At 45.4% G+C, this 54,036-nt stretch carries 40 protein-coding genes and 2 pseudogenes; 23 read left to right on the top strand and 19 right to left on the bottom strand.

Annotated elements, in window-relative coordinates; all coding sequences use genetic code 11:
• The first annotated feature begins 661 nt into the window (after positions 1-661).
• From QZ327_RS07735 to QZ327_RS07725, 3 genes are all read left to right on the top strand, one after another.
• A complete protein-coding gene (locus tag QZ327_RS07735) occupies positions 662-2,308 on the top strand; it encodes an RluA family pseudouridine synthase (protein WP_294618509.1) in 1,647 nt (548 codons plus the stop codon).
• A gap of 98 nt (positions 2,309-2,406) precedes the next feature.
• Positions 2,407-2,865 (top strand): GNAT family N-acetyltransferase, encoded by a 459-nt coding sequence (locus QZ327_RS07730; protein ID WP_294618507.1) that lies wholly within the window; start codon positions 2,407-2,409, stop codon positions 2,863-2,865.
• 212 nt (positions 2,866-3,077) lie between these two features.
• On the top strand, positions 3,078-4,379 hold the full coding sequence (locus QZ327_RS07725) for a glycosyl hydrolase family 28 protein (protein WP_294618506.1): 1,302 nt from the start codon (positions 3,078-3,080) through the stop codon (positions 4,377-4,379).
• A gap of 208 nt (positions 4,380-4,587) precedes the next feature.
• Here the strand turns inward: QZ327_RS07725 and nfo are convergent, their stop codons facing one another.
• The gene (nfo, locus tag QZ327_RS07720; protein ID WP_294618505.1) at positions 4,588-5,421 is read right to left on the bottom strand and encodes a deoxyribonuclease IV; all 834 of its coding nucleotides are present in this window, start codon (positions 5,419-5,421) and stop codon (positions 4,588-4,590) included.
• Between the two features lie 611 nt (positions 5,422-6,032).
• Here nfo and QZ327_RS07715 point away from each other — a divergent pair.
• Positions 6,033-6,491: an N-acetyltransferase gene (locus QZ327_RS07715; RefSeq protein ID WP_294618504.1), complete on the top strand. Its 459-nt coding sequence runs from the start codon at positions 6,033-6,035 to the stop codon at positions 6,489-6,491.
• A 125-nt stretch (positions 6,492-6,616) separates the two neighbouring features.
• On the opposite strand, the gene QZ327_RS07710 is transcribed toward QZ327_RS07715, so the two are convergent.
• From QZ327_RS07710 to QZ327_RS07700, 3 genes are all read right to left on the bottom strand, one after another.
• Positions 6,617-8,701 (bottom strand): RagB/SusD family nutrient uptake outer membrane protein, encoded by a 2,085-nt coding sequence (locus QZ327_RS07710; protein ID WP_294618503.1) that lies wholly within the window; start codon positions 8,699-8,701, stop codon positions 6,617-6,619.
• 14 nt (positions 8,702-8,715) lie between these two features.
• On the bottom strand, positions 8,716-11,952 hold the full coding sequence (locus QZ327_RS07705; protein ID WP_294618502.1) for a TonB-dependent receptor: 3,237 nt from the start codon (positions 11,950-11,952) through the stop codon (positions 8,716-8,718).
• A 373-nt stretch (positions 11,953-12,325) separates the two neighbouring features.
• Positions 12,326-12,790 carry a MaoC family dehydratase gene (locus QZ327_RS07700; RefSeq protein ID WP_294618501.1) on the bottom strand — a complete coding sequence of 155 codons (465 nt, stop codon included), beginning with the start codon at positions 12,788-12,790 and terminating at the stop codon, positions 12,326-12,328.
• A gap of 148 nt (positions 12,791-12,938) precedes the next feature.
• Between QZ327_RS07700 and QZ327_RS07695 the strand changes: the two genes are divergently transcribed.
• The 3 genes and pseudogenes from QZ327_RS07695 (at position 12,939) to QZ327_RS07685 (ending at position 15,172) form a co-directional block, all read left to right on the top strand.
• Positions 12,939-13,349 carry a secondary thiamine-phosphate synthase enzyme YjbQ gene (locus QZ327_RS07695; protein WP_294618500.1) on the top strand — a complete coding sequence of 137 codons (411 nt, stop codon included), beginning with the start codon at positions 12,939-12,941 and terminating at the stop codon, positions 13,347-13,349.
• 8 nt (positions 13,350-13,357) lie between these two features.
• Positions 13,358-13,920: pseudogene (locus tag QZ327_RS07690) on the top strand (SDR family NAD(P)-dependent oxidoreductase); the annotation flags it as partial.
• 271 nt (positions 13,921-14,191) lie between these two features.
• Complete coding sequence (locus tag QZ327_RS07685) at positions 14,192-15,172, top strand: lytic transglycosylase domain-containing protein (protein ID WP_294618499.1); 981 nt, start codon at positions 14,192-14,194, stop codon at positions 15,170-15,172.
• Positions 15,173-15,218: 46 nt separating this feature from the next.
• On the opposite strand, the gene QZ327_RS07680 is transcribed toward QZ327_RS07685, so the two are convergent.
• From QZ327_RS07680 to QZ327_RS07650, 7 genes are all read right to left on the bottom strand, one after another.
• Entirely contained in the window at positions 15,219-15,992 is a 774-nt protein-coding gene (locus tag QZ327_RS07680; protein WP_294618498.1) for a TIGR03915 family putative DNA repair protein, read from the bottom strand.
• 2 nt (positions 15,993-15,994) lie between these two features.
• On the bottom strand, positions 15,995-17,260 hold the full coding sequence (locus QZ327_RS07675; protein ID WP_294618497.1) for a putative DNA modification/repair radical SAM protein: 1,266 nt from the start codon (positions 17,258-17,260) through the stop codon (positions 15,995-15,997).
• 229 nt (positions 17,261-17,489) lie between these two features.
• Positions 17,490-20,261, bottom strand: a complete 2,772-nt coding sequence (gene metH / locus QZ327_RS07670; protein ID WP_294618496.1) for a methionine synthase — start codon at positions 20,259-20,261, stop codon at positions 17,490-17,492.
• 2 nt (positions 20,262-20,263) lie between these two features.
• Positions 20,264-20,716, bottom strand: a complete 453-nt coding sequence (gene smpB, locus QZ327_RS07665) for an SsrA-binding protein (protein ID WP_004290321.1) — start codon at positions 20,714-20,716, stop codon at positions 20,264-20,266.
• An 8-nt stretch (positions 20,717-20,724) separates the two neighbouring features.
• Positions 20,725-21,297 (bottom strand): Yip1 family protein, encoded by a 573-nt coding sequence (locus QZ327_RS07660; RefSeq protein WP_294618495.1) that lies wholly within the window; start codon positions 21,295-21,297, stop codon positions 20,725-20,727.
• Between the two features lie 7 nt (positions 21,298-21,304).
• Entirely contained in the window at positions 21,305-22,111 is an 807-nt protein-coding gene (locus QZ327_RS07655) for a hypothetical protein (protein ID WP_294618494.1), read from the bottom strand.
• A gap of 84 nt (positions 22,112-22,195) precedes the next feature.
• Positions 22,196-22,696, bottom strand: a complete 501-nt coding sequence (locus tag QZ327_RS07650; protein WP_294618492.1) for a DMP19 family protein — start codon at positions 22,694-22,696, stop codon at positions 22,196-22,198.
• Positions 22,697-22,925: 229 nt separating this feature from the next.
• Between QZ327_RS07650 and QZ327_RS07645 the strand changes: the two genes are divergently transcribed.
• The 7 genes and pseudogenes from QZ327_RS07645 to QZ327_RS07615 all read left to right on the top strand — a co-directional run bounded on the left by QZ327_RS07645 (position 22,926) and on the right by QZ327_RS07615 (position 28,904).
• Positions 22,926-23,057, top strand: coding sequence for a hypothetical protein (locus QZ327_RS07645; protein WP_294618490.1), 132 nt, complete (start codon positions 22,926-22,928; stop codon positions 23,055-23,057).
• Positions 23,058-23,237: 180 nt separating this feature from the next.
• A complete protein-coding gene (locus QZ327_RS07640; RefSeq protein ID WP_005654748.1) occupies positions 23,238-23,939 on the top strand; it encodes an iron-sulfur cluster assembly scaffold protein in 702 nt (233 codons plus the stop codon).
• Positions 23,940-23,958: 19 nt separating this feature from the next.
• A complete protein-coding gene (locus QZ327_RS07635) occupies positions 23,959-24,969 on the top strand; it encodes a GGGtGRT protein (protein ID WP_294618485.1) in 1,011 nt (336 codons plus the stop codon).
• A 200-nt stretch (positions 24,970-25,169) separates the two neighbouring features.
• Positions 25,170-25,382 (top strand): annotated as a pseudogene (locus tag QZ327_RS07630) (hypothetical protein); the annotation flags it as partial.
• Positions 25,383-25,848: 466 nt separating this feature from the next.
• Entirely contained in the window at positions 25,849-26,439 is a 591-nt protein-coding gene (locus QZ327_RS07625; RefSeq protein WP_294618484.1) for a DUF4251 domain-containing protein, read from the top strand.
• A gap of 189 nt (positions 26,440-26,628) precedes the next feature.
• A complete protein-coding gene (locus tag QZ327_RS07620; RefSeq protein ID WP_294618508.1) occupies positions 26,629-28,062 on the top strand; it encodes a S41 family peptidase in 1,434 nt (477 codons plus the stop codon).
• Positions 28,063-28,073: 11 nt separating this feature from the next.
• Positions 28,074-28,904: a DUF4595 domain-containing protein gene (locus QZ327_RS07615; protein WP_294618482.1), complete on the top strand. Its 831-nt coding sequence runs from the start codon at positions 28,074-28,076 to the stop codon at positions 28,902-28,904.
• On the opposite strand, the gene QZ327_RS07610 is transcribed toward QZ327_RS07615, so the two are convergent.
• Positions 28,905-29,717, bottom strand: coding sequence for an alpha/beta hydrolase family protein (locus QZ327_RS07610; protein ID WP_294618480.1), 813 nt, complete (start codon positions 29,715-29,717; stop codon positions 28,905-28,907).
• A gap of 116 nt (positions 29,718-29,833) precedes the next feature.
• On the opposite strand from QZ327_RS07610, the gene QZ327_RS07605 reads away from it, so the two are divergent.
• The 3 genes from QZ327_RS07605 to QZ327_RS07595 all read left to right on the top strand — a co-directional run bounded on the left by QZ327_RS07605 (position 29,834) and on the right by QZ327_RS07595 (position 32,894).
• Positions 29,834-31,129, top strand: a complete 1,296-nt coding sequence (locus tag QZ327_RS07605; RefSeq protein WP_294618479.1) for a hemolysin family protein — start codon at positions 29,834-29,836, stop codon at positions 31,127-31,129.
• Positions 31,130-31,172: 43 nt separating this feature from the next.
• On the top strand, positions 31,173-31,646 hold the full coding sequence (locus tag QZ327_RS07600; RefSeq protein ID WP_294618477.1) for a copper resistance protein NlpE N-terminal domain-containing protein: 474 nt from the start codon (positions 31,173-31,175) through the stop codon (positions 31,644-31,646).
• Between the two features lie 213 nt (positions 31,647-31,859).
• Positions 31,860-32,894, top strand: coding sequence for a uroporphyrinogen decarboxylase family protein (locus QZ327_RS07595; RefSeq protein ID WP_294618475.1), 1,035 nt, complete (start codon positions 31,860-31,862; stop codon positions 32,892-32,894).
• Between the two features lie 127 nt (positions 32,895-33,021).
• Here the strand turns inward: QZ327_RS07595 and QZ327_RS07590 are convergent, their stop codons facing one another.
• Positions 33,022-33,567 carry a DUF4982 domain-containing protein gene (locus QZ327_RS07590; protein WP_294618473.1) on the bottom strand — a complete coding sequence of 182 codons (546 nt, stop codon included), beginning with the start codon at positions 33,565-33,567 and terminating at the stop codon, positions 33,022-33,024.
• 133 nt (positions 33,568-33,700) lie between these two features.
• On the opposite strand from QZ327_RS07590, the gene QZ327_RS07585 reads away from it, so the two are divergent.
• The 6 genes from QZ327_RS07585 (at position 33,701) to QZ327_RS07560 (ending at position 43,915) form a co-directional block, all read left to right on the top strand.
• Positions 33,701-34,933, top strand: coding sequence for a phage integrase SAM-like domain-containing protein (locus QZ327_RS07585; protein WP_294618471.1), 1,233 nt, complete (start codon positions 33,701-33,703; stop codon positions 34,931-34,933).
• A 307-nt stretch (positions 34,934-35,240) separates the two neighbouring features.
• On the top strand, positions 35,241-38,402 hold the full coding sequence (locus QZ327_RS07580; RefSeq protein ID WP_294618469.1) for a TonB-dependent receptor: 3,162 nt from the start codon (positions 35,241-35,243) through the stop codon (positions 38,400-38,402).
• Positions 38,403-38,421: 19 nt separating this feature from the next.
• Positions 38,422-40,230 (top strand): RagB/SusD family nutrient uptake outer membrane protein, encoded by a 1,809-nt coding sequence (locus QZ327_RS07575; RefSeq protein WP_294618467.1) that lies wholly within the window; start codon positions 38,422-38,424, stop codon positions 40,228-40,230.
• Positions 40,231-40,700: 470 nt separating this feature from the next.
• Positions 40,701-43,160, top strand: coding sequence for a hypothetical protein (locus tag QZ327_RS07570; RefSeq protein WP_294618465.1), 2,460 nt, complete (start codon positions 40,701-40,703; stop codon positions 43,158-43,160).
• Positions 43,161-43,251: 91 nt separating this feature from the next.
• Positions 43,252-43,545 carry a type II toxin-antitoxin system HigB family toxin gene (locus QZ327_RS07565; RefSeq protein ID WP_294618463.1) on the top strand — a complete coding sequence of 98 codons (294 nt, stop codon included), beginning with the start codon at positions 43,252-43,254 and terminating at the stop codon, positions 43,543-43,545.
• Between the two features lie 4 nt (positions 43,546-43,549).
• Positions 43,550-43,915 (top strand): helix-turn-helix domain-containing protein, encoded by a 366-nt coding sequence (locus QZ327_RS07560; protein ID WP_294618461.1) that lies wholly within the window; start codon positions 43,550-43,552, stop codon positions 43,913-43,915.
• 8 nt (positions 43,916-43,923) lie between these two features.
• On the opposite strand, the gene QZ327_RS07555 is transcribed toward QZ327_RS07560, so the two are convergent.
• The 6 genes from QZ327_RS07555 to QZ327_RS07530 all read right to left on the bottom strand — a co-directional run.
• Positions 43,924-46,734: a hypothetical protein gene (locus QZ327_RS07555; RefSeq protein ID WP_294618459.1), complete on the bottom strand. Its 2,811-nt coding sequence runs from the start codon at positions 46,732-46,734 to the stop codon at positions 43,924-43,926.
• A 5-nt stretch (positions 46,735-46,739) separates the two neighbouring features.
• Positions 46,740-47,414, bottom strand: coding sequence for a TonB-dependent receptor plug domain-containing protein (locus tag QZ327_RS07550; protein ID WP_294618457.1), 675 nt, complete (start codon positions 47,412-47,414; stop codon positions 46,740-46,742).
• A gap of 72 nt (positions 47,415-47,486) precedes the next feature.
• Positions 47,487-48,569: a hypothetical protein gene (locus QZ327_RS07545; RefSeq protein WP_294618455.1), complete on the bottom strand. Its 1,083-nt coding sequence runs from the start codon at positions 48,567-48,569 to the stop codon at positions 47,487-47,489.
• Between the two features lie 18 nt (positions 48,570-48,587).
• A complete protein-coding gene (locus tag QZ327_RS07540; RefSeq protein WP_294618453.1) occupies positions 48,588-49,274 on the bottom strand; it encodes a fasciclin domain-containing protein in 687 nt (228 codons plus the stop codon).
• Between the two features lie 35 nt (positions 49,275-49,309).
• Complete coding sequence (locus QZ327_RS07535; RefSeq protein ID WP_294618452.1) at positions 49,310-50,857, bottom strand: RagB/SusD family nutrient uptake outer membrane protein; 1,548 nt, start codon at positions 50,855-50,857, stop codon at positions 49,310-49,312.
• Between the two features lie 11 nt (positions 50,858-50,868).
• The coding region (locus tag QZ327_RS07530; protein ID WP_294618450.1) for a TonB-dependent receptor at positions 50,869-54,036 on the bottom strand (3,168 nt) is incomplete at its 5' end.

The raw sequence follows: 54,036 nt of genomic DNA, 5'->3' as shown, positions 1-54,036 counted from the left end.
TGATTATAATGTAATAATTGATGTGTACTGTCGAACAAGCGGGAAGGTGCCATGGAACGTTTGTCCATAAGCAGAACTGTCTTTTCCGTAAAGAAAAGAAAATGTACAAAAGAGTATGATTTCTTTATTTTTTGTCTTGCTTGCATATACGAATTAGTCAGAACTACTCCTGAATGACACAGGTAGCCCTCATTAATTCTGCAAGACGGGATACAGAGAATATTTAAAACATAAGGAGAAGAGCCGTCCCATTACTTTCAACAGGATATAAACCCTATCGAATTGCCGTGATAATGTAATCTCCTTTCAGGTTAGTATCTGATTTGCGTTGTAAAGTTAGTTATTCCTAAAAAAACACAAATATCCAAACCGTTAATTTTGTTTAATCACATTTAGCGGATGGCAGAAAGCAGATAGTTTTCATACCTTTGCACATTATATATAAAGAAATGCGCGATGTGAAGAAGCGCTTCATCGGATTTCCGCTTTAGCAACAAGACTTATGGCAGACAATTATCTGGAAAATCAATACGAACGGTATCAGGCACGAAAAGCCGCCTGGGAACGCGAACGCAAATACAAGAAGATAAAAAAGAAAATAACGCGCCCGCTGCCGCAACCAGACGATGGACACAATGTCCCATCCGCCCTTTATTCTGACATGCTACACAGTTTCCACACTCCCATACACAACATACCGTTGCCGGAAAGGTTTACCTTCCCCTTCTGCTACACGCCCCATCCGCTCTGCGTAGCAGCCGCCAAAGAGGTGCAGGAGTATCTCGGCATGCAGGAAGCATGGAAAGAAGAGCTGGCGCAAGGCAAGATGTTCGGCGTCCTGGTGGTGCAGACACAAGAAGGCGGAACAGGATACTTGGCGGCATTCTCCGGCATATTGGCAGGAAAGAACGCGCACCCGTTCTTCGTGCCGCCGGTGTACGACCTGTTGCAACCGCAAGGATTCTTCAAGATAGAAGAGGAACAGATTTCACAAATCAACCTGCACATCAGACAGCTGGAGGAAGATGCCGAATACAAGCGGCGGGCGGAACAGCTGGCATCCTTGCAACAAACCGCCCGAACAGCTTTGGAGGAAGCCAAACGGCAGATGAAAGCCGCCAAAGAGCAGCGGGAAGAACGAAGACGCCGGGCGGCGTTGCCTGCCGGTTTGCCGATGACCCTCGAAGAAGAGAACGCCCTGATACGCGAAAGCCAATTCCAAAAAGCCGAATACAAACGCATGGAGCGTGCCTGGAACGAACGGATTGCTCCGCTGCAACAAGCCGTTTCCAAGCATGAAACCGATATACAAACCCTGAAAAACGAGCGCAAACAGCGTTCCGCCGCCTTGCAGCAAAAACTGTTCGGGCAGTTCAAAATGCTGAACTGCCGGGGAGAGGCAAGGACGCTCTGCGACATCTTTGAGCAGACCGTACACAAAACTCCGCCTGCCGGCGCCGGCGAATGTGCCGCACCCAAGCTGTTGCAACAAGCCTATCTGCATGGATGGAAGCCTGTCGCAATGGCGGAGTTCTGGTGGGGAGAATCGCCTAAAACGGAAATACGGCATCACGGGCACTACTACCCGGCATGCAAAGGTAAATGCGAACCGATACTGAAACACATGCTGCAAGGTCTGGAAGTGGATGACGACCCCATGCGGAAAGCATTGCTGTCTGCCAACGCCAAGGAGTTGGAAACGGTCTATGAGGACGAATGGCTGTTGGTGGCGAACAAACCGGCAGGCATGCTGTCCGTGCCCGGCAAGGAAGATGCGGTGTCCGTTTACAGCGTGATGCACGAACGGTATCCCGATGCGGACGGTCCGCTGATAGTACACCGCCTGGACATGGCAACATCCGGTCTGCTGATAATAGCAAAGAGCAAGCAAACGCACCGGCACCTGCAAGCACAGTTCCAAAACCGCACCGTAGGGAAACGTTACATCGCATGGCTCAACGGCATAATCCCTCAGGATAAAGGAACAATCGAACTGCCGCTATGCCCGGACCCGCTCGACCGTCCACGGCAAACAGTGGATGCCGAACACGGCAAACCTGCCGTAACAGACTTTGAGGTACTGGAGCGCAAGGACCACCATACCCGCATCGCCTTTTATCCCCGTACCGGACGTACACATCAGCTACGGGTGCATGCCGCCCATCCGCAGGGATTGCACTGCCCCATTATCGGCGACGGGCTCTACGGTGAGAAAGCCGACCGCCTATATCTGCATGCCGAAATGCTGGAGTTTACGCATCCGGCAACGGGAGTGCGAATAAAGATTACACAAAAGGCAGACTTTTAAAGCCTGCCTAAATTTTGAATACCAATATACATACAGGCAGATATTGAAAACCCATTTATATCTTATAATCAATCGCTACTTAAACTTACACATATCCGATGCAAATCCTCCAACCTGCCCCACAAGATTACGATGAACTAATCGGCGTATGGGAAGCTTCCGTACGCAGCACCCACCACTTCCTGACGGAAGCCGACATAAAGTTCTACAAACCCCTGGTGCGAAACCTGTATTTCCAAGCCGTAGCGCTCTACATCATCCGCAACAAGGAAGGAAAAGCCGCCGCTTTCATGGGACTGGGCGATGAACTTATCGAAATGCTCTTCGTGCATCCCGACGAGCAGGGAAAAGGATATGGCAAACGGCTGGTGCAATACGCGCTCCACGAAAAGCATATATATAAGGTGGACGTCAACGAACAGAACGAACAGGCGTACCGGTTCTATCTGCATACGGGCTTCCGGGTAATCGGAAGGGACGAAACCGACCCTACGGGAAAGCCTTTTCCGATATTGCACCTGCAATGGGAGCACGAAGAAAACGGCATAGCAGGTTAAGAACCGACCGCTTACAAAGAACTCTCAAAAGACTATACCTATATCAAAAAGGTAAAAAATGTTTTGAACGAAGTTGATACTGAACAAAATTCAAACAGGCTCTAAAAGTCATTTTGCACAGAATTTAAATCATTGCCTTTCGCCCGGCTTTGCATCAAGTTTCTTATGTTTGCAACCTAATTCATAAGTTGATTTTAAACAGATTGGAAACCATGAAAATCATTACATTCCTATTTACGGCATTCATCAGCCTGCAAATGTTCGGGCAAGAGAAATTCCCCGACGGCACGCTTATCCCCGACTGGTTCAGGCAAAACGAAATCGTCGACATTGAGACACTGGGTAAGAAATACATCCTGACCGATTATGGCGTGGCAAACGACAGCACGGCAGTGCAAACGGAAAAAATACAGGCGGTGATAGACCGGGCTGCCAAGGACGGCGGCGGCGTCATTGTCATCCCCCGCGGAACGTTTCTCAGCGGCTCCATCTTCTTCAAGCCGAAAACACACCTGTACATGGAAGAAGGTGCAGTGCTGAAAGGAAGCGATGACATCAGCAACTTTGCCATCGTTGACACCCGCATAGAAGGGCAAAGCCTGAAATACTTCGCCGCACTGGTGAATGCCGATAAGGTGAACGGATTTACCATATCCGGCAAAGGCACCATCAACGGCAACGGACACAGATACTGGAAATCCTTCTGGCTGCGCCGCAAAGTCATCCCGAAGTGCACCAATATGGACGAGTTGCGCCCCCGCCTGCTCTATGTCTCCAACAGCAACGATGTGCAAATCTCGGGAGTGCGCCTCATGAACTCGCCGTTCTGGACCACGCATATCTACCGCTGCAACAACATCAAGCTGCTCAATCTCCATATCTTTGCACCTGCCACCCCGGTGAAAGCGCCGAGCAGCGACGCCATCGACATCGACGTATGCAGCAATGTGCTGGTAAAGAACTGTTACATGTCCGTCAACGACGATGCCGTAGCCTTGAAAGGCGGCAAAGGACCGTGGGCGGACAAGGCTCCTGAAAACGGCAGCAACACCAATATCATCATTGAAGATTGCACATACGGATTCTGCCACAGCGGACTGACATGCGGCAGTGAGTCGATACACAACCGCAACATCATACTCCGCCGCTGCAAAATCAGCAACGCCACCCGCCTGCTTTGGCTGAAGATGCGTCCCGACACTCCGCAGCACTACGAACATATTCTGGTGGAAGACATCACCGGCGATGCCAAGAGCCTGCTGCTCATCAAGCCGTGGACACAGTTCTTCGACCTCAAAGGGCGTAAGGATATTCCCCTCTCACGCGCCAACAACGTGACGCTGCGCAACATCAACCTGAGTTGCGACATATTCTTCAACGTCAGCAAGTCCGACCAATACGAATTGAAGGATTTTACGTTCGAAAACCTGAATATCAAGGCGAAGGATGCCCGATGCGACAAAGAGATTATCTCTAATTTCGAATGGAAGAATGTGAGGGTTGACCGGCAATAAAGCCGGTGGATGCACCGCCTACGCATCTTACGGCTGCATCCCTGTTGAAACCCACCGGTCTGTATTTTTCAGCCGCAGCCGACACGGATACGCAGATTTTTCTGGATTTATCTGCGTATCCGTGCCAGTTGCGGCTAAAAAATGTAATTATGCCCCCCCTTTCATCGTTTCGACACACCACTATGACAAGAAAATAGCAGCAGCGCCCTTACTCAAAACTGCGCAACATACTAATCTCTTCCGCCCAAAGCGTCTCGTCCGGCGTTTCGAGTATGACAGGCATATCGTCAAACCGATTGTCTTTCATGAAACGTTTGAAGAAATCCAAACCGATAAGCCCCTTTCCGATGCTGTCGTGACGGTCTACGCGGCTTCCCAATGCCTTTTTCGAATCATTCAGGTGTATGGCACGCAGGAAACCGAAACCGACGGTCTTATCAAACTCTTCGAAAACCTTGTCGTATTCATTCACAATGTCATAACCCGCCGTATACGTATGGCAAGTGTCCAGGCAGACCCCCACACGCGACTTGTCTTCCACCCGGTCGATGATATGCTTCAACTGCCAGAACTCGTTACCCACATTGCTGCCTTGTCCGGCAGTATTCTCAATAACCGCCGTAACGCCTTTTGTCTTGCCCAATGCGATATTAATGGATTCGGCAACCCTGTCCAGGCAAGCTTCCACCGAAATCTTATTCAAATGGCTGCCCGGATGGAAGTTCAACAACTCCAGTCCCAATGCCTCGCAACGTTGCATTTCGTCCAAAAAAGCCGCACGGCTCTTCTCCAGCCCTTCCTCTTCCGGATGTCCCAGATTAATCAGATAGCTGTCGTGCGGAAGGATATAACGCGCTTCGAGGGCATATTCCCCGCATTTCTCCTTAAATAAAGAAATACTCTCCTGCGTCAAGGGTTTCGCCACCCACTGACGCTGATTTTTGGTAAACAAGGCAAAGGCATTCGCCCCTATCCCATTGGCATTGACGGGAGCCGCCTCCACGCCGCCACCGGCAGATACATGCGCACCTATAAATTTCATATTCCGATTGTTTTTTATTAGAAAACCTTTTGTTCCGGCAAAGATAATGCAAACCGGGAGTATTCAACAATATCACTGCGATTTTTGTTTGGCATCATCCACGGCTCCTTCATTTACAGGAGCCAGATGAGTTGCCGCCCTTCTTCCTCCGACTTCCGACAAATCCCGTAACTAAAAGCCCCGTGAACGACAGCTTCTTTTTCCTCCGATGTTCCCACTTAATTGGAAACGTGTTCCCAGTACGTTGGGAACGTATTCCCAATTCGGTGGGAACGTGTTCCCAGTTAACTGGGAATAAAGTTCCACCATGCAGAAAACGATTGGCACTCGTATATTACTGATAATAAGCGCCTGGCGAGGATGTTTCGCCGGTAATTTCCCCCTTTGTCCTCCCCGAAAGAAATCCCCAAATCATTTCCGCTTTTTCGTCAAAATCTCTACATTTGTACCTGTTCCAAGAGCAAAGCGAAGCAACGCAGAGAAACCCGCATCGCTCCCGGTTCCGGACTTCTTGCTCTTTCCGTCTTATTAATCAACTGATTAAAACAAAATTGCAGTTTTTTTCCAAAAAACCGTACGATAAATTATAATGATAATTGGAAGGACATAATATGATACGTATATATCCCGTTCTCCACAACAAGAAACAATATCTCGACCTTCTGCTCCTTGCCGATGAGCAGGAGTCCATGATAGACCGCTATCTGGAGCGTGGCGATATGTTCGTCCTGGCAGATGCCGGAGAGGTGAAATCCGCCTGTGTCGTCACCCGCGAATCGGAAGACGTGTTCGAGATAAAGAACATTGCCACTTACCCGCCATTCCAACGGCAGGGATATGGCAGAATGTTGATAGAGTATCTTCTAAAGCAATATGCAGGCAGTTGCCGGACCATGCTTGTAGGCACGGGAGACAGTCCTCTGACCGTTCCTTTCTATGAAAGTTGCGGTTTCATCTATTCGCACCGCATCCCCGACTTCTTTACGGACAACTACGACCACCCCATTTACGAAAAAGGCAAACTACTGAAAGACATGATTTACCTGAAACGTAGCATGAATAAATCATAACAGTGGCATTTATAAGAATTACATATAGAAAGTAAAAGAAGAAAAAGAAAAAAAGCGTGGTTCGAAATCATGGCATAAATGCCATAATTTCAAAACCACGCTCCAGTCTATAGAGAATTTTGCTATTAATAGCCGGGCAATTGGGTCAAATTGGGATTATCTATCAGAGGATGTCCACTGGACTTCGCCGCAAACGGGCATAACTCAGAGAAATTCTCTTTGAAACCATAGAACAATCCGTCGGAACCATCCCCCTTATCAATCCAATCAGGGTAGGAACCGCCGTTTTCTTCCGAACCGGTAGGTTGCTGGTAAATAATCTTGCCCACCTGTATCTTACCTCTGGCAGATTTGGCAAATCCCACAACAGCCTGTCCCTTCATATTGAAATCGCTGCTGAAAGCCTCGAACATAGCTCTGGGATACCACTTATCCTGCGCACTTACACCGATGCCGTGAGCCTTTACAATATCAATCAGTTCCGCCTCATAATCATTGTATTGCTGTTCGTCTTCCGGAATATCCTTTACCACGGCTATTTCCGCCGGATCCGTCAGTTCAATATAATCTATGGCAAGGAACTTGTCACCGTACTTCTGTCCGTCTTCCTGATATTTATACAGCCTGTATTTGGGCACACCGGTATACACGCCTTTACGGTCGGAAAGGTCTTTCATGTCCTGTCTGGCTTGAGCCAGTTCTTTTGCCAAACGTCCCATACGAGTCAGGTCGCTACGAAGCGTAAATTCTCCGGCAAACTCCCATTTACGTTCCTGTACAAGCGCATCCTCAAACCCTTGTTGGTCGGCAGGAACAGGCAGTTCGCCCACTCCGGCACGCATACGCACCTCTTTCAAAGCAGCCTTTGCCTCAGGAGTCGGACCGTTGTTCAGGTAATTTTCCGTTTCCGCATACATCAACAGCACATCCGAATAACGCACAAGCGGGATATTGATATTTCTCTGAGCCGCAGCTTGCGGTTCCACACACCATTGAATGCGGCACTTGCCCAACAATATGGAAGAGTAAGTAGTACCGGCATCGACCCAAGGTCCTTTCTTTCCCCCATCTTTCGGATAGATGCTGTATGACGTACATGTCACATCGCGACGGGTGTCATTTGCATCAAACGAAAGATAATAAGTGGGCAGGACAAACTGCAATGTTTTACGCGAACCGTAAATTCCGTTATAAGAACCGGGTTGCAGATAAAGCCCGAATTCCGAATTGGTCTTGTCACCGTATTCCGCCAACTGCCAAATCATTTCGGACTCGGTCTCAGCCAGCTTGCGCTGGCAATGATTATACCAAAGATATTGGAAACCGCTCATTCCGTCCTTTCCTTGCACCAATGAATTCTTTCCATGTTCTTTAATCCGTAAACACGCATCATTCGCAATCTCGTATAATTCCTTGACACGTGCCGCATCATCCCTGCGTGCCATTTTCAACGTTGCCGGATCGTTTGTCTCCAAATCCCAACGCAATGAATAGCCGCCTGCATAGAGCGAGATACGCGCCAACAAGGCATACGCCCCTTGTTTTGTAAGACGTTCTGTCGAAACATAGCCGCTCTCTTCATACCAAGGCAACCATTCCGTTGCCTGTTGCAAATCGGAAACGATGCGGTCATATATTCCGTCACGAGGCGAACGTTTCGGATAAAAACGGTTTTCGTCATTCGTATCCATTTCCTCCAAAGGAATATACATTGCGGGCACATCGCCATAAATGCGTATCAAGTTGTGGTAGCAAAATGCACGGATGGCGAGCGCCTCACCCAACAATTGATTTCGCTTCACCGTTTCGGGCATCTTCTCCAAACGGCTGATAGCGACGTTCGTCGATTCGATAATACGGTATCCTTCTTTAAAGATAGTGGTGACAGTGGTAGGTACCAACGGGTCGAAATCGTAATTGCATGCCTTGTACTTACTGCTGAAACCATCTTCTGCCGTATGCACTACCGTTTCGCCCATGCCGAGGTTATAAAACATCTCCTTATGTATAAGCCCCCTATAGCATCCTTGCACAAACAAATCGGCTTTTGTCTCATTCTCAAATATAAAATCAACGTCATCAGAGGTATAAGACTCCATGTTCAGCCAATCGGAGCAGGATGTCATACTCATTCCCAACGAAAAGCCGAGTATTGTTACCGTAACCAGTTTCTTCTTCAAACCGGTCCAATCAAATATTCTATTATTCATAAGTTCTTTTCTAATTAAAATGTTAAATTAAGACCGACAACATAACTTCTTGAACGGGGATAAGCCGAACTGTCGTATCCCGGAGTGGTAACCACGTTGTCCTTGGCTGCTCTCACCTCAGGGTCATAACCCGAATATCCGGTGAGAGTGGCTACATTGTTGGCCGTAAAGTAAATACGTGCATTGGCAATCATCGCTTTCTTCAACCATGTCTTAGGCAAAGTATAGCCCAACGTAATCTGTGCCAACCGCAAGTAAGAACCGTCTTCTACGAAGTAAGAGGAAGGATAAAAGCCCCATTCCTTATTGTTCTTGGTCAATCCCCAAATGCGTGCGGAGCCATCGGGATTCATCTCCTGCATACGCGCCAGCGTAGCCTGTTTTCCGGTAGAAGGGTCTATCACACGATAGTAGTTGCCAAATTCCTGCGGAATGTTCTCGAATATGGAATACGTAGTCAGGCTTTGCTTGTTGGCGTTATAGATATCCTGACCGATAGCAAACTTCATGAAAACACTCAAATCAAACCCTTTATAGGTGAAAGTGTTGTTAAAACCTCCGATGCAATCAGGAGTTCCGTTACCGATTTTCACATTTTTCTTGGTAAATATAGGATTGCCGTTGTCATCCACGTCATCGGCCGCGTATTTGATATCGCCAGGTTGGGGAGTTCCCGACTTGGGCTTTACGACTCCTTCACGCAAAGTCAGTTTTCCACCCGCTCCTTCAATGAAATCCTCCGCAGTATATACCCCTTCATATTTATAGCCGTACATTTCGCCCAAAGCCTTTCCTACCGTTGCATAGTAGGTAACCATGCCCGAACGGGAGTCGCCCGCGTTGAACGTTTTTTCCGTCTGTCCTTCTTCCAACGCCACAACTTTCGATTTGTTGAAAGACAAATTCAGGTCGCTTGTCCAACTGAAATTCTTGGTACGGACATTCACCGTATTCAAGGTGATTTCCCAACCCCTGTTGCGCATCTTACCTACATTCTGGTATTGTGTAGAATAGCCGGTAGAGGACGGAACAACACAATTCAGCAATAAATCATTTGCCTGATTGTTGTACCATTCGGCCGTCAGGTTGACACGGTTGTTGAACAAGGAAACATCAAGACCGACATTGGCAGCCACCTGTGTCTCCCACTTCAACTCAGGATTGCCCAGTTGTGTGCCCAATATATAGGCGGGATTGGTTGTGACATTATTCATCGGATAAGAGGTCAATGAAACATTGGTGCGGTATGAAAAGCTTCCCACGCCATTGTTACCCGTAGTACCGTAACCCACGCGCAGTTTCATGCTATTGACAACATCGTTGATGCGGTTCTCTTTCCAGAACTTCTCCTCGGAAACTCTCCATGCAACCGATGCCGAAGGAAAGAGTCCCCATTGATGGCCTTTGGCAAATTTGGAAGAACCGTCGGCACGAAGAGTGGCTGTCAGCAAATAACGTTCGTCAAACGTATAGTTGGCACGGAAGAAGGCGGAAACGATCCCGCTATGTCCATGGCCGGATTTCTTCTCGTTCACGTTTCCTAACGATATATCATCGATGCCATGATTGGGATAAGGTATCTGTTTCACACTGATGGAGTTGCTTTCATCCTCACTGTAACTCACTTCATGACCAAGCAAGAAATTCACTTTATGCTTCTTGGCAAACGTCTGATTATAGTTCAACGTATTCGTTATCTGGTAAGAATAAGACTCGCTGTTGCCTATACTTCCGGTCATACCTGTATTGAAAGGGTCCATCAAATATCCGGTAGAACGTTCGTCGGAAAAGGAAGTAGACTTGCTGCTGTTCCATCTATAGCTTCCGGCAACGCGGTAAGTGAAATGTTTCAGAAAATCAAATTCCAGACCCGCATTCACCGAAAACAAGCGTGAACGTTTATTAGAGGTGGAGGCCTCATTCTGTATCAACGGATTGGATGCCGTATATGAACTCTCGGCACCACGGAAATCCACATAGGTCTGTTCCGTCAACATCTGGTCGCGAGTGAAATAAGTACCCCCGCTGATAGGCTGGCGCAATACGTACTTCATGCCCGAATAGCTTCCGCCGCCGTCTACGCTCTTGTTGTTGAACATGGCATTCACATCCAAGCGAACCCCTTTATAAAGTTCCGAATTGATTTTTGCACGGAAAGCACTTTTATTTGCCGAATGGTTGGCGAGCAAACCGTCCTGTCCATTGTAATTATAGCTCAACATTACCTGGGTCTTCTCGGTTCCGGTAGAAATATTGACGTTATGGCTCTGTGTCATGGCATATCCGCCGAACACCTCATCTTGCCAGTCGATAGAAGACGCACCGGCATAGCGCTCATGCATACGGCCGTATGCACCGGTATAAAAACCGTCGGCATCTATTGCCATACCGTCGTCATAGAAGGCGCTCCATGTGGAAGCGATACCGGTCAGTTCGGCAAACTCATACTGGTATTTCACAAAATCTTCCACATCAGACATCAAATCCAACTTCTTAGCCAACTTATCGAAAGAGAAATAGGTATTATAAGAAACCTGTGTCTTACCCTTCTTGCCGGATTTGGTAGTAATCAAAATGATACCGTTAGAACCACGGGCACCATAAATGGCGGTAGAAGAAGCATCCTTCAGCACATCAATGCTCTCAATATCGTTAATATCGATATTCTCGAGTGCGCTCCCCATTTCAAAACCGTCTACAATATAGAGCGGTTCCGTACTTTGAGTCAACGACATGCCGCCACGAATGGTAATGTTGGCACCGGCGCCGGGAGCACCGCTTTCCGTCACGATGTTTACACCGGCAGCTTTTCCTTGCAGTGCCTGCATAGCAGTAGTCACCGGCACATTGGCAAGTTCCTGGCCCCCTACTGATGAAATGGCTCCCGTCAAATCTTTACGCTTGACTTTTGCATAACCGATGGCTACCACTTCTTCCAACATGACAGAAGACTCCTTCAAAGTCACTTTATAATCGGTTTGCGCATCCAACCTTAGGATGGCATCGTCATACCCGACAAACCTGATAACCAAATCCTTGGAAGAAGACGGAACCGAAAGCCTGAACTTACCGTCCATATCAGTGATTGTACCGATGGAATTATTGCCTTTCACCGTAACAGAAGCACCAATCACTACATCGACAGCATCCCGGACCGTACCGGTAATCGTTCTGTTCTGAGCAAGAATACCGAGAGAACAACCTGTTAACAAAAATATCAACAGACAAAGTTTTTTGTGTAGAATTCTCATAGTTTAACAACACGAATTTTAATTAATAATTATTAGTAACTCTATAAATAATATCATAAAATGAACACAAGATTAACAAAACCGGCCCACTGCAATCAGACACGGATTTCGTTTGCAAATATCAAGTATTCTAAAGATTGTTTAGATAACCACATTGATGTTAAAATTATATTTTTTGATGTTTATTACGGAACGTAACAATGTTTGTATGCTCTCTTATCGGGAGCTCGGCAATGGAATGCTGCCAGTTAATAGGTAAGACCTTGTCAATAGGGTGGTGAAACAAACATTCCTGCAACATAAAAAAAGCCGGTCGGTCATGGCATCCCATGACCGACCGGCTTCGAACCGTCTCCCTATGCTTTACAAATCGTCAGTTGAAATAGTACAAGAAAACGGCAATGCCTTCGAGGGCTTTCTTCTTCTCACCCTCTATTTCGATGGCGAACTTGATTTCCGCCTTTGCCACACCGCGTAAGTTTGCCAGCGAGTGCAAGGAAGCCACCAGGCGAATCCGCTGTCCGGACAGCACAGCCTGACCGAACTTCATCTTGTCCATGCCATAGTTAATCATCATCTTCAGGTTGTTCACCTCAATAATCTGATTCCACAGATGAGGCAGCATCGAAAGAGTGAGATAGCCATGTGCGATAGTCGTCTTGAAAGGACTTTCAATCTTGGCGCGCTCGGCATCAACGTGAATCCACTGGTGGTCCAGCGTTGCATCGGCAAAGAGATTGATACGCTCCTGCGTAAGTTCCACATACTCCGAAACACCGATTTGCTTGCCTGTCAGCTTTTCAAAATCCTCATACGAATTGATAATAACTTTTTCCATATATTCTTTGTTTTATTAGATGAATAGCGTTGTAAGCGGTAACAAAGATAGCTGTAATTGCGTTTATCTATGTTATATCTCCAACCTATTTTTTTCATTTATGCGAATTATCCCTATTTTCGCGTGCAAAAAAGAAAAGAACAGAAATATGATTATACAGAAAGAGTTTACCCTTACCCCTCATCGGCGCGGTTTCCACCTGGTTACGGAAGAAATATCACGCAACCTGCCGGCACTGCCGCCAACCGGGCTACTGCACTTGTTCATCAAACACACCAGTGCCGCACTCACCATCAACGAGAATGCCGACCCGGATGTGCAGACGGATATGGAAGCCATCTTCAACCGCCTTGTCAAAGAACGCGAGCCCTACTACACACATACCTGCGAGGGCGACGACGATATGCCCGCACATGCCAAGTCCGCCATTGTCGGAGCCGGTCTCACCATCCCCATCACCAACGGACGGATGAACATGGGCATCTGGCAAGGCATCTATCTTTGTGAGTTCCGCAATCGTGGCGGCGGAAGAAAAATAGTAGCAACCGTCATCGGATAATCCCTCCCATGAAAAGAGCCATTATCATAGGAGCCACCTCGGGCATCGGACGGGAAATCGCCCGCCTGCTTGTGCGGCAAGGCTGGCGCGTAGGCATTGCCGCAGACGCGAAGAAGCCCTGCAAAACATGCGGCAAACCAGTCCCGGACAGATAGAGACGCAATGCCTTGACGTGACGCGGGAGAATGCCGTCGCCCACCTCAATGAGTTGATAGGACGTTTGGGCGGTATGGATCTGTTTTTGCTGAGTTCCGGCGTGGGCTATCAGAACCGACAGCTGGAACCGGAGACAGAACTGGATACCGCACGCACCAACGTAGAGGGGTTTACGCGAATGGTGACCGCCGCTTTCAATTATTTCAAGGAGAGAAACGGTTTCAAGGAGAAGGACAGCGGACACATCGCCGTAATCAGTTCCATAGCGGGCACCAAGGGGCTTGGCGTCGCCCCCGCCTACTCTGCCACCAAACGGTTTCAGAATACGTACATAGACGCTTTGGCGCAACTATCGCGGATGCAACACCTCAACATCCGTTTCACCGATATCCGTCCGGGTTTCGTGGCAACGGACCTGCTGCGAAACGGCAAATACCCGATGCTGATGCGTGCCGACAAAGTGGCGCAGCAAATAGTCCGGGCATTGGAGCGGAAGAAACGGGTGGCGGTGATTGACAGACGCTACCGCCTACTGGTATTCTTCTGGCGGATGATTCCACGTTGGCTGTGGGAACGGCTGCCTATAAAAAACTGATTTTGCAAGCATCAAGAGCCTGTTTAAAATTTCTTCAAGAAATATTTATTCGGCTTCTTGCCTTCACATTAATAACTAAAAAACAAACAAAATGAAAAGAAAAATCGGATATATGATGTTTACAGTCGCCGCAGCCTTGTGCGCAGGCGCTTCGTTGCCTTTCCTCTTCGGAAACAGTTCGTTGAACCCCGAAAAGCAGTCGGTCAAGTCGGAAGTACCCTACTGCGTCACCTCTCTTACCGTACCCGCCAAAACCGTTTTCGCGGGGCAGGAAGTGGACTTGCTACGCTACGACCACCGCGAACGCATGGACCGCGAACTGATGTCGTTCACCTATATGCACGCCACCACCATGCTCACCATAAAGCGTGCCAACCGCTACTTTCCCGTCATAGAACCTATATTAAAGGCAAACGGCATACCGGACGACTTCAAATATCTTGCCGTGATAGAAAGCACCCTCAACCCGCTTGCCAAGTCGCCCGCAGGCGCTGCCGGCATGTGGCAATTCATGCCCGGCACCGGACGCGATTTCGGGCTGGAAGTGAACAACAATATCGACGAACGCTATCATGTGGAGAAAGAGACAAAAGCAGCCTGCAAATATCTGAAAGAAGCATACGCCAAATACGGCAATTGGCTCTGCGTTGCCGCCGCCTACAATGCGGGGCAGGGACGCATCTCCACACAGTTGCAAAAACAAATGGTAAGTCAAGCCACAGACCTTTGGCTGGTAGAGGAAACCTCACGTTATATGTTCCGCCTGTTGGCAGCAAAGACCGTTATCAGCAATCCGCAGCAATACGGCTTCCTGCTGAAACGCGAACACCTCTATCCTGCCATCCCGTACACCGAGACGACAGTAACCACGGCGATAGCCGATCTGGCACAATTCGCCAAAAGCCAAGGCATCACCTATGCCCAACTGAAAGATGCCAACCCCTGGCTGCGCGACACTTCGCTAATGAACAAAAGCGGACGGACCTATATACTGAAGATATCGACACGGGCGGGCATGTACTATGACCCGCACAAGACTGTGCCGCATAACAAGAATTGGGTGATAAACTAAGAGTCTGAAAAAAGGAGGGAATGACGGAGAAAAGCATCCGAAGAGGTCATTGCTGCTTCTCCGTCAGATACTTCCAGTAGCGCACGGGCATGTCCTGCCTGTGCTTGCGCGGATTGAGCCTTTCTTTGATGCAGATTGCCTTGAAATAGGTTTTCCAGAGTTGCCGGAAGAGTTTCTCGTCTTTGTCTACCAGGCTTTCGTCCAGCATGCCGGTCACAAGGTGTCCTTCGCGGCTCTCCTCACCAAAGGTGACTTCGCGCACCTCTTTCAAATCGTAGTAATAGCCGTATGCCCGCCTGATGTCGTATATCAGCCAGCGCTGGTCGGCAAAGCGGTCCTTAAAATGCCCGGTTACCAAGGGAAGCGCATTTTTCTCCGGCTCTACGGCGGCAAAATAAGTGCCGTCCGCAGCTTTTTGGAAACGGACGAACTGCAACATCCGTATACGTTCCCAGTCTACCCGCTTCCACATACGCGAAAACTCCAACACATCCGGGTCGGCAAAATTGGTCTCTATGGACCGGGGAGCATCTATCGCCTTACGGATATAGCGGAACAGAAGCGATGCCGTTTCCGGTTCTTCCGCCAGCCAGCATTGTGCAAGGCAGGACAGAGCGGACGAAGAAAGCTTTTTCTGCAAGCCACGCCAAACCCTGCCCGATTTCTCCTTGTCCGAAATTACCGTAAAGACCCCGTCATGGAACAAAGGGAGCGGTTCTCCTTCCGCCAGCAAAGCATCCGGAAAAACGCGGCGGGAATATGCCTCAAAGACAGCGGTCAGCAATCCTTCAAAAGTATTATCGAATATAAACACTTCCATACTCATTCCTCTCCAAAGTCAAGTGTCAGTTGCCGGTCGTCATATCTCTTTTTGGGCTTCGGCACCAGCAGGTTGCGCACTCCCTGCGGGGTCATTTCATTGACCGTACGCATAGGCAGCTCGCTGCACGTAATGAAATATTGCGCCTTCTTCATCACCACGCCCATCTTCTTCAGTTGGTAAAATCCCAATTTAGAGAAGCGGCGGGAAGCGACTATCAGCCGCACCGATTTCACCCCGATGCCCGGCACGCGGAGCAGCATTTCATAATCCGCCTTATTGACATCGACAGGAAACTGCTCGGGATGGCGCAGCGCCCACGACAGTTTCGGGTCTATCTCCAAGTCCAAATCCGGATAGGCGTCATCGACAATCTCATCTACCTTGAACTGGTAGAAACGCAGCAGCCAGTCCGCCTGATAGAGCCTGTTCTCGCGCACCAAAGGCGGTTGCTTCAAGGCGGGCAGGCGTTTGTCGTAGGTATTCACCGAGATATATCCGGAATAATAAACGCGCCGCATCGTAGGACGCCGGTAGAGAGCCGATGAGAGATAAAGGATATCCTTGTCCGTTTCGGCGGTAGCCCCCACAATCATTTGCGTGCTCTGTCCTGCCGGAGCAAAACGAGGTGCGTAGCGATACTTCTTACGCTCTTCGGCGCTCTCCAAAACACCTTGCTGTATATAGCGCATCGGCGCAAACACGCTTTTATGGTCTTTCTCCGGAGCAAGCAACTTGAGGTTTTCCTCTTTGGGAATCTCCACATTGACACTGAGGCGGTCGGCATACAATCCGGCTTCATTCACCAACTCGCGGCTGGCTCCGGGGATACTCTTCAAATGGATATAGCCGTTGAAACGATGAATGGTGCGAAGGTCTTTGGCGACACGCACCAACCGCTCCATCGTGTAATCGGGGTTGCGCACCACCCCACTGCTCAGGAAAAGCCCTTCGATATAATTGCGGCGGTAGAACTCCATGGTCAAGTCCACAAGCTCGCTCACGGAAAGGGTGGCACGGGGCAAGTCGTTGCTGCGGCGGTTGATGCAATAGGCACAATCGTATATGCAGTAGTTTGTCAACATCACTTTCAGCAACGAAATGCAGCGTCCGTCTTCCGCAAAGCTATGGCAGATGCCCCATCCGCCCACAGTGTTGCCCACCATGCCTGCCTTGTTGGAACGCACGGTGCCGCTGGAAGAGCAAGATACATCGTACTTTGCCGATTCCGCCAATATCTTCAACTTGTTTAATACATTCTCGTTCATACCCTCTTCAGAAGTTATCGGGTTATCGGGAGCCGGAAGGATATTCCTGTGACTATAAGAGCCTGTTTAAATCTTCTTCAAAAAGTTTTTCTCAGCTTCTTTTGAGACTCTTTCCGGTCTGTTTACCTCTTTTTATTCGTCACATAGCCCGCTATGCTCCTCATAAAAATTGAAAAACATCCTCGAAAAGAACTATCAAAATAATGCTGAACAAAATTTAAACAGGCTCTTAAAACAGCTTCAACCGATTGGCCTTTGCCTCTTCAAGAGATACGGTTTTCACCTGCTTCTCCCGATTCTTCTCGCGCAGCAACTGATACTCGGCAGCAAGCGTCCTCACAAGTTCTTCCTTTTGCCCGGGATTCATCAAACGAGCTGCCACCACCGCATTTTGCGAAGCATCTTTCAGATGAATAACCGGAGCATGATAAACCGGAGCAATCTTTAATGCCGTATGCAAAGGAGAGGTAGTGGCGCCACCTACCAGCAATGGTATGTCAAGTCCCGCTCTCTCCAGTTCAACGGCAACGTGCACCATTTCATCCAGCGAAGGAGTGATAAGACCGCTCAACCCAATCATATCTACCTTTTCCTCTATGGCGCGCCGTACAATTACTTCGGCAGGAACCATTACTCCCAGGTCGATTATCTCGTATCCGTTGCAAGCCATTACTACCGAAACGATATTCTTTCCAATATCGTGCACATCACCTTTCACCGTAGCAAGCAATACCTTACCGGCAGAGGCAGTGCCCTCCTGCTTTTCCGACTCAATAACTGGCTGAAGAATGGCTACCGCTTTCTTCATGGTACGTGCCGTCTTGACCACTTGCGGAAGAAACATCTTGCCTGCACCAAACAAATCGCCGACATGATTCATTCCTGCCATTAACGGCCCCTCAATGATATCCACAGCCTTAGGATAGTTTTTCAGGGCTTCGGCAAGGTCTTCTTCGAGGTAATCTCCGATACCTTTCGTCAAAGCATACTTCAAACGCCCGTCTACCGTATCTTCCCGCCATTGAAGCGGAGAGTTCATAGCAGAAAGCGAAGAGTCACCTCCCGAAGAGGAAGCTTTGGCGGTTTCCATTTCCGCTTTCAGACGTTCGGCAATCTCAATCAACCGCTCGGCAGCATCCGCGCGGCGGTTAAGGACAACATCTTCTATGCGCTCCAATACATCGGCAGGTATATCGGTGTAGAGCACGGAAGCGGCAGGGTTGACGATGCCCATGTCCATCCCTTCGCGAATGGCGTGGTAAAGAAACACCGCATGCATCGCTTCACGGATATAATTATTACCGCGAAACGAAAATGAAAGATTGCTGACTCCACCGCTGACATGAGCGCCTGGCAAGTTTCTCCGTATCCAGCCGGCAGCACGGATAAAGTCGACCGCATAGTTATTATGCTCATCCATGCCCGTAGCCACAGCAAGCACATTCGGATCGAAAATTATATCGTGAGGATTAAAGCCGGCTTTATCTACCAGCAGGCGGTAGGCACGCTCACAAACTTCAATTCTGCGTTCGTATGTATCTGCCTGCCCTTGCTCATCAAAAGCCATCACCACCGTAGCAGCACCATATCTTTTTATGGTACGGGCACGTTCGAGGAATTGCTCTTCCCCCTCTTTCAAAGAGATGGAATTGACAACAGATTTGCCTTGCACACACTTCAACCCCGCAACAATCACATCCCATTTAGAAGAATCTATCATCACCGGAACGCGGGCAATCTCCGGTTCGGAAGCTATCAGATTGAGAAAAACAATCATTTCCTCTTTCGCATCCAGCAATCCGTCGTCCATATTTATGTCGATAATCTGCGCACCGTCTTCCACTTGCCGGCGGGCAATGCTCAGAGCTTCATCATATTTCTTCTCATTGATCAAGCGCAAAAACTTACGTGAACCGGCAACATTGCAACGTTCGCCTACATTGACAAAGTTGTTTTCCGGTCTCACTTCCAGCAGTTCCAGACCGGAAAGCCAAAGATGATCCGCCGCCGGCACCGGTATACGTGGCGCAACACCCGCAATCAACGGCAAGTACGCGGCAATATATTCATCCGTCGTACCGCAGCAACCGCCTATGATATTTACCAACCCCTCGCGGATATATTCTTTTACCTCACCCACCATTTCCTCCGGAGTCTGGTCGTACATACCAAGACTGTTAGGCAAGCCTGCATTGGGATAGACACTGATGTAATAAGGAGCACGAGCAGCCAGTTGCTCAAGAAAGGGTTTCAATTGGCGGGCACCGAAAGAACAGTTAAGCCCTACGGAAAAAATACACGCATGCTGCACAGAAGCCAGGAACGCTTCCAACGTCTGTCCGGACAAAGTACGTCCGCCTATATCGGAAACGGTTACGGACAGCATCAGCGGCACCCGGACACCGACAGCATTCATCGCCCGCTCTGCCGCATATATCGCCGCTTTCGCATTCAATGTATCGAATATGGTTTCAATCAACAACGCATCCACACCGGCTTCAAGCATCGCTTCCATCTGTTCGTAATAGGCAGCGGAGAGTTCATCGTAAGCCAACGCACGGAAAGCCGGATTGTTGACATCCGGACTCATGGAACAAGTCTTGTTGGTAGGACCGACGGAACCCGCCACGAACCGCGGCTTGTCGGGAGTGAGGGCATTAAATTCATCGGCAACTTCACGCGCCAGTCTCACTGCGGCAAGATTTATCTCACGCACATATTCCTGCATGTGATAATCCGCCATACTGATACTTGTAGAATTAAATGTATTGGTCTCTATTATGTCGGCACCCGCCGCAAGGTATTTACGATGGATATCCCGTATCACGCCCGGGCGCGTCAGACAAAGCAAGTCATTATTACCTTTCAACTGCCCGGGTATTTGCGTAAAACGTTCTCCCCGGAAATCCTCTTCCGTTAAATTATATTGTTGTATCATGGTGCCCATAGCACCATCCAACACAAGGATGCGCTCACGCACCAGCGTTTCGATAGAAGCCATAATTATCGTTTGAACATACGCGCCATATCGCGTTTATCATCTTTTTCCTTCAGAGCCTCGCGTTTGTCGTATTGTTTCTTACCCTTTGCAAGTGCGACAACAACTTTAGCCAATCCTTTTTCATTGATGAACAAGCGGACGGGTATCATGGTAAAACCGGGATCTTTCGAACCGCGTTGCAACTTATCCAGTTCTTTCTTTGTCAACAACAGTTTGCGCTCCCTCCGTGCATTATGATTATTGTACGAACCGTAAAAATATTCCGCAATATGCATATTCTTCACCCACAATTCACCATTGGCAAAATAACAGAACGTGTCTACCAGACTTGCTTTTCCCAAACGGATAGACTTGATTTCCGTACCGGTGAGCACAATACCTGCAGTGTAGGTATCTACCAGTTCGTAATCGAACGTAGCACGTTTATTCTTAATATTTACAGGAGCTTGTTTCATAAAATCAATCAGTTCAGCACTACCGTCAGTTTATTGAAAATAAATTCTATCACTGCCGGACAAGCTATTAACAAAATGGAGGAAAGGATGGTGAACCGCAGCCGGTCTTTTTCCGCAATTTTCATCAAAACGGCACTTCCCTCCCACACTACATATACAATATAAAATTGAAGCAACAAGGCGATGATACCGAAATCGGGCAGCATGCCAATAATGATTTTCAGCAGGAAAGGAACTACCAGCGCATAGCCGGCAAATTGTTGGACCAGGAAAATATCATTATCCATAGCAAACATACGGACACGCAATCCGTTGATGAGATAGGCCGCCAGGAAATATCCTCCAAACAAGGAAACCGCCACCGCGCAACATTGCGTCATGGCATATTGAAAACTTTGCGGACCGCTCCACCCGTTTGCCACCAAAGAGCCGATAAAGACGGACAACCCGCATAAACCAATCATAGGATAGACAAAAGCCGTAAACACTTTCCGTCTATCCTCTAAACCGATTTCCTCCCAGGCACGCGCCGGAGAGGAAATCAGTTGCATTGCTATATGAAATAGTTCTTTGTAGTTCAATTAGTTATTATTTTGATTCATTATCCCATTTCGGAGTAATGGAATAATCCGTATATTTTTCCGGCAACTCCTTACCTTCTTCATCCGTTTTTGCCTTGATAGTAATTTTCTCAGGATAACTGCCGTTTTTGAGTTTAAACTCTTCCATGATATATGTTACATCAAAAGCTTTCTCTCTTACAGCAAAAACCTCTGTTTTCGTATCGGTACCCTTATCGTGTCTCAAATAGAAAACCAGTTCCGTATCACTCTGTGCTTCATCATTTTCCACATATACCAGACTAAACCGATGTTGCGCCAACGTTTCCTGTTTGTTTTCCATTTTCCAGGATATAGGCAGAACCAACATTTGCGTACCATACATCCACGGCTTATAAACTTGTCCATTGTTAGCCATCGGCTCCAAAGTGACAATAGGAGCATTTTCCGTCACCATTGACTCCATATCCTCTACAGAAGAAGCTCTTTCCGCTTCATAAGAATCTACAGCAGTCGCACTCACCAACTTTATACGAAATGATTGAGGCTTGCCAGTAGCTTTCGTTGCAGGAGTCTCCTCCACATTTTTGAAAACGATATATGCCAAGTCCGTTCCCGACATCTTAAAGCCCTGATTTTTTTCCATTTCGTCTACAGAAGACGATGTCGGATAGTATGTATTCCCATTTGTATCTTCAAAAAACATGCCCATTTTAACGCGTACATAACCGAATCCGTCATACGCGTTTTCGCCCGGATCACTGTTGAGGCACGAAGTCAGAGAAACACCCATCAAGAGGGTAAAGGCAACCATTAAGAATTTCAATTGTTTCATAAACATTATTTTTTTAGAGTTTGCAAAGATATAAAATTCAATTCACATTGTGTAAATGCGGAAACTTAAAAAATACTGCAACCGCTACTTAATTATTTTTGCAAACAAATCCAGATGCTCGTCCACATAGCCGGCAACCAACGCTGTATACTGTTCTTCTTTTTCCAGAAATTCATCCTCCAGTTCATCAAAAGCCTCGTACTGCTCGTACATAGCCATAAATTCGTCGTCCGTACGCTCGCGTTCCAAATCTTCCCGGTTGGCATCGTATATCTTCTTGGCGGCATACACCAACTTACTCAAATCGCCCACACCCCACAAGCGCATCACTTTGGCAAACGGATTGGCAAAGATATAGCCGCCGTATCCATTCTGTATCAACTGGCAAAAGCCCCCCTCCATGAGTTCGTCACGAAATATCTGATATGCCAGCAACGAATGTTGTTCTCCCGTAAGCAGTGGCATCGTTTCGGCGGTCAACTCGCCACCTGTCGCTTTTTTATACGCATCTGTAAACACCTGGATGAAAGCATCCATTCCCTCGCCCGCTGCCTGTTGCAGGGCCGCATCAGTAACTGTTACCATAACTGTTTTTCATTTATTATGCCGGGCAAAGATAACGATTTTATCCATACCCGCCGGTCGGAAGCAACGAAAACTGCCAAAAACAGATACGGGGCACCTTCTCACGAAGCCGTCCCGTACTGTTTCTTTCTTGTTAGAGTAAAGAAACGGGTATGACTTTTATATGTACGCACATGAACGAAAATATTTAAACAACAATCATTACATATGATTCCAATAATCATTACGTATGAATCATACAATCATTACCTATGATTCCTATCTCAATCCCATCATGAGCACAGACCACCCGCTACCCGGACCGCACACCGGTTGCGGCAGTACCCGCCAGCCTACTTGCCGGAACAAAACTTATCCATGACAAAAAGCTTTGTAATGTAGAGATTGCAATCTGCCGAACCAACATCCTATATTTCTAATTTTTAGCAAAAAAGTCAAATCAGACGGTTGGCAGAAAGCAAGAAAACGACTACCTTTGTGACCGCTTAACAAAACATGGAACTACGTTTTTTTTAATTATAACTTATAAAAAGAGCTAATTATGACTTATTCACACGAAGTGGAACACATGTGTGTTGTAAAGAAAGGTCCTAACCACGGACCGGCTCCCATACCCGAAGAAGGCAAATGGGTAAAATCAAAAGAAATAGTTGATATTTCAGGTCTGACACATGGTGTAGGTTGGTGTGCTCCTCAACAAGGTGCTTGCAAACTGACTTTGAACGTAAAAGAAGGTGTTATCCAAGAAGCATTGGTTGAGACAATCGGTTGTTCCGGTATGACTCACTCGGCAGCTATGGCAGCCGAAATTCTTCCGGGCAAGACAATCCTCGAAGCATTGAACACCGACCTCGTTTGCGACGCTATCAATACAGCAATGCGCGAACTCTTCCTGCAAATCGTTTACGGACGTACTCAGTCTGCTTTCTCGGAAGGCGGTCTGATTATCGGTGCCGGTCTGGAAGATTTAGGTAAAGGCTTGCGCAGCCAGGTAGGTACTCTGTACGGTACTTTGGCAAAAGGTCCCCGTTACCTGGAAATGGCAGAAGGTTACATCAAGACTATCGCTCTTGACAAGAACGATGAAATCTGCGGATACGAGTTCGTTCACATGGGCAAATTCATGGATGAAATCAAGAAAGGCACTGATGCCAACGAAGCATTGAAGAAAGTAACCGGTACTTACGGACGCTTCACAGCAGAACAGGGAGCCGTTAAACACATTGATCCACGTCACGAATAATATAAGGAGGAAAGAAACTATGATTAGAGAAGTGAAATTTGAAAGTCAAGACCGTCGTATCAAAGGTATCATCGAAGCCTTGAACGCCAACGGCATCAAAGACATAGAGGAAGCTAACGCTATCTGCGAAGCTGCCGGACTCGATCCTTACAAGACGTGTGAAGAAACTCAGCCTATCTGCTTTGAGAATGCAAAATGGGCTTACGTGGTAGGTTGTGCCATCGCTATCAAGAAAGGCTGCAAGAATGCTGCCGATGCTGCCGAAGCTATCGGTATCGGTCTGCAGGCATTCTGCATTCCGGGTTCTGTAGCCGACGACCGCAAGGTAGGTCTCGGTCACGGTAACTTGGCTGCCATGTTGCTCCGCGAAGAAACCAAATGTTTCGCTTTCCTCGCCGGTCACGAATCATTCGCAGCCGCAGAAGGTGCTATCAAAATCGCTGCCAAAGCTGACAAAGTACGTAAAGAGCCTTTGCGTTGTATCTTGAACGGTCTGGGCAAAGATGCCGCACAGATTATCTCCCGTATCAACGGCTTTACATACGTTCAGACTCAATTCGACTACTACACAGGCGAACTGAACGTGGTTCGCGAAATCGCATACAGCGATGGTCCTCGTGCCAAAGTGAAATGCTATGGTGCCGATGACGTTCGCGAAGGTGTAGCTATCATGTGGAAAGAAGGCGTAGACGTATCTATCACAGGTAACTCTACCAACCCGACCCGTTTCCAACATCCGGTTGCAGGTACTTACAAGAAAGAACGTGTATTAGCTGGCAAGCCGTACTTCTCAGTTGCTTCCGGTGGTGGTACAGGTCGTACACTCCATCCGGATAACATGGCTGCCGGTCCTGCTTCTTACGGTATGACCGACACTATGGGCCGTATGCACTCTGACGCTCAGTTCGCCGGTTCTTCATCAGTTCCCGCCCACGTGGAAATGATGGGATTCCTGGGCATCGGTAACAACCCGATGGTAGGATGTACAGTGGCTTGTGCTGTGGACGTAGCTCAGGCTTTAAGCAAGTAATTTAGTACATTACTAATATATAAATCCCTGTAACTGTAATGGTTATGGGGATTTTTATTTTAGATATATTACAATGCTTATTCACGACCATTTAACAATATAACAGTAACCAACAAACCGGATAGTTATTTGAATGATTACCTTCGTCTTAAACTCATAATCAAGCAAATTATGGAATATATTAATGAATTTCACAAGCAATGGATAGAGCGTACCCGCCAATCAATAATCTCTTGGAGCAAGCAGCCTGCATCACCAGAAGAAGTAAGGAAGCAGCAGGAGAAATTGAACCAACAGAGAGCTATAAGAGAGGGCAAACAGAAGCATTGATAAAGTTTGCCAATGACAACGGTCTATGGATTGACTTATCACACCTCAACATTACTTATATGGATAGAGGTGGTGAGAACGATTAGACTACGGTCTTAACTCCAACAATTAAAATTACTTCCATCTAAAGATAACGAATAGACATTTGCCCATGATATAGCCTTTTTTGATAGGTTGCAAAAGTTTATTTCCTATAAGAACTCTTTTCAATCCGACTATTATCGGACCAATTCACATAATTAAATTAAAGGTATAATATAACTGAAAAGCGGTGAACAATCCACGAACAGGCATTGTTCTTGTAATAAACTTATAACGAGCCACGGCTTTCTCATTTACAGGAGGTAGAGATAGTTAAAGGAAGTCATCAGCCTACAAGTCGGCTTAACAGTCAAAAAACGATACTTCTGTGACTACATACGCAAGAGTATAGGTTCTAACTTCTTTAATTCCTAACGGAGCGGAACGAAGCGACAACTCTTATAACTCCTGTAAATGAAAAAAACGTGATAACGAACAAGATAATTTAAACCTAAACAAGAATTAAGTATGAAAAAGTTTATTGCATTAGCAGCATTAGTATTGGCAGGCATGGTGACCACCACCGTGTATGCACAAGAGAGCAACGCACAACGCCGTGCAGACCGTAAAGCCCAAAGAGATGCACAACGCGCCCGCCAGAAAGCGGAACAACAAGTAGTCGATGCCATCTCTTATGACGATGCCGTAGCAGCGCTGAAAGCACAAAAATTTGTATTGGAAGCCAATCAGGTAATGTTCCGTAGCGGACGAACGGCTTTTGTCACTTCCAACACGAACTTCGTATTGGTAAATCAGGGACGAGGAACCGTACAGGTAGCCTTCAACACGGCTTATCCCGGTCCTAACGGTATTGGCGGCGTAACGGTGGACGGCACTGTATCGGACATGAAAATGTCTACCGACAAGCGCGGTAACATCAACTGTAATTTCAGTATCCAGGGTATCGGCGTCTCCGCCCAAATATTCCTCACGCTGACCAAAGGCAGCAATAATGCAACCGTCACTATCAATCCGAACTTCAACTCCAATACGATGACCTTAAGTGGCAACCTGTTGCCGTTGGAACAGTCGAATATCTATAAAGGACGTTCTTGGTAAACTTCGTTACAACTTATATATTTTCAAGAGGGCATAGACTGATTCTTATTAGCATGCCCTCTTTTTCTATGCCTGTTCATCATCACAAGCAGCCTATGGCATGCAATGGGGAATTTTATACCACATTTGTGGCAGATACAAGAACTATTCGCTATTTTTGCGTACGAAAACCAAATGATATAGAGAGTGATGAAGATAAGAAAACTGTTACTTTTCCCCCTATCGGGACTCCTCGCGCTGATAAGCCTGTTTTCCTGCGGGGAAGACCGCTGGAAAGAATACTATCCGCTGACAGAACGCGACCTTTGGATGGACAGCCTGATGAGAGAAGTCTACTTATGGTATGAGGATATTCCTGCCGCCAAAAGCCTGAACTATTTTCAAACTCCGGAAGCTTTCTTAAAAAGCATCTTATCGAAGAACGACAAAGGATTCTCCACTGTCGATACTCTCATGGAAATTCCGCTGCCGAGCTATGGCTTCGACTATACCTTACATAAGATAGCTACCAGTGATACAACCTACCAGGCACTCGTCTCGTATGTAGCCAAGAACTCTCCCGCTGAAGATGCCGGACTGGAACGCGGCAACTGGATAATGCTCGTAGACGGCGACTCCATCACCCGGAAGACGGAAGAAAAGCTCAAGGGAGGTGATGCACGGACGCTGCACGTGGGAAAATATGTCATCGTGGAGCACAGTGGCAACGAAGGCGAAAGCACAGGTAACACGGGAAGCGAAAGCAATGCCGGCACCGGAACGAACGATAATGAGGAAGACAACGGAACAGCCGTCATCCGGGAAATAGGAGATTTCGTATTGCCTGCCGCCCGTCCGGTAGCAGTAAGCGCTGTCCACAGTACCCGGTTCGTACAACTGGAAGGAACCGACGACCGGATAGCCTATCTGGCATACAACTCTTTTACCGCCGGTACTACGGAAAACCCGGAATTGTACAACAACGAACTGCGCGCCTTCGCCCAAACGTGCAAGCAGTCGGGCGTCAACCAACTGGTGCTTGACCTCCGCTACAATCCCGGTGGAGAGTTGAAGTGCGTGCAGCTGCTTGCCAGTATACTTGTTCCTGCCGAAAAGCTGGGCAGTCCGCTCGCTTTCCTGCAATACAACGACAAGCAAAGCGCCAGAAATCGCGACCTGCTACTGGACTCCCAGCTCCTGCCGGACGGAACCAATCTGAACCTCTCCACCGTCTATATCATCACGAGCCAGACTACGGCAGGCGCCGCAGAAATGCTGATCAACTGCCTGCGCCCGTATATGAAAGTGGTGCTTATCGGCGGGACTACCCGGGGAGAATACGTGGCAACGGAGTCTTTCACCAACCGGAAACACGCCTGGGTGTTGCGTCCGGTAGTGTGCGAAGTGTTCAATGCGCAAGGAGAAGCGGACTACCTCACAGGCTTCCGCCCGGATATCTCCGTCAACGAGACATCTTATCTGCCTTATTATCTTCCTTTAGGCGACCCGGACGAGATATTGTTCAACACAGCCTTGGGAGTTATAGCGGGAGCCATCGAACTGCCGAAGAGCACCATGCACGGTACGCCGGTGAAAAGCTTTGTCGCCCCGAGAAGCGTGTGCAGAGGGCTGATTATCAAATAAAAGGAAACAATATGAAAAGATTGGTTATCGCCTTATGCACTATACTCGCGGTGCTGACTGCCTGCGAAGACGGCAACGACTCTGACGATTATCCCGCTACCTGCTCGAAAATCCAATTATCCGAAGAGAGCCCTTACGAAGCGAACGTACCTACGGTGACCACCGTCCAGACCTTCCTGTTCAGCCAAGGCAGGCTGACCGACTATACTACCGTGCAGGGCTATTCCGTACAAGGCGAACAGATGAGTATGAAAAATGCGACATCCGTAACCTACAACGAGCGGCAAGCCGTGGTGGCAGACGATTTCGGCAACGTCTCCACTTATCTGCTGGACAACCGGGGATATGCCATATCTTGTACGCGCCGGGAAAGCGTCGCGACCCGCACTTACTCCTTTTCCTACTTCACCACACCGGAAGGCAACTGCTATCTGGAAAAGATAACCGAACAAATCAACGGCAAGGTATACGCATCAATCAACATCGACTACAGCAACCGCCGGGAACTACGCATCGCCCGCCAGATAGACACCCACACCGCGGCATACACCGCCACGACTTCGGCAAGCAACGAAACTGATAGCGGGACGGGAGTGCCCAGTCTGTTTCTCTCCGAACTATACCCGCTGTCACTGCACACCGCCGCTTTCTACGGCAAACTGTTGGGAGAACCGTTTCCGATGCTGATAGAGCGAATTATTCCCGATGGAAACGCGGAGAGCAAGGAAGTGACGGAATATACCTATACGTTCGATAAGCACAACGCACTGACCTCCTGCAAAGAAGTCACAAACAGTTACGGCACGAACTATGTCCGTACCGTAAACTATGTGATTGAATAATTACCGATTAAAGAACTTGCAGAAAAACAAGATGTGATAGTCTATGGAATTATTCCAATACTTGCCCGTATGCCCGCCGGGACGTGTTATAAAATCGTGCTCTATCTTGTATGCCAATAGCCGTTTGTGCAACTCCTTGTTTACCTCCAAAAAGAAATCGCTCTCACCGCAATCCACAATCAATGCCAAATCGCCGTTCTTCAGTTTATCTACCTGATTGATTACCGTATGATTATTCCATACCGACTCATTGGCAGTAAGCTCACCCAACTGTTTCTTCATCTCCCAATTATTGGGAAAAGGACGGATATCCACCCCGCCGCTCATGCTGCCTGCCGCACCGAATATGTCCGTATGGCGGATAGCATTCCACAACGCACCATGCCCGCCCATGCTCAAACCACTGATAGCGCGTGCGCGTTTGTCGGAAATCGTGGCGTAATGCGTATCTGTATAGCTCACTAATTCCGAAGATATAAAGGTTTCATAACGGTAGGCAGGATTTTGCGGGCTGTCCCAATACCAGCTGTTCTTACCATCGGGACAGGCGAATATGATGCCTTTCTCATCGGCAATCTGAGGTAAATCCGGCTTTACGCCAATCCATGTATGCGCATTACCGCCATAGCCATGCAACAGATACACTACCGGGCAAGCTTGCGGTTTTTTGGCAAGTGCCTTGTCCGGAAGAATATAAACCACCTTCACTTCCTTCTGCATCGAAGGACTTTTTACGAACACGGTATCTACACGTGCGGCCCGTATGCTTACAGCCTGTAGTAGAAGTACGAATAGAAAAAGTTTATTTTTCATGTTTCTTTGTTTAAGTTTATTTAAGGGACGGTAAAATTAACAATAAATACGTGAACAACGTTATATTTACATATAAACTATTTGCAATAAACAAATAATTATCAGTATTTACAAACATGGAATTTATCGTTATTCTGTTCTTACTTATTCTGAATGGCATCTTTGCCATGTATGAAATAGCATTAGTGTCTTCAAGCAAAGCGCGTCTGGAAACCCTTGTAAGTAAAGGAAACAAAAGTGCAAAGGGGGTTCTGAAACAGTTGGAAGAACCCGAAAAATTTCTCTCTACCATCCAGATCGGCATTACACTTATCGGCATCGTATCGGGTGCATACGGCGGTGTAGCCATAGCCGATGATGTAGTTCCGCTATTTGCCATGATTCCCGGTCTGGAATTATATGCCAAAGACCTGGCAATGGTGACTACCGTAGCCGTCATCACCTACTTATCGCTCATTATCGGAGAGTTGGTTCCCAAATCAATGGCATTGAACAACCCGGAACGTTATGCCACCCTGCTCAGTCCTTTTATGATCATTCTTACTAAAGTATCCTATCCGTTTGTGTGTCTTCTCAGCGCCTCGACCAAACTTACCAACAAGCTTATCGGCATGAAAGGCGGAGAAGAACGGCAGATGACGCAAGAGGAATTGAAAATGATTCTGCACCAAAGTTCCGAACAAGGTGTCATCGACAAAGATGAAACCGAAATGCTGCGTGATGTATTCCGTTTTTCGGACAAAAGGGCCAACAACCTGATGACACATCGCCGTGATTTAGTCGTGCTGCACCCTACGGACACCCAAGAAGAGGTTCTGCGGATTATAAACGAAGAACATTTCAGCAAATACCTGTTAGTGGAGCGTGGCAAGGACGAAATCATAGGAGTTCTCTCAGTCAAAGACATCATCCTGATGTTGGGCAGTGAACAACCGTTCAATCTGCGCACAATTGCGCGCCCGCCCTTGTTTATTCCCGAAAGTTTATATGCAAAAAAAGTTTTAGAACTCTTCAAGAAGAACAAAAACAAGTTCGGAGTTGTTGTAAACGAGTATGGAAATACGGAAGGGATTATCACTTTGCACGACTTGACGGAAAGCATCTTCGGTGATATTCTGGAAGAGAATGAAACGGAAGAAGAAAACATAGTCACCAGAGCTGACGGGTCCATGCTGGTAGAGGCGTCCATGAACATAGGCGACTTTATGGAAGCAATGGACATATTGAATTACGATGACCTGAAAGAAGAGGACTTCACTACCCTGAGCGGACTTGCCATGTTCCTCATCGGACGGATTCCGAAAGCCGGCGACATCTTCCACTACAGAAGCCTGGAGTTTGAAATCGTGGACATGGATCGTGGCAGAGTAGACAAATTACTTGTTACCAAACAAGATGATTATGAAGAATAACGCCACCGGCGTATCATAATATTAACTTAAACCATTTAAAGCAATGAAAAAAGTAATGATGATTGCAGCAATTGCCGCAGCATTGGCATCCTGCCAGTCAAAAGGAAATCAAAACAACAACGTGATGGATGAAGGCATCATGACTGTTACAAGCAGCGGTCCTTCCACAGTTACCGTCTACAAAGGCATACTTCCTGCCGCCGACGGTCCGGGCATCCAATATGTATTGAGCGTTGACAGTGTAAGTCCGGACAGTGAATGCGGCTACACGTTGGTCACGACCTATCTGGATGCGGAAGGGCGAGGACAAAACAGGTCTTTCACTTCCACCGGGAAACGCCAGGTCATTCGGAAAGACGCCAACAACTATAAAAAAACAGCCTATAAGCTGACTCCCGACGACGGAGACACTCCCCTATACTTTGTTGTCGTAAACGACACCACCTTAAGACTGGTGAACGATAGCCTGCAAGAAACCGTAAGCGGTTTGAATTATGACATTATCCAAATGAAATAAGCAATAGTACATAACTTGTCTATAAAGAGTGTGTGCCAACGCTCTGATAGTCGTATCATTCTATCAGCGTATCGGCACACACTCTTTTTATGCCATCAATGATACGCTGGTAACAGTTTTCCGAGAAAAAACAAGCCATAAAATACAAAGTGATACAAAATAGAAAAGTATTGAAACAATATTGAAAACCCCGCATTTCGCATCCGCTTATCTTTGCAACGTCAAACTGATAAACGAAAAACACGTATGAGAAATTTATTCTTTATATTATTATGTATCGCGACTTTGGCAACAGCCCAGACGCCTACCAATAAAAGAGAGGTGATGCAGCAGTTCCTTAATGGGACATTGGACAAATCTTACGTACCAAGTGCTTTCTTCATGCACTTTGGAAAAGATGCCAAAATAGGAGAAAATGCAATTAATGCCCATCTTCGTTATTTCCTCTTGACAGGAATGGATTTTGTAAAAATCCAATTCGAGCAGGGTTACGGACGCATCAAAATAGAAAAAGCGGAAGATTGGGATAAAATCCGCCCGCTTCCCAATGATTTTTTCGCTCCTACCCTAAACGTTGTAAAAGGGATTTATGACATAGCCGGAACGGATGCAATGGTACTTCCGACAGTCTATTCTCCTTTTCAGATGTTGATACAAACCGTAGGTGCAAAGACTGTGGTAGCTTATGCAGATAAAGAACCGGAGCGCATCAAGCAGGCATTGGAATATTTTACAGACGCGTTAATCGGATATGTGAAAGCCTGTAAGCAAATCGGTGTAGACGGCTTCTACACCCCGACCCAGGGAGGAGAACAAAAATTCTATGAAGTTCCCGGATTTTTTGACACATTTGTAAAGCCATACGACCTGAAAGTCATGAAAGAATGCAACACAGACACAAAACTAAATATTCTTCACATTTGCGACTATGAGGGTAGCTATGATGATTTAACCCGTTTTACTTCATATCCAGGACAAATTGTCAACGCCCCCATAGAAGTAAATGGCAAACCATTCAGTCTGAAAGATTGCGAACGGTTATTCAAACGCCCGGTAATGGGCGGATTGTACCGGAAGGGAACAATCTTGGAAGGGAGCAAAGAGCAAGTGGCAAAAGAGGTTAAGACATTAAAACACGACTTAGCGGGGAAACGCTTCATTTTAGGAGCCGATTGCACTGTTTTGCCTAAAACTCCCATGGATAACATTAGAACTGCAATACAAACATCACATCATATTCACGAATAATTCATAGGCTTTTTAAATTCATAGTTATTTGATAGGTATTATCTCATAGATGATTATTTTGGTTAGATTGTTTAAGAAAAGCGGATGTTGTGAGACATCCGCTTTTCATGTATATCCGTCAATTATCTCATTCTACATTCAGAACAACTTTCTGTTTGGGCAAACCTTTGGATTCAACTGTCAGCACGGCTTTTCCCGGTTTCTGATATTGGCTGCGCAGTATCACCAACGCCATGTCGTTATACGCATCCCGTTCCGGTAATTGGAAAGAGGTCAAATCGGTAGCATCACCGTTGTCGGTAGCAACAATCTCGGCAGAACCTGAAACAGAAAACTTCAAATGATTTTTGGCACGTGGAACCATACGCCCCTTAGAATCTACAATCAGAACCCGGACAAAAGATAAATCCACACCATCTGCCTTCAAAATCCTCTTCTCTGGAATTACCTGCAAAGCAGTCGGTTTGCCTGTGGTCTCAACGATATCTTCCGCCCATCTTTCTCCATTTTTATAGGCAACGGCTTTCAAGGTTCCGGGTTCGTAGCGCACATCTTCCCAAACCAAACGGTCGTATGAATGTGCTTTTTCTTTACGCCCCAACGACTTGCCGTTCAAAAACAGTTCAACCGCATCGCCTGATGTATAAATATGTACAGGAGTTACCTCACCCATACGGTCTTCCCAATTACTATTGATTGCGTATCAAAAAGTACTTCATTTCACCGGCATTCATCAATTTTGCATGCAATTTGCATGTTACTGCCGTTGATTGACAAGACCTATTAATAATTTAACTCATTAACTCATGTACAAATACTCAAAAGACGGTGTGTCCGTACTCACCGTATTGGACAAAAGAAAAGCAAAAAAGAGTGGACTGTATCCTATAAAAGTACAAGTCATCCATAACCGTAGGCAGAAATACTATTCCACCGGTCAGGAACTGTCTGTCCAAGAGTGGGAACAACTGCCACATAGCAGAACACGTAAACTGTCGTCCATACGCCACAATGTGGAAAACAGCTTTTCTCTTGTCAAACAGCAAGTCGAGACACTGGTTTTTCGTGGAGAGTTCAGTTTCGATATATTGAATGCCCGGCTCGGCAGATATTCGGGCATATCCGTCAACTCCGTCTTTCTCAAAAAAATGGAAGAACTGAAAGCGAACGGACAGGCAAACACCTATTTCTCTTACAAAGGTACTTTGCATAAAATAGAACAATTTGCAGGCAAACAGATATCTTTCCGAGAAATCAACATCAACTGGCTAAACCGATGTGAACACTTCTGGTTTTCGACAGGAAGCAGCTATTCAAGCATGAGTTTCTATTTCAGAAACTTAAAGTGCATCATAAACATGGCACGTAAAGACGGCATCATCAAAGAGAGCCAATATCCCTTCGGGAAAGGCAAATATGAAGTGCCAAGCGGAAGCGGACGGAAACTGGCACTCACATTGGAACAAATCAAGAAATTAATAACCTATACGGACGGTACAAAAACAACCGAGATGTATCGCGACCTATGGTTTTTCTCTTATCTATGCAACGGCATCAACTTCAGGGATATGATTTTCCTGCAATACTCCAATATCATAAACGGAGAGATATGCTTCGTACGTGCCAAGACTGCAAGAAACACCAAATACGGCAAAACCATACATGCGGTAATCACTTCGGAGATGCAGACCATTATCAACAAATGGGGTAATCCTGAAATCTCCCCCGACAACTATATTTTCCCTTTTGCCAAAGGTACGGAAAACCCTTTCGAAAAAGTTAAACTAATCAGAGAAATCGTCACCGAGTGCAACCGGGTCCTCAAAAAAATAGCCCACGATGTCGGTATTCCCCGTATCACCACCTACTCTGCACGCCACTCATTCGCCACAGTCTTAAAACGGAGCGGAGTCAATATCGCCTATATCTCCGAAAGTCTCGGACATTCCAACATCGCCATTACCGAAAATTACCTCGCCGGTTTCGAAGTGGACGAAAGAAGAAAGAACTCCGCCCTCTTAACCAAATTCTTTCCGTAGAGTATATGCAAATTGCATGTTCTCTAATGCCAAAGCAAGCCTATCAATACGTATGTATACCGAAAAAGAATTGAATAAATAAATGCTAAAACTTACTTTATGGCCTATCTATCCCTACTCTCTTTATGTATACGCAGAAAAGATGAATGACAGATGGCAGATTCATATCCGGTACATAATATGAACACTAAAAATAACGTATTGATATTATGTAGAAAAACCATGGAACCATGAGCTATTTTAAAAAAAGAGTATCAGGTGAAATTCCTTGTTAATTTAAGTCTAATTTTTTTAATTCAATTTATTAATGAAAAAGAAAGAACACAATGCAAAATCGCTGTCATGGCGTATTTTGATGGTACTGTTGAGTTTTTCTTTGAGCACAGTCATTCATGCTCAGAACATAACAGTCAAAGGTACAGTTGTCGATGCCAATGGTGATCCCTTAATTGGAGTGACAATCACGGAACAAGACACATCCAACGGTGCAATTACCGATATAGACGGTAATTTCTCTATTGCTTGTACCAAAGGCGGTACACTTAAATTTAGCTATATCGGTTATAAAGAAGTAATCCAGAAGGCTACGGGAGCGAACCTGAAGATTGTATTGACAGAAGATTCGCAAGCGCTGGACGAGGTGGTAGTGGTAGGCTACGGTACACAGAAAAAAGGAAGTGTGACAGGAAGTATCACAAGTGTCGATGCCAAAACAATTGCAGATATCCCATCTGCTAATTTGGCAACCTCTTTGGCGGGTCGTCTTTCCGGAGTCATGATTACTTCCACCACCGGCAAGCCGGGCTCCACCAGTAGCTTAAGTATCCGTGCCAAAGGTACTACCAACGATGCAAGTCCGTTGTATGTAATTGACGGTGTTGTAAGAAACCAAGAAGCGTTCGAGTCTTTGGATGCTAGCGAGGTTGAAAACATATCCGTATTGAAAGACGGTGCATCGGCAGCTGTGTATGGTGCACGCGCTGCCAATGGTGTAGTATTGGTTACCACTAAAAAAGGAAACAGTACCAAGCCGGTTATCAACTATTCCGGTACCGTAGGGTTTGACAGCCCTACTAAAAATCCGGAAACGCTGAGTGCTTACGAACAGGCTGTTTTCCTGAATCACAATCGCTATCAAGACTGGGTCGACAAAGGATCCGACCCGAAGAAACGTCCCGAAGATCAGAAAACATGGTATACAGACGATGAACTGGAATATTTTAAAGGCGTAAACTACAGTTGGCTGGACGAAATGTGGAGAACTCCGTTGACAACCCGCCATGCACTGAACATTACGGGTGGTACGGAAAAAGTGCGGTATTTTATCGGTGGCGCCTACTATTTTGCAACCGGCGCTTTCGATAACCTGGAATACAACAAGGCTAATTTCCGGGCAAGCATAGATGCCAATATCACAGACAATTTCAAAGTGGGTTTGAACATCAGTACGGATAACAGAAAAGACATCAAACCTCACTGGAAGTCGGATGGCGGACGTGACAATCTGGATAACTTGTATGCCAGTATCTTGAAACGTTCCAGAATGAATCCTTTCTATATCAACGGTTTGCCTGTAAAGGCAAACGGGCTGGAACAGCACCCATTGACACAGATTAGCGAGCAGGCGGGACGTGACACGCGTAAGTGGATGAATACCAACGTGAATATGTTTGCAGAATATGACGCGCCGTTCCTGAAAGGATTGAAACTCAAGTTCCAATATAGCAGAAACACTTATAACAGAATTTATAAGGAAATCGCCATGCCGTACACACTTTACACGTTCGAGACAAGCGGTACGAACGGACATATAATAGACCCGAGCAAAAATCCGCAAGTAACCGGAACGGATGTTCGCGGTGGTGACAGGTTTATCAAAAAGACATCTGCTTTTTATTCCGATTATCAGATGAACTTCTTTGTGACATACGACCGTACATTCGGCAAACATGACATAGGCGCCCTTTTCGTTTACGAACAGGCGGAAGGTGAAAATGAGTCTTTCGACGCGCAGCGCAACGGACTGTTGACATGGACTATGCCGGAATTTCATGCGGCGAGCGGTGATGCTTCACAATCAATTGTAGGAGCCGGTTCCGTAGGTGAAAGTGGACGTCTTTCTTATGTAGGCCGTCTGAATTATGCTTATAATGATAAATATCTTTTGGAAGCCGCTTTCCGCGTAGACGGTTCTACGAAGTTTGCTCCGAGTAAGCGTTGGGGATTTTTCCCTTCCGTTTCAGCCGGCTGGCGTGTCTCAAGCGAACCGTTCTTTGCCGATAATGTGAAATTTGTAGATTATCTGAAACTTCGCGGTTCGATAGCTTCCTTGGGTAATGATGCTGTCGGCGGTTGGGATTGGATGCCGAAATACAACATGACTACAGGTGCCGTATTCGGTTCGCAAAGCTATGGTATAGAGCCGGGTACATTGGCAAATCCCGACTTGACATGGGAAAAGTCCATATCTTACAATGTCGGATTTGACGGTCGTTTGTTCAATCATCTGGATATCAGTTTCGAATGGTTCTACAGACATACTTACGATATTCTGGCAGAACGCAATGCCAGTGTAGCGACAAGTTTCGGTGCAAAACTTCCGAAAGAGAATTATGCGGAGATTGATGCCCGCGGTTTTGAATTTGAAATCGGATATAACGGACAGTATAAAGATTTCCAGTATTGGTTGAAAGGAAACTTCGGATATGCAAAAAGCTGGTGGGTAGAAAAAGATGAAGCTGTGAACTTAGCCGCATACAAATCTGAAATCGGACAATCGCTGGACCGTGTGTGGGGTTATGACTGTCTGGGCATCTTGCGCAGCTGGGAAGATGTAGACAGGGTAAACCAGGCAAATAAGGAGAAATACGGAAAAGAACTGTTGATTAAAGGCACCAAACTTGTACCGGGCATGTTGCTCTATAGAGACGTACGCGGTGTTAACAGTGACGAACCGGACGGTCAGATTACGGAAGAAGATATGATTGTCATCGTAGATAAGCAATCGGCTCCAATCACCTATGGCTTCACTTTGGGCGGTAAGTGGAAAGGATTTACGTTAGATATTTTCTTCCAGGGATTGGCAGGACATCAACGTGTTATTGACGACCGTAAACCCGGTGTGAAAGACTGGACCGGAACATTTGCCTTCTGGAACGACCACTGGACGGAAGAAAATCCCAATGCTTCCATGCCCTTCACGCTTACCAAGACAAATGGAGAAAAATCAACGTTCTGGGTACGTAATTCCTCTTTCCTGCGTTGTAAGAACATTTCCCTGTCGTATGACATTCCTAAAACCGTAACCAAGGCTTTGAGAATGGACAAAATCAAAGTCTTCGTGAACGGAAGCAACCTGTTCTTGCTTCAGGATGGACTGAAAATTGCCGATCCGGAAGTGCATAAAGACCACATAAGCTCTTATCCGATTATGAGAAATATCTCTTTCGGACTAAACGTAACATTATAATCTAATAAAAAAGAACACTATGAAGTCGAAATATATTTTAACCGCTATCCTTTTCACAGGACTTGGATTGACAGGATGCAACGATGTTCTTGATAAAAAAAATCTGAATGCGGTAACTGCCGAGCAAACCTGGAATGATGAAACGTTAGCGACTGCCTTTCTCGACAAATGTTATAAAGACAATTTGCCTGATTGGGATGCCGATGTTGTGCAAATCAATGGTTTTAGTGATGAAACCAGAGGTGGAGAAGACTTTTTCTATAAAGGACAATTGACCTCTGAAGGTACTGATAAAGGTCCGACGAAAGAATATTGGCCCTACGAAGGTATATACAAACTGAATGTATTGCTTGATAATATCAACACCGGTAGCCTGTCCGAAGATGTTCGTAAGAAGATAGAAGCCCAAGCGCTCTTTTTGCGTGCCTACCGTTATTTTGAATTGGTAAAGCGCTATGGTGGAGTGCCACTTGTTCTATCAGTACAAAATAGAGATGAAACGGAAGTGCCCCGTGAAAAGACTTCCGTCTGCATCGACCGGATTGTTGAAGACCTGCAGGCGGCGGCAAATGTACTGCCTGCATCATGGGGAAGCGCCGATGCCGGACGCATCACCCGAGGGGCAGCTCTTGCCATGAAAGGACGTGTCTTGATGTTTTACGCCAGTAAGCAATTCAATAGAAGCGGAGACAAGGCACGCTGGCAGACGGCATACGATGCCAATCTTGCTGCGAAAACCCAGTTGGAAAAAGACGGATACAGCTTGAACGACAGCTATGACGGAACCTGGAAAGACAATTCGGATGCTTGTGAACTATCGAAAGAAGTGATTTTCTCTTCCCGCTATTCATATCCTGCCCGCTACACGGATATCAATGCCGGTGTTCGCCCGTTGGATTATTCACAAGGAGCAACCGGCTGGAACCAACCTACATTGGATATGGTATTGGCATATCCGATGGCGGACGGTACAGCTCCGGGAGTAGATACGGATGGTGATGGGATGAAAGAACCGTTCGATCCGACAGCTACGGATGCGAGAGGACTTTTCTGGCTGAACCGGGACCCGCGTTTCTATAAGACAATTGTAACTAATGGTATGGTATATCCTATCGTTGATAACCAATATCCGGAACAACGCCAATATACATACAAAGGGGGCGAGGTCGAAATTGCCAATTCAACCAAGACAGGTTTTTATTCATGCAAATTCGTCAACTGCAATGTACCCAAAGTAGATGTCCGTAAATACGACCTTGACTGGGTAGAGATGCGTTATGCCGAAGTGTTATTAAACCTTGCAGAATGTGCCGCTGAAGTCGGAAACAAGGAGACCGAAGTTTACGGTATTCTGAAAGAAATTCGCAAACGTGCAGGTATTACTCCTAACGATGACGCACTCTATGGTCTGAAAGCCAATATGACCGGGCAGGAACTCATTGACGCCGTGCTTTTTGAACGGCGTATTGAGTTGGCATACGAGGGCAAGCGTTTTTGGGACATGCGCCGCCGCATGATATTCAGTGAACCCGAATATAAGGGATACGCTCGTGAAATAATTGAAATCAGCCTGACCGATGCCAAAAAAGACCTTACTTTGAGCGAACTCGTGAAAGATTTTGCATCAGGCAGCGGTGACAACAAATTGAATACCGTGGCATACTTTGATTATTTCAAGACAATTGTAACCAAATTGGATAATAAATTCCAATGGGATGTAGAAGATAATCATTACTTCTTTGCCATACCTAAAAAGCATCTTGAGCAAAATCCCAACCTGGAACAAACCAAAGGTTGGAATGACGGTACTTTTGACCCGCTGTTATAAACGAAGTATCTTCAAAAGATTGAAAGGTTCAACCTGATAAACTATAAGGGAGCACTCTCGCAACGAAGTGCTCCCTTACGAATTTTATTATAGCTCCCGTCTCTATTGATACAAGGATATTTAGTGAATATATAACATCGACCAACCAATTCATACTTCGGAATATTCAGTAAATACCGACTTTTTCAGGACAACACTTGTCGGTAAGACAGTACGGGTTACTCTTCCGGTTTGGGGATAATATGAAAATGTTTCTACACTTTCCCATACTTCCCGGCATTCTTGCCAAGAAGATTCCTTTCGGACAGGGGAAGCCGTAAAAAAGCTTTATAACCCTCCGCAAATCTCTTTTTTCTGTTCCTGAGACACGATATTACAAGCTTTTGAGAAAATACATATACTTAGAGCCGATGAATATCCCGTTATTTGTCTTTGTTTAATGCTTAATAAAATAGAAAACACGAAGAAAAATGAAAAAGGTTGGATTTTTAGTCGGGCTGCTGTGTTCGCTATCTGTCATGGCACAACCCTCCCTTACGAAAAGTAATTGGGTATATCCCGGTGACAACGGGAAGTTGGTATACAACACAACCAAAAGAGGAGACCGGATAATCGATTTTTCCCATGCCGGATACATGGGAGGCGGGGTAGTGTTGCCGTATGTTCCCGCCAAAATTACGGTACATCCGCTTGGAAACAATGCAGATTGCACCGACTATATTCAAAAAGCCATTGACATGGTGTCCGCCTTGCCCGAAGATGAAAACGGTTTTAGAGGGGCAGTGCTTTTAGCGCCCGGACGCTATGTGTGCGAACGTCCGATACAGATTACCACTAACGGCGTTGTGCTGCGCGGCAGCGGGAGCGACCCCAGCGGCAGTGTCATTGTAATGGCAGGCGGTAAACATACGGCTATCGTAATGAATAACGGGCTTCGCCAGCGTGTAGGAAACCGTTTGGGAGAGGCTTCGCCTAACGAAGAATGTATAAAAGTGACCGATAAGTATATTCCCGCCGGTTCTTATCAGTTTACAGTGGCGGATGCATCCAAACTTTCCGTGGGCGACAATATAGAAATCCGTAAACCTGTCACGGAGAAATGGATTAAGTTTATGAAAATGGACGACTTGGTTCGTGACGGAAAGCCCCAGACCTGGATTAAGGCGGGAAGGTTGCTTATTGCCGAACGTACAATCGCTGCCATCAACGGTAACATCGTGACCCTGACTGTTCCTCTTGTGGATAATTATGATGCGAAATTCACTGATAACAATACCACCGTTGTAGTGGCAAACAATGTTCGAAGATTGAAGCAGTGCGGTGTGGAGAACCTTCGTATTGAGTCGCCCGCACAAGCTGTAAACCATACGAAAGCACTGTACTATGCTTTGCGGATAAATGGCGAGGACTGTTGGGCAAAAGATATCAATGCAATGGAGACGATGGAAAGCATAGGCGTGGGCGGACGCCGCATCACGTTGCAACAAATCAATGTGGTAAGAAAAGCCCTGCACCAAGGAGCGTCCAAGCCTGCCGAGTTTGCTCCGAACGGAGGACAGATATTGGTTGACCGTTGTTCGGTGGCAGGAAATAACATCTGGTTCGTGGCTTTGGGAGCCGGTCAGACCGGACCTATCGTATTCCTGAACTGCAACTTCAAAGGTAACGGACGGATAGAAGGGCATCAGCGCTGGACCACCGGTATGCTGTTCGACAATTGCCGGTTGCCGGAAGGAGGTATCGATTTCAAGAACCGAGGTTCTATGGGTTCCGGTCACGGTTGGGGAACCGCCTGGTCTGTGGCATGGAACTGCGAAGCCAAAAGTTACGTCAATCAACTGCCGCCGGGTACATGCAACTGGGTAATCGGTTCCACCGGCGAAAGTACTCCGCTGCGCCGTCCGTTCAACCGGACAGGAGCTACATTACCGGTCGGCATATTCGATGCGCACAACACTCCGGTAACCCCTCAAAGCCTTTATCTCGCCCAGCTGAAAGAACGGATGGGAGAAACAGCCTTGCAGAACATCGGTTATGGACAGACAGTAGGACAATCATCGCCCGCAACTGACGATTACATATTTCAAGGAGGCATGCAGGCAGATGCCAAGTTGGCAGGTAAAGATTATAAAGCCATACACGAATATATGCACTCCTTGGGCTGGGACTACTCGGAACATCCTAATATCTCCCGGAAAGACCATTATCAAGGTGTACATTGCGAGGTTGTCTTCGACCCGGCTCTGCAGCAACATGTCTTCCAATTCACCAACCATGCCGGTCCCGATGCATTGGACAGCGACCGGGGAAGACTGCTGAGCGACCGCCAAAGAAACGAAATGAAAAGCCAGACCAACTACAACTGGCGTAAACTGAATGGTAATTGGAACGAATGGCAACGCCTGGAATGGAAATTCCGTATTCCCAAAGGTTTCCAGCCTTCAACGAGTTTTTGCCATCTACATCAGTTAAAGGCGCAAGAAGGCAATAACGGCGCCCCACTCATCACAATCAGCACCCGCAGCAACAGTGACGGCAGTAATAAGCGCGTACAAGTAATCCATACCGGTGATAACCGTCAATCAAGCAAAGGCGTCCTCATCGACAACCTTCCGCTAAGTGATTTTGAAGACGAATGGATTCAGGTGGAGACAGAGATGCACTATACCCATCACGGCACATTCCGCATTAAGCTGACCCGTATCAGTGACAGCAAGGTGCTCGTAAACCAATCTTTTTCCGATGTGGACTTATGGAGAAAAAACGCTACCAACATCCGCAACAAATTCGGTATCTACCGCAGTTTAGGCAGAAAAATGCAAAGCGCATCCGACCGCCCGGACAACGGCATTAAAGACGAGAGCCTGCAACTGGCGGATTTTAAAGTGTATGAGGCACATACTAATCCTAATTCGCAGCCGCACGATTAAAGCGGATTTGCACGAAAATGCAAATATTGGGATATAATTTTGAAAAATAAAATTATATCCCAATTTTTGTCGTAATGTAATCAAATATCCGATGAGAATATTTACTGAACAAGGATTAAAAGAGTACGCAGACAATCATCCCGACACAAAGGTAGCATTGCAAGAATGGACTACTATTGTAAAAAGAAGTAAATGGACTTGCTTTGCAGATATAAAAAAGACATTTAATAGTGTTGATAATGTTGGCAACCAACACTATGTCTTTAATATTAAAAGTAATAACTATCGATTGGTGGTAGTGATTAAATTTACTATTAAGTTTGTGTATATCCGTTTTATTGGTACTCATCAAGAATATGACAAGATAGATTGCGCTAATATTTAGAATTATGACAAAGATAGAAAATCAATCCCAGTACGAATGGGCTATGAGACGAGTAGAGGAACTTCTTCCTTTGGTGAAAGACGATACTCCTTTGGATAATCCAAACAGCATAGAGTTAGAACTTCTTTCTAATTTGGTTGCAGATTATTCGGAAGAGCATTTTGCTTTGGGAAAACCTACGCTTGTTGACATTCTTAAACTCCGTATGTATGAAATGGGACTTAACCAAAAGAGCCTTGCAAAATTGGTCGGTGTCAGCCCCTCACGTCTTAGTGATTATATTTCCGGTAAATGTGAGCCAACCTTAAAAGTAGCACGCGAAATAAGTCGAAAGTTGAATATTGATGCTAATATAGTATTAGGTGTGTAGAAGTTGATTTATTTCTTAAGTAAATATTCATAATGACATGGAATCCCTTTATCTGTGATACCTTCAATGACAATTGTATAAAAGCTGGGACGGTCGGCTGTAAAGAAGCTGACATGAGTCCGCCCTTCTTGATTGAGAACTAACTTGGGTTGCCAATGAATAGTTGTCCTATTATCCGGTTTGGTAACATTTATGTTCGGATTCTGGTATTTGGGGACATAAAATTCTTTATACTTGCTTATTCCCAATAAAAAGACCTCATCATTCCTTGAATCGTTGGGTAAATGAAGTTTTCCTGTACGTGAGGTCAATATAATACATCCGCCAGATGTCCTATGGTCACCATCTACAGACCTTTTGATTTGCCGGTCTACTTCCAATTCATCCAATTCTTCCATACTGGCGCCGTTAGCCAAAGCTTCATTATATGCCTCTTCCAAAGCATCCATATTTTGCATGAAATTGACAGAAGCATCAACTTCCGGGTCTATCTTGTGGATACCGGCAATGTCTTCCGCATTTATCATCCCAAGTGATTGAAAAGAGATTCTTTTGGCATCTAACATGAACCGTACGGTACGACCGTAATTCATTTTTGCGATGGGACGTAAGGAATTGCGATTGTTAATGTCATTAGACATCCGCATATCCGGACGAAGGGAGAGTTTAGGATTGAGGTATGGTAAATTATCAATAATCTGAAAACCGGGAATCGTCTTGATCAAATCCAAGGCAGTACGTGCATTTTGTTGTTGTAACACCTCTTCATCATCTATTTTATAAGATGAGAAACGGTCTTTTACCAAAGACTTGGCATTAATCACGATCTCCGGCAAACGTAACATCATAACACCATCTTCCTTTACATAAGGAGATTGTATTTCATCAATATACTCTTGCTGTGAATCCAATCCGGGTATCTTGTATGGATTGTTGTTGAAGGGGATTGGAAAACAATCTTTCTCTAATTTTATTCCATCCCGGAGCATTTTCGATTTTTGAGGAAGAAAAGCATTGATCCGGGCTGTATCCGTAAAAGCCAAGTTGTTTAATACAAATATTCCATTTTTATCAGTCACCACAGGAGGATAGGACTTACCATTGACTTTAATGAGAACTTGTTTGTCTATGAGAGGTTTATTCCGGAAATCCGTGACTTTTCCGGAAACCGTCTGTCCCATTTCCATATAGTAACGTGGAGGGGTAATTGTATCTTTGAGGAGCTTTTCTATATTGAAACGGCTCCATCCATGTGTCAGCATCAAATTATCCAAACAGGCATTTGTTCGTGGAGTATCCTCTTTGAAATAGTATCCTGGAGAATCAATATGCCCCTTTAAGTCGGAAGTCAGTAAAAGATGGGAAAGAATATTATTTTCTTCTGTATTAATATTTATGGCATGGTTGTCTGTGACGCTGATTGAAAATGAACCTTGTAAAGGATATCCCATGACATCTTGCAAAGATATGTCCAATGAAACCGGTTCACGCGGGCCATACGAAGCCTTATCCGATGTAACCCGGTAATTGACCGAAGCGTGTTTGACAAAAACAAGCCTTTCACTATAGGGAATAAAAGACTCATCTAATAAAACCAAACTCAATATGCCTTCCGGAATGACCGACAAGTCGATTGTGCCTCTCTTTCCTGGCTCTATCCGGTTGGCAAATAGAATAAAACCACGCGTATGTCCGATTAGATAAAATGCCTTTTGGAGTAAGCCTGTCGGGGGGAATAAGACATCGTAATAAGCTATATTCTTACGGGTATTGACAGTCAATGCAAATTTGTCCGCCCTCGGTGTTGGCAAATCAAATTCTTTCAATATTTCAACATTTCCCTGTTTTGCGTGTACTACAGCTTTATAACGTTTGTCTAATTGGGTAGGTAACATGAAATTTCCAATTCCTGAATGTAAACTTTGAAAACTTGTGATAGTATCTCCGGAATCAGTCAAAATGTTACCTTTGACGGCAATGGGAATCCCTTCGTTATTTATCGCTTTAAATGCTATTTTCTGTGTAGTACCTCCTATCAGGTCACCCCCTTCCGGGAAAAAATCGATATGGCACTCAAACTGTTCTGGAACAAAAAATGTTTGTTTGTGTTGCAAAAGCCCATCCTTCAGTACAACATAGATGTATTGTTCCAATTCTTCTTTGGAAGGAATTTCTATCTGAATTTCTCCTTGTTTATTGGTCTGCTGTTGCCTGAATTTGTTTTCGGAAGATTTGGTTCTTACCATATAATCCACATAACGTTTGGCAAACACTCCTCCTCCGGTTTTATGAAAAGTAATAATCGCTATTCTCTTGTCGTCTCTTTGCTCATAACGGATATCCGTTTTCATAAAAGGAGCTTGCGAAGCATATATCTGGATATTTTTATGAAAAAAATAGTCCGGACCGGCATTTTGCATCCAATAGGTATAGGCACGCAGGTAATAATCTCCTTCCGCTATATGGGATGGCAAGGCGATGAAACTGGAAAACATATCATTCCGCTCGGCCACCTTTAAACGTTGTATTACTTTGTTTTTGCGGTTTATAAGTTCGACATAAACATAGCGGCTGCCTTTACTCATGAAATGAGTTATCGCATTTACAGAATAGGCTTTTAGCCAAATGGTATCGCCTGCGAAATAATAAGGTTTATCCGTATGCAGATAAACCTTTTCTTGCGAGGCATTTATTACCTTTTGAAAAGACAAAACAACTTTCTTCTGAAAAACAGAGTCGACAGGCTGCGCTTTACCGCTTATAGTCATTGAAAATACGACAGAAATAAGTAATCCATAGAAAGTAGAATGTCTTTTCATACTATTTATTTTTTCATGGTGGTAATAATAATAACTCCGTTAGCTCCTTTCATACCATAAGCGCCTCCGTCTTTTTGGACTTCAATCTTCTCGATATCGTTGACAGATATAGAGGCATCAACATCCGCACTGCTTTCATATTTAGTGCCGTCTACGACAAAAAGCGGTTCCGTATCCAATTCCAATGAGTTTCCCCCACGAATTGAAATTTGCTGTCCATTGGCTCCATCGGATACTTGTACGCCGGGCAACGTACCTTTCAGGATATCATAAATCGAATTAGCGGACAGTTTGGCTATTTGGTCACGGGTCAGGATATTGGATGAGTTACTCATCCGGTATATCTTTTTGTACTCACGTTTATACTCATTGTTTCCGTCTTGAAGTATATAAAAGTTCTTTTCTAACTTGATAACAATCTCTTTTAGGTCCCGGACAGGAATAACAGCTTCCTCTTTCCTCGAGACGGAAATTACTAATGTATCAGTCGGGATAAGACCGGTAAACGCAAACACTCCCATTTTATCCGTCTTGGTACTCTCCGTCGTGTTTTTCCTCCAAATCTTCATCGCTTTTAGCGGACGCTGTTTGGCATTGGTTATGATACCTTTAATGTCTTGAGCGGAACTGGGCAGTACGACAGCCATCACCATTCCCAGTAAAATTATTTTTTTTACCATAACTGTGTTTTTAAAAAACATGGGAATGCGCCAATCTGAATTCTGGCACATTCCCATTTGATTATAAAGTAATTATTTCAAGATTTCAGTAACAGATGCCTCTGTATCATCAATGTATACTTGCGGAATCTTCTTACCATCATCACCATTCATGATATAAAGTTCCCAATTGTTGATTGAAATCACGCCTTCACAAGCATTTTCTGTACGCGCTTGATGGACAAGGTTCGTTTGTAATGCTTCTGCGCCGTCAACGTAAACATACAACTGTTCGTTTTCATCTACTGACATTGAAACGTTTTTATAAACCTTATTCTTAAATACATTCAGAGTATTCAGTTTATGATATTCATTGTATGTTTTTTTCACACCATCGCTTCCTGTAAATTGTACTGAAACTTGTACATTGTAGTCCGGAGTTCCTTCAACCACTACACTTTCTTCCGGAACGGCAGGATACTCTTTTAAGGGAGCGGGGAACCATATCATACGGATTTGGTTCAGGTAAGCACCGTTATTGGAAGAGTGCGAACGTAGATTCCAACGATATTCAAACGTTGCAAGTCCGGTTTTCTTACCGGCAGTAATAGTATGCGTAGTTGGCGCATCCTTGTCAAAACCTAACTTCATACGTGTACTGAAAGGTGTACACAGGGCATCATCGTCAAAAGAATGGCGTATGTAACGGTTTATTTCCGATGATGTACTTACGCTGGCCTGAAGATATTGGTTACCATTAGATTCCTTCTTTAGGGAACTTTTGGTATTGGATTGCAAGGAAAGCGAATGGCTTGTATTCTCAAATGTGTCGAAATAATAGCGGGACACATACATCTTGTGTGAACGAGTCTGCTTTTCTCCCCCTACACTTGCTGTACATGTAATCGTATAAACACCCGGAATGCGTGGTGCTTTCCAAGTCATTTCATTCAGACCCTGGGGTTGCGTCAGTGTTCCACCGTCACAACTCCATTGATAGTCCGTATGCCATAAATCACTGGAACGGACACACATCCACAACTTTACTTTCTGGTTGCAATAAAATTCATCTCCATTTGCGTTCAATGAGTCGATTTCAATAAAATCTTCATCACCACAACCCACCAAGTTGAGAGCGCAAAACAGTACGACAAATAATTGATATAGGTATTTCATAATCATTTCTTTTTAATATTACTTAATAGGTAATTGAGCTTCAGTAGGACGGTCGAGCCAACTATCCAATACATGAATATAAGAACCGTCTATTGAATATAGATTCGCGGTACGTGGCTTTATAGTCGCCTTGTAATGACCATCAAAATTGTTGAATACAATATTCGGATTACGGTCTTTTAATATATACATATTTACTTTGGCCGTTTCTCCGGTAGCAAAGGTGTCATACCAAGCAGGCTCTGCCGGCAGATTGGTAAACGTGTATTGCCCTTTGACAATATGGTACAGCAAGAACTCCTTTACCTGTTCCTTGGGATATGACTTCATGGAAATAGGAACGTAAAAAACCTCTTCATTCGTTACTTCGTCAATATACGACAACTGATGTATTTGGAAATAACTCTTGTCGGCTTCTTCTTCAGAATTAAATGCCTTATTGGTAGGCAACAAGTAAGTGGCATTAGGCCGTTTAAACTCATTCTCAAGCCCTGCATATTCAATCGCTTCCTGTAACAAAGAGAATATATCCGTGCGTGAGCAAATAAAATCATAAGTAGACATATTTACTTTATTACTCGGCATACCTTCGTTGTAATCAAAATCATACGAATCTTGAAAATCCAATCCAAAAAGTTCACAACTTGTAAGAAACAAAGGAAATGCCAACAAGGCAAATACTTTCTTTATATTTTTAAGTTTCATTATTTCTTGGTTTTAATGTTTTATTTCTACTCCATTTAGCGTTCTGTATACGGCGAGTTTTGGTCGCCTTCCAACGCCAGATTTGATTCAAACTCTTTATAGTTGATTGGCCAATACTTGGAACCTTCATCACCGAAACCGGTAACCTGCACTCCATTGTCTTCTTGACGCTTGGAATAAACCGGATCCATGACTTCTACCAAGTGCCCTGTGCGCATCAAATCAAACCAACGGCATCCTTCTCCATACAATTCCAACTGCCTTTCCAAAAGAATTACCTTTTCAACTTCATCTTTGTTGTTTTCATCAACTTCGGTTTTAGCATCTTTCAGATATCCGACACGGTTTCGTATCTCATTAACAATATTCAATGCATCACCTCCACGACCTAACTTATTCAAAGCTTCGGCACGCAGCAGCATGATATTGGCCAAACGGTACATCACTAACTTTTGCTCACAATCTGTTGTGTTTAAAACGGCAAAATGAGATTTATAAACTTTGTTTTCACTATCATATCCTCTGTCCGGATCCACATCACTATACTTGATGCATTTCTGGATTCCATTATCTTTGGCACTATAAGTTGCGGCAGTCAAAGGAACACGGCTGTTCGCATAATATAGTTTCACAGTATCTACCGTATTCCAAAAACGAGCATCCTTTCCTTCTTCAGAACGAAGGCGGTCTATAAATTCTTTAAAAATATCTTCGGATATCTGCCAACCGTTATTGGTATTGCTGGCACCTAATTGACCTGGCCAACCACTATTAGCCCCGTTGTTTACATAACTCCAATTCATCGTAAAAATCACTTCCTTAGAATCTGCAGGGCTCAGGAAAATATTTTTCCACTCTGATTCACCCTCTGCCAATTTAAAGTTATCATTGTTTACGAAATACTCGGATGCCGCCAAAGCATTTTCATGTTCGTTGTACCACATGTACACATCCGTTTTCAAGGCGTGCATGGCAGCAGCAGTCAAATAGTACTTATCCGTACCGTTGCTTTTAATCTGAAAATACTTCAAAGCCTCGCTTATATCGGTAAGGATAAGTTCTTTTATCTCTTCCAAGGAAGAACGTTTCACATAGATGTTATCCAACGAACCATTCCAACTCGAAGTGATTTTGGGTAATTTACCCCATACGCGGGTAGCCCAGAAATACATATAAGCGCGCATTCCATAACATTGGGCCATATACGGGGCATATTCTGTCTCAAGGACATTGGGAATAGTGGGGTATTTCTCAATACCGATATTACACCTGGAAATACATTGGTAAAAATATTTCCAGCTACATTCATCCCTGTCCGGAGTGATAGCATTCATCAAAATCCAGTTTTGGGCATAACCAGTTGTCTGCACATTATCCGAACGGACATCACCATACAGCACCTGTTTTTGCGACAAAGCTTTTTGGAAAGCATCATAGATACCGGCATTCCAGTTTGCCATTTCGGCTTTGTCAGTAAAATAATTCTCAGGAGACAACTCGGATAGAGGAGTCCGGTTAAGGAAATCTTCACATCCGGTCAATGTCAATACCCCTGCTATAAGTATATAAATATATTTCTTCATTTTTTCTTCTTTTAGAATCCAACATTAATACCAAAACCAAATTCACGGCTACGCGGATAGCTGGAGTCATCCTTACCCGGTGTCAACACTTTCACTTCTACCTCGGGGTCGAAACCGCTGTAGTTGGTCCACGTAATCAAGTTTTTGCCATAGATGTACGCCTGTACATTACGAAGCGGAGTCTTGTTCAACAATTTTTTGTCAACGGTATAACTCAAACGGAGATCAGACAGGCGTATGAATGTAGCATCTTCCAAGAACTGGCTGCTTAAGCTCATAGTGTGGTTGTTTGTTTTGCGGTTACGTGAATCCAATGCATACCAACTCGTAATCTCTCCCGGATATTTCCAACCCTGACGAATGTATTCAGGTGATTGCTTGTGGCTGTTTCCACCCCATGAAGTGTAATAGCGTTTTACATCGTTCCAAATCAAACCGCCCCAACTGACATAGAAATTCATGCTCAGCGAGAAGTTCTTATAGGTAAACGAGTTTATCCACGAAGCAAACCAATCGGGATTGGCATTTCCCAATACTTTTTGGTCGTTAGAATTGATGACGTTGTCGCGTTCGCCGTTTTCATCAGGTTTGTTGTACCAAATCACATCTCCGCCACCGGCAACCACACCATTTACGGTCATTTGCTTTACCTCGCCCGTATAATCCTTACCATCGGGAGTTACGTATTTTTCCAATGTAGGCTGGCCGTTCAAACCGATAACAACGTTCCCTTCCGCATCGCGTTTGAACACAGGATTCAACCGCGTGGCATAATCGGGTGTCCATGCATTGCTAGCATTATACTCATAAATACCGAGGTTTTCATATCCGTACCACAAACCAGCCGGCTGTCCTTTAGCCACTAACCATGCACCATTCGCTATGTAGTCTTCTTTGGCAAGTTCTGTAATTTTGTTTTTGTTTTTCCACCAGTTGACAGTTGTGTTCCAGTTGAAATCGCGTGTCCTGACTGGCGCGGCCGTCAAAGAGAGTTCAATACCCTTGTTCTCAATAGCTGCCAAATTGACGCGCATTTCGTCATAACCGGTTGTATACGGTAGGTTCAAGTCGGCAAGCAAATCGCTTGTTTTTTTTATGTAAGCTTCGGCAACAAACATGATGCGTCCACCCAAGAAACTTAAATCCAAACCGATGTTAGTCTGTTTGGTCTGTTCCCACTTCAACTTAGGGTTACCGTATTTAGAAGATGGAACAACACCACCAATGCCATTATAATTTTGGGAACCGGAAGTATAAGTAGTATATGATTCGTATCGTCCTATACGGTCGTTACCTGTGATACCGAAACTGGCTCTAAACTTGGCATCCGACAATACATTGTCTGCCCAGCGCATAAAAGGTTCATCGGAGAAACGCCATGCTGCAGAAACTGACGGGAACGCTCCCCAACGGTTGTCCCGACCAAAACGAGAGGAACCATCGAAACGAACAAGTCCGGAAAGCGTATAACGACTTTTCCAACTATAAACAAAACGTCCAAACGCACCCACCATCGATTCGTCCCAACCGCTTGTGTAAACTTTGGTCAAGTCTTTAATCGTCGCCATATTCATGTAATGGATGTCTTCGGAAGTGAAGAAACTACCGCCAATTCTATACAGATGTTGCTTTGAGGTTTCAAATGTGCTACCTAAAGTGGCGCTTAACGAATGGTCCTTGGCAAAAGTCTTGTTGAAAGAGAGATAAGCTTCACCCGCATACTTCCAAGTCTGTGCATTTTGGTCCTCACCGGTGTTTTTCCCGTTATCACTTCCTTCCAAATATTTAGAAGAGAATTGTAACCTGCCGGCAGAAGCATAATCTGCTGAAAGGCTGGCTGTCAAACTTAACCAAGGTGTGAAGTTCCAATTTAAACCCTGGTAGAAATTACCCCTGTAAGTTGATTTTTCATCCAATTTTTGAGTTAATTCAGCGACAGGATTACGGCGTCCACCCGAAGAATAATAAGGTATCAGTTCACCGTCAGGATACCAAATAATCATATCCGGGTCACGACGCAAGGCATCTTTGATGACACTCGTTTTGACATCATTCCTTTTATCGTAGCTTAAACGAACACGTGTGGTGAATTTAATGTTCTTCCAAGGTTCATAATCAATATTGAAATTGGCAGTATACTTATCGCTACGGGAATTAAGGTAAATACCCTTCTGACCCAAATAGTTCAAACTTGCCCTATACTTAAATCCATTGTTACCACCACTGATTTGGACACTTGCGTCGTCACGGCTACCGGTACGCAACAAAAGGTCTTGATAATAGTAGTTCGTACTATATTGCAAACCTACTGAGTCTGTACGTGCAGAGAATTTTTCCAATGTTTTAGACGAATTGGCATAATCAGTGCCATTCATACTCAAACGGCTTTCAAAAGCATTGATTTGAGGTAATTTGCGGGCTGCCGTATAGAATGAGTGTTGATAACGTGCATCTATACGAGGTTTGCCGGCTTCTCCCGATTTGGTTGTAATCAATATCACACCGTTTGCAGCACGGGCACCATAAATAGCGGACGAAGCGGCGTCTTTCATGACATCAATCTGCTTAATGTCATACGGAGAAAGGTCGTCAATGTTATCCACAATAACACCATCCACAACGAACAAAGGTGCAACGCCATCGTCACTGAAAGTAGAAGCACCACGAATAGACACAAAAGAGGAAGCACCCGGAGCACCGGAGCTACTTGTGATTTGCATACCGGGTGCGGCACCTTGTAGTGCATCGAACACACTTACTGCATTTTTTTCTTCCAGAACTTTGGCGTCTACAGATGTCATAGAGCCGGTAATATGTTTCTTTGCCATAGAACCGTAGCCCACAACTACCACTTCATCCAAAGCTTGTGCATCTTCAACCATCACTACCTTTATTTTCTGTCCGGTAACTTTCTGCTCTACATTTTTATAACCCATGAAAGAGAAAACCAAGGTTGCATTTTTACTACATTGGATTGAAAAATTACCATCCAAATCCGTAATAGCACCTGTATTTCCATCTTTTACACGTACTGTTACTCCAATCATCGGTTCATTGCTCTGGTCAAGAACTACACCACTCTGCGTTATGTTTTGAGCTGTTGCATTTGTACTCAAAAATAATGCAATTAGAATCAACGAGAAGCACCAAGAAAGTGGCTTCAACTTATGTTCCTTTTT

This window comes from uncultured Bacteroides sp. (assembly GCF_910578895.1).
Lineage (GTDB): Bacteria > Bacteroidota > Bacteroidia > Bacteroidales > Bacteroidaceae > Bacteroides.
This window is presented reverse-complemented; position numbering and strand designations above follow the sequence as displayed.

Bases quoted from the DNA above. Each gene is read 5' to 3' on its own strand.
- QZ327_RS07715 (WP_294618504.1), top strand. From the start codon at position 6,033: ATGATACGTATATATCCCGTTCTCCACAACAAGAAACAATATCTCGAC.
- QZ327_RS07710 (WP_294618503.1), bottom strand. From the start codon at position 8,701: ATGAATAATAGAATATTTGATTGGACCGGTTTGAAGAAGAAACTGGTT.
- QZ327_RS07620 (WP_294618508.1), top strand. From the start codon at position 26,629: ATGAAGATAAGAAAACTGTTACTTTTCCCCCTATCGGGACTCCTCGCG.
- nfo (WP_294618505.1), bottom strand. From the start codon at position 5,421: ATGAAATTTATAGGTGCGCATGTATCTGCCGGTGGCGGCGTGGAGGCG.
- QZ327_RS07645 (WP_294618490.1), top strand. From the start codon at position 22,926: ATGAATCATACAATCATTACCTATGATTCCTATCTCAATCCCATCATG.
- QZ327_RS07725 (WP_294618506.1), top strand. From the start codon at position 3,078: ATGAAAATCATTACATTCCTATTTACGGCATTCATCAGCCTGCAAATG.
- QZ327_RS07680 (WP_294618498.1), bottom strand. From the start codon at position 15,992: ATGGAAGTGTTTATATTCGATAATACTTTTGAAGGATTGCTGACCGCT.
- QZ327_RS07705 (WP_294618502.1), bottom strand. From the start codon at position 11,952: ATGAGAATTCTACACAAAAAACTTTGTCTGTTGATATTTTTGTTAACA.
- QZ327_RS07585 (WP_294618471.1), top strand. From the start codon at position 33,701: ATGTACAAATACTCAAAAGACGGTGTGTCCGTACTCACCGTATTGGAC.
- QZ327_RS07575 (WP_294618467.1), top strand. From the start codon at position 38,422: ATGAAGTCGAAATATATTTTAACCGCTATCCTTTTCACAGGACTTGGA.
- QZ327_RS07570 (WP_294618465.1), top strand. From the start codon at position 40,701: ATGAAAAAGGTTGGATTTTTAGTCGGGCTGCTGTGTTCGCTATCTGTC.
- QZ327_RS07605 (WP_294618479.1), top strand. From the start codon at position 29,834: ATGGAATTTATCGTTATTCTGTTCTTACTTATTCTGAATGGCATCTTT.
- QZ327_RS07610 (WP_294618480.1), bottom strand. From the start codon at position 29,717: ATGAAAAATAAACTTTTTCTATTCGTACTTCTACTACAGGCTGTAAGC.
- QZ327_RS07685 (WP_294618499.1), top strand. From the start codon at position 14,192: ATGAAAAGAAAAATCGGATATATGATGTTTACAGTCGCCGCAGCCTTG.
- QZ327_RS07695 (WP_294618500.1), top strand. From the start codon at position 12,939: ATGATTATACAGAAAGAGTTTACCCTTACCCCTCATCGGCGCGGTTTC.
- QZ327_RS07615 (WP_294618482.1), top strand. From the start codon at position 28,074: ATGAAAAGATTGGTTATCGCCTTATGCACTATACTCGCGGTGCTGACT.
- QZ327_RS07590 (WP_294618473.1), bottom strand. From the start codon at position 33,567: ATGGGTGAGGTAACTCCTGTACATATTTATACATCAGGCGATGCGGTT.
- QZ327_RS07655 (WP_294618494.1), bottom strand. From the start codon at position 22,111: ATGAAACAATTGAAATTCTTAATGGTTGCCTTTACCCTCTTGATGGGT.
- QZ327_RS07730 (WP_294618507.1), top strand. From the start codon at position 2,407: ATGCAAATCCTCCAACCTGCCCCACAAGATTACGATGAACTAATCGGC.
- QZ327_RS07600 (WP_294618477.1), top strand. From the start codon at position 31,173: ATGAAAAAAGTAATGATGATTGCAGCAATTGCCGCAGCATTGGCATCC.
- QZ327_RS07640 (WP_005654748.1), top strand. From the start codon at position 23,238: ATGACTTATTCACACGAAGTGGAACACATGTGTGTTGTAAAGAAAGGT.
- QZ327_RS07550 (WP_294618457.1), bottom strand. From the start codon at position 47,414: ATGGTAAAAAAAATAATTTTACTGGGAATGGTGATGGCTGTCGTACTG.
- QZ327_RS07535 (WP_294618452.1), bottom strand. From the start codon at position 50,857: ATGAAGAAATATATTTATATACTTATAGCAGGGGTATTGACATTGACC.
- QZ327_RS07580 (WP_294618469.1), top strand. From the start codon at position 35,241: ATGAAAAAGAAAGAACACAATGCAAAATCGCTGTCATGGCGTATTTTG.
- QZ327_RS07635 (WP_294618485.1), top strand. From the start codon at position 23,959: ATGATTAGAGAAGTGAAATTTGAAAGTCAAGACCGTCGTATCAAAGGT.
- QZ327_RS07700 (WP_294618501.1), bottom strand. From the start codon at position 12,790: ATGGAAAAAGTTATTATCAATTCGTATGAGGATTTTGAAAAGCTGACA.
- metH (WP_294618496.1), bottom strand. From the start codon at position 20,261: ATGGCTTCTATCGAAACGCTGGTGCGTGAGCGCATCCTTGTGTTGGAT.
- QZ327_RS07560 (WP_294618461.1), top strand. From the start codon at position 43,550: ATGACAAAGATAGAAAATCAATCCCAGTACGAATGGGCTATGAGACGA.
- QZ327_RS07540 (WP_294618453.1), bottom strand. From the start codon at position 49,274: ATGAAACTTAAAAATATAAAGAAAGTATTTGCCTTGTTGGCATTTCCT.
- QZ327_RS07675 (WP_294618497.1), bottom strand. From the start codon at position 17,260: ATGAACGAGAATGTATTAAACAAGTTGAAGATATTGGCGGAATCGGCA.
- QZ327_RS07565 (WP_294618463.1), top strand. From the start codon at position 43,252: ATGAGAATATTTACTGAACAAGGATTAAAAGAGTACGCAGACAATCAT.
- QZ327_RS07735 (WP_294618509.1), top strand. From the start codon at position 662: ATGCTACACAGTTTCCACACTCCCATACACAACATACCGTTGCCGGAA.
- QZ327_RS07555 (WP_294618459.1), bottom strand. From the start codon at position 46,734: ATGAAAAGACATTCTACTTTCTATGGATTACTTATTTCTGTCGTATTT.
- smpB (WP_004290321.1), bottom strand. From the start codon at position 20,716: ATGAAACAAGCTCCTGTAAATATTAAGAATAAACGTGCTACGTTCGAT.
- QZ327_RS07625 (WP_294618484.1), top strand. From the start codon at position 25,849: ATGAAAAAGTTTATTGCATTAGCAGCATTAGTATTGGCAGGCATGGTG.
- QZ327_RS07545 (WP_294618455.1), bottom strand. From the start codon at position 48,569: ATGAAATACCTATATCAATTATTTGTCGTACTGTTTTGCGCTCTCAAC.
- QZ327_RS07650 (WP_294618492.1), bottom strand. From the start codon at position 22,696: ATGGTAACAGTTACTGATGCGGCCCTGCAACAGGCAGCGGGCGAGGGA.